Source organism: Desulfobacterales bacterium, assembly GCA_034520365.1.
Taxonomy (GTDB): Bacteria; Desulfobacterota; Desulfobacteria; order Desulfobacterales; family Desulfosalsimonadaceae; genus M55B175.
Window position 1 is genome coordinate 689,910 of the sequence record JAXHNP010000003.1, and the last position, 57,064, is coordinate 746,973.

The window sequence follows — 57,064 nt, forward strand, 5'->3', positions numbered from 1 at the left end:
TTATTTTCCCGGAAGCCGGCCATATTGCAGCGCATATTCGCGCCGACGAATTATTAGGCGCATATTAACGGGATTATAAACTCCCGCAAAATGTTCTTAAAAGGAGCCATCGATTCATGTTTGGCATCGGCATGCCGGAATTACTGGTCATTCTAGCCATTGCCCTGGTTGTCATCGGCCCGAAAAAACTCCCGGACATGGCCAAATCCCTTGGCCGGGCATTTAACGAGTTTAAAAAGGCCACCCAGGAAATCAAGGATTCTTTGGATATCGACGAAGAGATCAATGAATTCAAAAAACCCTTAAACGATATGCGCAGTAACTTCAGCTCCCCCTGGTACGACCACGAGAAGACCGCTTCCGAGTCCGAAAACGCGGCCGACAGTGCCCCGCCGCCGCCCGGCTCCGACGATGACGCGGCGAACACGGAAAAAGGCTCGCCCCGATCGGAGAAAGATCCGGAAACCGCATCAAAAGATAAAAAAGGAACGGACGCCGGCACTGATGCATGAAGACGATAAGCTCCCGTTTACTTCTCATCTGGAAGAACTCCGCAGCCGGCTGATCCGTTGCGCTATTGCCATTGCGGTCGGATTCGCCATCGCCTATCTGTTCAAGGAAAAACTGTTTGAAATCCTGACCCGGCCGCTGATTCGCGTCATGGAACAGGGGGATACCCTGATCTTTACCGGGATCCCGGAGGCGTTTTTCACCTATTTGAAAGTCTCGCTGCTTGCCGGCATTCTGCTGGCCATGCCGGTGATCATGTATGAATTCTGGATGTTCATCGCGCCCGGTCTGTATAAGAATGAACGGCGCCTGATGCTGCCCATTGTCCTGATATCATCGATTTTTTTTGTCGGCGGCGCCCTTTTCGGCTATTTCATCGTATTTCCCTATGGATTCAAGTTCCTGCTGGGATTTGCCACGGAAACCCTGCGACCGCTGCCTTCGATGAAAGAGTATTTGAGTTTTTCCGCCAAACTGCTTCTCGCCTTTGGCTTTGTATTCGAGCTCCCGCTGGTGATTACCTTTATGGCCAGACTCGGACTGGTTAGCGTGCCCTTTCTGAAAAGAAACCGCAAATACGCCCTGCTGCTTTTTTTCGTGGGCTCCGCCCTGCTTACGCCGCCGGATGTGGTCACCCAGATCATGATGTCGGTTCCCCTGATGATTCTCTACGAAATCAGCATCATCGGCGCCCGGGTTTTCGGCCGAAAACCGCTTGAGCCGGAGGATGCGGAGGCGGACGCCTGAAACCTGACAGCTTTATCCCGAGGTTTCCTTGATCAAACGGATTGAACTGATCAACTTCATGTCCCATCCCCATACGGTGATTGAACCGGCAGACGGGCTGACCGTGCTGACCGGGGAGAACAATACCGGAAAATCCGCGGTCATTGCCGCCCTCCAGATACTTGCCCGGAATACGGCCGGAGATTTTATGATGCGCCACGGCGAGCGGGAATGCCGCATCATTGTGGAAACCCATGAGGGAGATATTGTCCAATGGCAGCGAAAAAACAAAACCGTCAGCTACATGTTAAACGGCCGGGAAATCCACCGGCTGCGAAACGCCGTGCCGGAGGATCTTCACGACCTGCTTAAAATGCCGCTGGTGGATGTGGAGGGGGGCGCATTTGACGTGCATTTCGGCGAGCAGAAAAAACCGATTTTTCTTCTGGATGACTCCCCGGCCCGGCGGGCGACTTTTTTCGCCTCTGCCTCGGATACCATCAAGCTAATTGAAATGCAGAACGTACACCGGCAGAAAGTCCGGGATGCAAAGCTGCAGGAAAAACGGCTGGAAGCGGACAAGGCCCGGCTGGATCAGCGGCTGGAGGCTCTCGCGCCTCTGGAGATGCTGGATAAAAAAATAAACGATATAGAAACGGTTTATACGGACATTCAGGCCGGTAGCGAAAAATTAAAAAAACTTGAGACCACCCTGGGCCGGATGCGGCATACAATGGAAAAAACCGCCTATTGGGCGGATACAGCCAAAGCCGGCGCCGCCCTATCCCCGCCGCCCCAACTGATGCCCACGGATTTTCTGGCCCGGCTTATCCGGCAGATCAACGTCTTTAACAGCCTTACGCAGAAAACAATCGCGGAGACAGGCACCCTTGCCGACCTGCCGGCCCCGCCGGCGCTTTCCGATACAAAGCACCTGGCGGCAATGATTGAACGCATCCAAGAGGCGGAAATCCGGCGGCGGTATTGCCAAAAACAGGCCGAGGCCCTTACCCCCGTCAACGCGCCGCCGGAAATGAAACCCACGGAGCCGCTCAAGGCGCTTGTAACGCGCATGCAGGCGCTTAACCGCCGTATCCGTTCTACCCGGACGGGTCTGAATTTGCTTGGCCAATGCCCGGCACCGCCGGATATGCAGTCTCCGGATGGATTAAAACGCCTGATTGATCGCCTGCATGTACTTGAAACCGAAGTGTTGCGAAAAAAGCAACAGGCAGATCGGCTTTCCAGGCTTTCCGCCCCGCCGCAGCCGGCAGAGACCCAGAAACTCGAAAACCTGATTGAGCAGATCAAAAAAAGCCGAAATCACATGGACCGGCTGGCCCGGGAAATGCAGGGGCTTGATAAAGAGTTATCCAAAACCGATGCGGTGCTTCGCCGCCGCATCCAGACGGCCGGCATCTGCCCCACCTGCGGCCAGCCCATTGACCCGGATCATTTTATGGAAACCGCCCTGGGTATCGGTGGAAGCGGCGTATGAACAGAGAATACGACAACCTATCTTATAAGGGCCTTCTGATGATCGGGGACCCCCATTTGGAAGCCCGCATCCCCGGATTCCGAAAGGATAACTACCCGCATGTCATCCTGGAGAAACTCCGCTGGAGTCTGGCCTATGCCCGCTCCGAATCCCTGCTGCCGATGATTCTGGGCGATCTCTTTCACCTGCCCCGCAGCAACCCGAACTGGCTGCTGGTTGAAGTGATGCAGCAATTTGATATGGAAATCCTGGGCATCTATGGAAACCATGATGTGCATGAAAACACCCTGACAGATGATGACAGCATCCGGGTGATTGAGCAGGCCGGCAAAATTCGCCTCTTAAACGAATCGGCCGTCTATCCGATCCAAATAAACGGCCGGCCGGTGATTATCGGGGGCACGTCCTGGGGCCGCCGCCTGCCTGAAAAATACGATCCGGACACGCAAGCCGATTCCAAGCCCCTTGTCATCTGGCTGGCCCATCATGATGTCATGGTCCCGGGCTATGAAGACCAGGGCCGCATCCGGCCCAAAGAAATCCCCGGCATTGATCTGGTCATTAACGGACACATCCACCGGTGCCTGGGGGAAATCCAAAAGGGGCAAACCTCCTGGCTCACCCCGGGCAATATCAGCCGCCGGGCCCGAAGCGATGCCGCCAGACATCATCGCCCGGCGGTTCTGCGTCTGGATATCTGCCAGACTGGATGGACCTGTCAATATATTGAGATTCCGCATCAGCCCTTTGACCAGGTGTTTTACGAAGCCTTGGCAGATACCGCCGCGGATGATGACACCGGCTCCGCCTTTGTCTCCGGCCTGGCCGAACTTCAGGCCCGCCGGACCCAGACCGGCGAGGGCCTGATGCTGTTTTTGGAAAAAAACATGGACCAGTTCGAAGCCGACGTGGTCAATGAGATCAAGCAACTCGCATACGAGGCGACCCGAAATGACGGATCCGAAAGCGGACAAACAGACAATTGAGGAGCTAAAAACGCGCTATGAGAGCCTGAACAAACGAAAAATTCAGGCTGAGGCCAACCTGGAAAACGCGCAGAATCAGCTCGAGGAATTAAAGGCCCAGGCCCGCTCGGAGTTCGGCACAGACGATATTGAGGCGCTCAAAAAGATGCTGGCCGACATGCAGGCTGAAAATGAACAGAAACGCGCCGCCTACCAGGAAAGCCTGGACCGCATTGAAAAGGATCTGGCGGCGGTGGCGGAAAAATACAAGGGTCTCGAGGATTCGGATTCGGAGGCCCCAAAAGATGGCTGAAACCGAAAAGATCCCCTCGCCCGCCGACCTGCGCCAGAGATTTACCCGGCTCGCCGCCTGGCAGGAGCAGACCCGGAAAGCGGCCGACCGGACGGAAAATCGCCTGGCCGGCATCCGCCGGTATTTGGCGCTTAGCGACAAGGTCGCCGCGGCCCTGGAAACCTTAAATCAGCAGCTTTTCCGGGAACTCCTGGATCTCATTGAAACCAAACTCACCATCGCGCTGCAGGAAGTCCTGGAGCAGCCCATCGAGCTGAAGGCTGACGTGGACTGGAAGCGCAATGCCGCCAGTGTGGAATTCTGGGTCGAGCGGGACGGCCATCGGGAAGACATTCTCAAAGGCCAGGGCGGCTCGGTGGCCAACATCCTGTCAGTGGGGCTTCGCATGTTCGCCCTGACGACCCTGGATGAGGCCGCGCATCGGCGTTTTCTGATATTGGACGAACAGGACTGCTGGCTGCATCCGGATCTGGTGCCCCGGCTGGTTAAAATCGTCCATGAAGCGGGGAAGGCCCTGGGGTTTCAGGTGCTGATGGTCTCGCACCATGATCCGAAATCATTTGAACAATACGCGGATCGAATCTATCGCCTGATTCCGAAGGGTGAGCACGGGGTGTCTGCTGAATTGGTCGGCGACCGGCCTTTTGAAACTGATGCCACGGATTAGTCGTTGTATTTCAAACGTTTTTTGATCATTTCCAGCCGGACTTCCCCGCCCTATATGCCACTTTGTAGTATTTTTCATGCCAATGCCAGGACAAGCTCATGATTTCCGGCACTTGAATTTTTCAATCAAGATTAGTTTTTTTGTTGACATCCATAATAAACGGCATTTATTCTAATAAACGGTTATTTATTTATTTTTTACAGGCAATTTCGGGAAGGGCAATTCGGGGTGTGTTTTCTATCGATCTTTCGCGTTGGCGAAACTTTTGGACAACCGCCGAAGCATGACCTGACGAGTTGTACAAAAAATTATGAAAGGAGGTGCTAACCGTGGAAGGTCGAGTAAAATGGTTCAACGACAAAAAAGGCTTTGGGTTCATTGAGACAGACGAACAGGGCGATGTATTTGTTCACTATTCCAACATCCAGGAAGACGGCTTCCGGAGCCTGAAGGAACTGGAACGCGTAGCCTTTGAGGTGGAAGATACCGCCAAAGGGCCCCAGGCCGTAAACGTCAAACGGTTATAAACCCGATTTATTTACAAAAATAAAAATAATTGGCCAGCTGAGGCAGGATGTATGCATCCTGCCTTTTTTATGGACCGTCTTCTTTATGCAGATTCATATCCGCCACTATGCCGCCGGTGCGGCGGAAGCCGCCGATTTTGCCGTGATCATCGACGTTTTTCGGGCATTTTCCATGGCCTGCTATGCATTCTCGCACGGGGCGGCTAAAATTATCGCCGTGCGGGAAGTGGAAACCGCCCGTCAGTGGAAGCAGTCGATTCCCGACTGCATTCTTGTGGGGGAGCGCCATGCCAAAAAACTCCCCGGCTTTGATTTCGGCAACTCCCCGTCCGAAATTCAGGATGCGGACCTTTCCGACCGGATCATTGTCCATACCACCCACTCGGGCACCCGGGCGCTCACAGCCGCCGCACATGCCGACCCGGTGATCACCGGAAGTTTTGTTAACTGCGGCGCAATTATCCAGTATATCCAGCAGACCGCTCCCAGCGAGGTCTCCCTGGTCTGCTCAGGCTTTGAAGGCAGAGAGCCCGCCCTGGAGGATACGCTGTGCGCCGAATTTATTCGGGATGCCCTTTGCGGGCAGACAAAAAAATCATTTGAAGATATCCGGAAAGAATTAAAAACCGCCGACACCGCCCGCCGGTTTTTTGACCCGGAAGACACATCCTCGCCGGCCACGGACTTTGACCTCTGCCTGGCCTTTGATCGCTTCCCGTTTGTCATCCGGCGCACAAAAACAGCTTCGGACTGGTGCGAACTCGAACGGGAGAATTTATAAGCGGATTTCGACCTTCTCTGCCAGATATTTTTTCACTGCGGATATGGGCACCTCCCGGCGGTGAAAAATGCCGGCGGCAAGCGCGGCTTCAGCGGCTGTTCGGGTAAATACCTCCAGGAAATGGGCCTCGCTGCCGGCCCCGCTGGAGGCGATCACCGGTATGGAGACGGCATCGGCCACCGCATTGATCAGTTCGATATCAAAGCCCGCACCTGTGCCGTCCCGATCAATGGAATTTACAAGAATCTCACCGGCCCCCAGTTCCTCGCAGGCTTTGGCCAGGGTCACCGCATCCACGGGCCGGCCTTCCCGCCCGCCCCTGACCGTACACTGAAACCAGCAGAAACGCTCGCCGTTTGGGCCGGGCAGCCCGGTTTCAATCACATGATAAGGCTCATTTGCCGGGCGATCCACGTAAACCCGCCGCGGATCAATGGAAATAACCACCGCCTGGTTGCCGTAGATGGCAGAAATCTCTTCAATGGCGCTTTTTCCGGTCTTTTCGCCGCTGGCCAGATAATTTTCAACAATTGAAACCGCATCACTGCCAATGGAAATCTTATCCGCGCCTGAGCGGAAATACGCGGCCGCCACCTCAAGGGCGGTATAGGTCTGCCCGGACTGATCCGTGTAATCCCGGATTCCGCCGCCGATGGTCAAAGGCACGAATACATGCCGGGAGGTCTGCTTCAAAACTTCCAGCATGGGCAGATCCTTTAAGGGGAAATCCCGGAACCCGGTAATGTTTAAAAAAGTGATTTCATCCGCATCCGCCTCATAATAGCGGCGGGCCAGATCCACCGGCTTGCCGAGATTGCGGACTTCGCCCTTTTCCCGCACATCATAGCGATCCCCCTTGGTCACCACCAGATCGCCGGCGTCATTGGTCCGAACATCCAGACAGGCGACAATCCGCTTGGCCAGCCGCGTCTCTGTTTGCTGCCGGATTGCGGCCGGCCGGCCGGCGCCCGGGCGGATAAAATTCTGAAACACCGCCAAACCGGCATCTCCGCTTTTTTCCGGGTGAAACTGGGTGGCCACAAGGTTTCCGGTTTTGATACTGCTGACAAAGGCTTTCCCATAGGTGGTATAGGTCAGTGCCACTGCCGGATCATCCGGCACCACGTGATAGGAATGCACAAAATAGAATTTCTCCGCGCCATTTAAATGGTTGAATATGGCCGTGTCCTGCCGGATCACGACCCCGTTCCACCCCATGTGGGGCACGGATAAATCCGTATCAAAGCGTTTGACGGTGCCGCCAATCACACCCAGGCCGGGGGTATCCGGCGCCTCCTCGCTTTTTTCAAAAAGCGCCTGAAGCCCCAGACAGATACCCAGAAAGGGGCGGTCCTGCTTGATATAGGTCGTTAAGGCATCCACGTAATCCTTTTCCCGCAGCACTTGCATCATGCTGCCGAAATTGCCCACCCCCGGAAACACCAGTTTTTCCGCTCTGTCAATATCTTCCGGTCCGGCCGCGACATGGACGGTTTCGCCCAGTTTTTCAATGGCGTTGACCACACTTCGCACATTGCCGGCCCCGTAATCGAGCAAAGTAATCATAAAATTTCCTAAAAATTTTTATATTCCAAAGCTTAAAAGCCGAGCCGCGCTTTTTTCTTCTAAAAGCATTCAGCACCCATGCAGTTAGCATAAATTTGGCCGGAAGAACAGCAATACCTCGGCCTGCCCACGGTGAATTTGTTCTGGCGAACAACCCCATAACCATGGGGTTGCTCGCATGTGAGGTCGGCACGGTGGCCGACCCTACAAAATGTCGGCATTGTCGCGTAGGACGGGCCACCGTGCCCGCCTGAAAAATAGATAGAACAAATTTGCCCGCGCGGAGCCGACCTTTTTATTGACAACACTCAAAGGCGTTGATACAAAAAAATGTCCGGGTTGTATGAAACTTTTAGTCGGATAATCGGCATATTTTATATTACAGGGTGAAACAAGAAGGAGGAAGGTATGAACAAACGGCTTAAACAAATTTTAACAATTCTGACCCTTTCCGGCATCGGGATGCTGTTTCTGGTTGCCGGGATCAACGCCGCAGAAGAAGGTTCCGTTCCTGATGTGATGACGATGAAAAATGAAAAGGCGTTCCCGCAGCATCGGATGGGCATCGTCGAGTTTGACCACAAAACCCACGCGGAGGACTACGGGATCGGATGCGGCGACTGCCACCATGATGAAAACGGCGAACCCCTGACTGATTTAAAGGCCGGTGATGCGGTGCAAAGCTGCTATGAATGCCACGACAAAGACGGCAGACCCCGCCGGGACCCCTCAATGTCGCCCGAAGAGTGGGAAAAAGAGCAGCTCAATTATTACTATGGGGCGATCCATGAAAACTGCATGGGATGCCACAAAGAGATGGGCGGCCCGAAAACCTGTACAGAGTGCCATCCCCGGCCGGAGCGGTAAACCTCCCGCGCCACAGACGCAAACAAAATATTAAGATATAGCAAAAAACCGGGCCTGAATCGCGGCCCGGTTTTTTTGTATCAGTCTTCTATGGAAGCCTAAAGGCTTCCGCTACATTGTCTTCAACGCGGCCCGGACCATGGCCTCCGCCCACTGGGGCACCCCCAGCGCATGCACATGGGTATATGTGGCCAGCACATTACGATAGCATACCCCGTCGCGCTTATTTATGATTCCCCGCCCTTTTTGCATACTGAAAACCATATCCTGATCCGAACCTCTCCACTCCAGCACCTGCGAATAATGGAATTCATGGCCCCGCAATTTCATGTCCACCGGATAAAAAGAGTTCTCGCTATCCACGGTAACCATTGTATAGCCGTGCCCCTGCGGCTTTTTGGAAAAGCCAAAGACAATCGGCAGCACACCGGCCATGGGATATGACCTGTCCAGTACAAGGCGTTCCCCCAGATACATAAGGCCGCCGCATTCCGCATAAACGGGAAGGCCCTCGTCTGCCGCGGATTTAAGCGACTTTCTAAACGACAGATTGTCCGCCAGCTGCGGGGCGTGGGTTTCGGGAAAGCCGCCCCCGATATACAACGCATCAATATCGGGCAACCGGGTGTCCGCCAGCGGACTGATATAAATGATATCCGCGCCGGCCGATACCAATGCCTCCAGGTTATCCGGATAATAAAACTGAAACGCAGAATCCTTGATCACGCCGATTCGGGGGCGCTTCGGACCGTTCGCAATCGGCGTGCAATCCGCCGCCCCGGTGCAGGTCACAGGAACCGCGGCCGCGTCTTCAGCCACCCGCATCAGTTCATCCAGATCCACATACCGGAGGACGGTTTCCGCGGCAACCTGAATTGAATGGTTTACCAGGGTATGCTCCGGGGTGGGAATCAGCCCCATATGCCGTTCCGGAAAATCCTGCTGACCAAGCTTGGGAATAGCGCCCAGCACCTTGACCCCGCAATGCTGTTCGATACTGGTCCGCAGTATCCGTTCATGCCGGCTGCCGGCCACCCGGTTTAGAATAACCCCCTGAATATTAACTGCCGGATCAAAATGGAGGCAACCTAGCACCATAGCCGCCATGGTGCGGGTGGCTTTGGTGCAGTCCAGACATAGAATCACAGGGGTTTGCAAAAGTTTGGCAAGGGATGCGGTACTGGTGGTGCCGTCAACATCCAGTCCGTCAAAAAGCCCGCGGTTTCCTTCAATCACCGCTATATCAAAATCTGTGGCCGGGGCATGGGCGAGGAAGGACCGGCATACGCAAGCCGGGTCTGCAAGGAAGTGATCCAGATTATAGCAATGCCGGTTGGCTGCCGTTGCCAGCCAACCGGCATCAATATAATCAGGACCTTTCTTAAAGGGCGCAACAGCTTTTTGTTGCCGGGTCAGCGCAGCAATAATCCCTATAGAAACAACGGTTTTCCCTGAGCCCCCCCGCAAGGCTGCGATCATCAGGCGAGGGATATCAATAGGGCTGTTGTTCATTAGAATGTGCTTCTAACCCGCTGTAATAAATTAAGCGGAAGAACTAACCTTCGTGCTCGGCACCCGCCTGCTTGCCGGTACCTTTCAAGCCGTACATGGTGGTGCTGCCGCTCGACCAGTATTCGAGAATGCCTTCCTGAATCATTTGGGTCACGATCTTTTTGGCTTCCCGGGGCTTGGCATCCAGGATTTTGCTCAAGTCGTTGAAATAAAATTTTGACTTGGTTTTCTGCTTTTTCTCCAGCGCCTCAACAATCTTCTTTTTAGACTCTTCATAATCGAGTGCCATAAAGATATTCCTCTTTTGATTGGACGCGGAGGCGGAATTCTCCGCCTCCGCAAGTATTAAACATACTAGAACTTAAAGTTCGTGGTCTGGCGCCATGTATAATATGCCGGATCGCGGAAATCGTCAATCAGATGATGCGTAAATTCAAGGTCGCATTTCTCAAAGAACCGTTCCCAGCCGATCCGCTCCGCCCATTCACCGAGACGCTCGTATTTGCGTGCGTCTTTGGCATAGGCTTCGATGATCTTTTTAATCGTATCGGTCATGGTCGGCCAGCGCGGCATTTCATTGGGAATAAATGCCACCGCCACCTTGGAGAACTTGGGCGCGCTGATCCGGTTGGAGACCTTGCCGCCAACCATCAAAACAATGCCGTCACCTTCCTTGTCCTGCAGCGGTAGCGCCGGGCACATGGTGTAGCAGTTGCCGCAGAACATGCAGCGCTTCTGGTTAACTTCCACACTGTTAACGGTCGTGCCGTCTTCCAGCTCCACCTTTTTCGGCTTAATGGCCGCGGTCGGGCAGGCGGCAATGGCCAGCGGAAGCTCGCACATCTTGTCCAGGTACGCATGATCAACCATCGGCGGTTTCCGGTGATACCCAAGAATGGCGATATCCGAGCAATGCACGGCCCCGCACATGTTCAGACAGCAGGCCATGGAAATCCGCAGGTGGGCCGGCAGCCGCATATTCTTAAAATCGTCGAAAACCTCGTCCAGGGTGGCCTTAACGGTTCCGGACGCATCGGTTGCCGGTGTATGGCAGTGAATCCAGCCCTGGGTATGAATGATATTGGTGATGCCGGCGCCGGTGCCGCCCACCGGGAACTTGTAGCTCCCGCCCTCGAACTTGCGGCTTTCCAGATCATCGATCAGCGGCTGGACCTTATCCTTGCTGTCCACCATGAACTCAACATTGTTCCGGGTCGTCCAGCGCACATAGCCGTCGCAGTGCTTATCCGCGATTTCGCAGATTTCACGGATCAGCGAAACGCTCATGAGACGGGCGCCGCCAGCTCTTACGGTATAGACCTCGTCGCCGGTCTCGGACACATGAACCAGCACACCCGGCTGCAGAATTTCGTGATACAGCCATTTGCCTTTATTATTTTTAATGACCGGCGGATAAAACTCCTCGTAATTCCGCGGCCCGATATCCGTAACCCGATCTTCCATCGGTTTTTCAGGATTATATCCTGACGATACAAAAGCCATTCGTGCACCCCCTCTTATCGTTTATGATGTTTTCTGAATTCCTCAATGTCCCGGTCCCAGCCGCCTTCAACCTCTTCTTCTTTCCAGAAGATATACGGATTGTGGCGCGGTTCCTGCACATGCTGGGGAACTGGATCAATACCGGTGGCCTCCAGCAGCTTCTGGAAGCTCTGCCGCTTCATCAGCTCGCCAAGACGCTCGCGGTTCTTGCCTTCTTCCATCCACCAGTCCCAAATGCTCTCGATGACTTCTTTGATCTTTTCATAATCATTGTCTTTGTTGACTTCGATAAACGGGACCAAAAGAGAGCCCATCTGAGCACCGTCCAAAATCGGCGCCTTGGCGCCGGCCAGAATAGAGCAGCCCGTTTCCTTGCCGGGCCGCAGGGCGCGTGGCATGACATTGATGCAGTGCATGCAGCGGGTGCATTCCTTATTATTGATCTCGAGCTTGCCGTTTTCATATTTCATGCATTCTGTGGGGCAAAGGTCAATGACCTCTTTCTGAATGTCGAACGGGCCCCAGTCACGGCCGGCATGGGCGCCGCCGTTGGGTTTCAATTCACCATTGACATAGGCCTGAACCGCTTCCTGGTCAATGCGGATCTCATCTTTCCAAGTCCCGACAAAGGAGAGGTCCGCCCGGGCGATGGAGGCCACGCAGCAGTTGGGGCAGCCGTCAAATTTGAACTTAAACTTGTACGGAAACGCCGGTCGATGCAGCTCATCCTGATACTCTTGGGTCAAGTAATTGCAAAGATGCTGAGTGTCATAGCAGGCCCATTCGCATCGCGCCGCACCAATGCAATCCGACGGGGTCCGGAGGTTGGAGCCGGAGCCGCCCAGGTCCTGGTTCAGGTTGTGGGTCAGTTCGTAGAAGATTTCCTCGAGCTGAGGGGTAGTGGTGCCGAGGAAAATGATGTCCCCGGTGGAGCCGTGCATGTTGGTGAGCCCGCTGCCCCGGAATTCCCAGAGGTCGCAGAGCTGCTTGAGATACTCGGTTGAATAGAAGTGCCCGGAGGGTTGGTTGACCCGCAGGGTATGGAAATGGGCCACGCCCGGAAATTTTTCCGGCTGGTCGCAGTAGCGGCCGATAACGCCGCCGCCGTAGCCGAAAACACCCACGATGCCGCCGTGCTTCCAATGGGTTGTCCCATCCTTATAGGACAGCTCCAGAACGCCCAGCAGGTCTTCAATATTATCCTGGGCTACCTGATACTCAATGTTTCCCTCATTTTTTGCCCTTGCTTCGGCTTCCTGCTTCATGTCTGACACAAAGCTCGGCCACGGTCCGCTTTCCAGCTGATCCAGCAAGGGGGTTTCGTGTTTTGCCATTGTTTACCTCCCTTTTTTGAGAATTACATCACCCTATTTATCTTGTTCCTTGGTCGAATTATCTAACAACCCCTGCCAATGTTTAAATATATTTTAAACCCGTAAAGGTATAACAATTTAATAAAAGGTTATTTTATAAAATTTCGCGCCCTGCATGTCAATAAAAAAGCATTTAAAGGCCGGAAAATTACGCCGGCCATTCGGGCACCGCCATTTGCTCCGCGAAATCATATAACCACTCGATTTAAAATGAATATGCTAACTATTTTCGATGTGCTTCAATCTCCTGCAGAATCTCCGGCGCCACCTCATAGCCCAGGTCCCGGGCCTTATCGCAGTGGGCCACGGCATTTTCGGGCTCGCCCTTTTCCAGATAGGCGATTGCCAGATTATTATGGGCCAGCGCGAAATTGGGGTCAATTTCCAGGGCCTTTGAATTGGCCTCGATACAGTCATCGATCATGCCTTTCATCAGGTAGGCATTGGCCAGGGTGGCAAAGCCCTGGATAAAATACGGATTAAATTTCACGGCCTTTTTCAAAAACTCGATGGCCTTGTCAAAATCCCCCATCTGCATGTACGCGAATCCGATATTTCCGTAGCCTTCAGCAAACCGAGGCCGCGCAGTAATCGCCCGCTGATTGTATGCCAGGCAGCCTTCCAGGTCCCCCCGCTGAAGGCAGATACCGCCCAGCTGCACATAGGCTTCCGCCAGCGCGGGGCTGCATTCGACGGCGCGCTTAAACTCCTGCTCCGCCTCATCAAAATTGCGAAGGCTCAACAATGCGCACGCCAGATTATATCGGGTATTGCCGCATTCCGGATTTGACATCAGGGCAAAACGCTGCTCCTGAATGTATTGATCAATTGTTTTTTCTTCCGGCATAGGTCACATCCTCAAAAATTGTATTAATTTGAACAACTTAGCGTTGTTTTTAGCAGACATATAAATTTGCAGAATAAAAACAGGCCGGGGTATTGTCAAGCAAAATCCGATGGAATCAATCCTTAACGAAAACGGCATCTGATATTTTTGATTGACAGGATATCCATAAATTTTTAAAAAATCATAAAATTACATGAAATCCGGTTATCTTACGCAGGAGGAATTATGCAAGCAGGATGTTTTACTGCCTTAATCACCCCGTTTACCGGCGCTGCGGTCAACTATGACGGACTCGACCAGCTCGTTCGCTTCCAGATCGCCAGCGGCATCAACGGCATTCTGGCTGTCGGTACCACCGGAGAAAGCCCGACCTTGTCCTGGGATGAACATATTACGGTCATCGACACCATTGCCGAAAAGACCAGAAACAAATGCGCCTGCATCGCGGGCACCGGCAGCAACAATACCGACGAGACGCTTTCGGCCACGGATCACGCGGTCAAAGCCGGGGTCGATGCGGTACTGCTGGTGGACCCATACTATAATGGGCCGAGTTCGGTTGAAATCCGGCGGGAATATGTTGAACCGGTGGCCGCCCGGTTTCCGGATACCCAGGTGATACCGTACGTGATTCCCGGCCGCACCGGCGCCCAGCTGATGCCCCAGGATCTGGCCATTGCCGCCCAAAACTATCCCAATGTAAAATCCGTTAAGGAGGCCACCGGCAGCCTGGACAACATGCGGCTGACCCGCAAATGCTGCGGTCCGGACTTTATCATCCTCTCCGGCGATGACGGGATCACCTTTGATATGATGACCGATCCGGACATCAAAGGCGCCGGGGTGATATCGGTGATGTCAAACATTGCCCCCAAGGCGGTAACCGAAATGGTCGCGCTTTTGAACCAGGGCAAAACAGCGGAGGCGGAAAAGCTTAGAAACGCTCTGGATCCGTTTTACAACCTGGTATCTGTAAAAACCACCGAAAAAACGCCTTACGGCGACGTTGTCTGTAAAGCGCGAAACCCCCTGCCCGTAAAAACCCTGATGCAGATTCTGGGTATGCCGGCCGGCCCCTGCCGCAGACCGCTGGGCAGACTGACTCAAACCGGTATTGAGCAGGTGCTTGAGGCTGCGCGCACCGTTCAGGCCGAATCGCCTGAGATCCTCCAGCCGGCAGCCGAGTTTTTTAATATCGACATCGATGAACGGTTGAATACCGACAAATACTGGAAAGATCTCTATTACAGCGAATACCTAGCCGCCCCCTTTTTGCCGAAAATAAAAAAACCGGCGGATAGATTGCCTATCCGCCGGTTTTTATTTGCCGCTGATAAATGTGTTATACCTAAATTGAGCGATTTTCAAATTTGGAACGCTCAATTTAGGTTATACGTTCTGCTGGACATTCATCTTCTGCCGCCGATTTTCTGCCGCGGCCTCATCCATCTGAAAATCGCCCTCTTTGAACAGGAGCCACTTCAGCCACCGAAACCCGAACTGCAGGAGTTCAATCTCGTCCTCCCGGATTTTTTCCACGGTTTCCTTGTCAATGCTGTAGAGATCCAGAAAGGTGCTTTCAAACACAAAGCGCCGAAACCGATCTATATCATAGGAGGCCGTGAAAAACATATTCTTGGTCTTCTCCGTCAAGCGGATATTGGAAGGGATGGAACGCTTGCGCACAATCAGATCCGTCCATTCGGCATTGATCCGGTCATAGACATCCACGCCCTGATCCTTCCGCCACTCCGCAACCGTCCATTCAATGTCCTCTTCAAATCCCCGGCAATGCGGTTCATTGATGAAAAAGTAAAACCCCTGGGCAGCCTGCTCCTTATGACTCAAAGAGCCCACGCCCAGCGGATAATACCGGCAGGTAGTGGGCCGGTCCGCATACACCAGGCACCCGTCATCGCGGACAAACGGACAGGAACTTTCCGCATCATCCAGCATTTTCAGGGTTACCACCGGCAGATCGGTTTTTTCCAGCAGCTGGGGGGTCGTATAGACGGCAAGGAATTCATCCGAAGGGATCTGCATCCGGTTTTTCAGCCGAAGAATATCATAGGGGGTCAGCGTGATATTAATCCCCCGGCAGCAGGTGGTAAAACAGGACAAGTCCTTGTGGCAGGCAAATTTGAATTTACTGTTATCCGTCAGCTGTACCGGCGGAATATTGGCGTTATCTTTTAATACATCCATTGAATCTCTCCTTATTAAAAATATATATAGCTACTCAACCCCTTCCGGCATTGGCGCGATCTTTTCTCCGCCCAGCACATAGCCCCCGTCAAGCCGGAGCACACTGCCGGTCATGTAGGGGGCGGCGGTCAGGATAAACCGCACAGCCTTCAGCACATCATCGATTTTACCGGTGCGCCCCAAGAGCGTATGCCGAACCAGGGCCTTTTTCTGATCATCGGTCAAAAGCCCCCAGCCCCGGGTCTTTTCCGCATGCCGGGTTTCAAACAGCCCGAGCATGATCTCGTTGACCCGCACGTTCGGGGCCCCCAGCCGGGCCCAGGTTTCGGTTAAAAGCGAAATGCCCCGGTTCGCCGCGGCATAGCCCTCATTGAACACATAGCTGGCCGGCCCGCTTCGGCCCACCATGGCGGCAATGGAGGAAAAATTAACCACACAGGCCGCTTCCGCAGCTTTTAAATGCGGCCAAGCCGCCTCAAACACCCATTGCTTGGCCCGAAGGGTGGTTTCCATTTCAAGATCCCACTGCTCCTCTGTATACGCCCCGTGCACCACCGGCCAGCCGCCCCGCTCGATATTATTGATCAGAATATCCAGGCCGCCGAAGCGGTCGATGACCGCCTGTACCGCCCGGCTGACTGCCTGTGTATCCCGGAGGTTCGCCTCAAGCAGGAGATGGTCCTGACCGGTTTCAGACAAATCCGATTTCAGCTGCGGCAGTGCTTCCTGCCAGTCATAATACGTGGCAGCGATGTTAACCCCCTGCCGGGCCAGATCCAGGGCGATTGCCTTTCCGATCCCCTTGATGCTGCCCAGAACCAGCGCGGTCTTGCCCTCCAGAGTCATTGCCCCCGCCCCGCGGATAACTGGCCGGTGTCGCCGTAATACCGGATCTTATCAGCCACGAGCTGCATGGAAAACCGCAGCAGATCCTCATCAGAAACCTTTTCCGGATCCGGCCGGATGGCATCCGAGCCGCTGAGATCCACCCGATCTTCGCTCAGAAACTTACGGAACCGGTCCAGATCGTAGAGGGCCAGGTCAAAAAGATCCGTCAGGGGCTTTGACAGCTGCCCCCCGGTCAAATGGTTTTTCAAGGCAATGATCTCCATCATGGCATCGTTCATCTCATTATAGGGGCAAAGCCCCTGATGCGTAATCCACTCGCGCACCGTTTGCCGGCGGCCGTTTTCAAATCCGTGGCAATGCGGTTCCTTAAGCAGCATATACCGTACCGTGCGCTCACCCGTCTCCCGGGAACTTGACAAAAGCCGGACCAGCGGGTAAATCCGGCAGGAGGACGGCCGGTTATCGTAGACCCTGCAGCCCTCATCGGCAACAAAGGGACAGATCCGCACCACCGGATCTGCCGGCTTTAAGGTGACAACCGGCAGACCGGTCTGCGGCCCGACATGCCGGCTGGTATAATGCGCCAGAAAATCGGTTGAGGACATTGCAAAATGATGCTTTAACCGCAGAATATCGTAGGGCATCAAAAACTGATTCAGATCCCGGCAGCAGGCGTTAAAACAGGAGACACCGGGATGACAGGAAAAAACAAACCAGTCGTCCGATGCGAGTTCAGTTAATTCGTCGCGGGGCATTCCATAGCTCACTCGATAGCATTTTTACTTGCATAATGAATTGGATATGTTAAAATAAACTTTTATCTTAATAGCTATAAATTAAATTGTAAACGCTAAAAATACAAGCAAACAGAGACGCGTAAACCCGAAAAACAGGAGGTGTCGGCATAGCTAAAAAAAAACAGGGCGGCGATACAGCCAGAACAAACCAGGATATTAAAGAAAAAGAAGTGCGGGTCATTGATCCGGATGGCAATCAGCTGGGGGTTATTCCGATACAATCCGCACTGACGTCGGCGCAAGAATTTGGCCTTGATCTTGTGGAAGTCTCCCCCAACGCAAGCCCGCCGGTATGCAAGATCATGGATTATGGCCGCTTTAAGTACCAGCAGGATAAAAGACAGCAAGAGGCCAGAAAAAAGCAAACCCGGATTCAGGTCAAAGAAATCAAGGTCCGCCCCAAAACCGACTCCCACGACATAGAGGTCAAGCTGGGGCATATCCTGAAATTTATTGAAAAAAAGAATAAAGTTAAGGTAACGGTCGTTTTTCGGGGGCGGGAAATTACCCTAACGGAGCGGGGAAAAGAGGTGCTGGAGCAAATTGCCGAAAATGCCGAGGCGTTTGCAACCATCGAACAGCCGCCCAAACAGGAAGGGCGCACCATGACCATGGTTCTGGGCCCGAAATAACGATTTCGCCTTTTTTTTATACAGCCCTGCCTGAAGGCTTGACTTTCAGGTGCCGTCGCGGTATGCAGTCTGATCCGCGATTTTATCCTAAACGGACTGAAGACCGGTAAATGCCTTTCAGCCCTCTTTTTTTGTGGCGGGGAAGGCATTTTTGTTTGACCCGGGTCAAACGGTTTTCGGAAGCAGCCATTAGAGAGCGACGCTATAAATAAAGGAGAGTGCATATGCCGAAAATAAAAACCAATCGGGCGGCAGCCAAGCGGTTTAAACGCACCGCGACCGGCAAATACAGGTTCAACAAATCCCATGCGAGTCATATTCTGACCAAAAAGAGCCGCAAGCGGAAACGGGAACTGCGAAAAGCCCAGATCATTGACGGAGCCGACATGAAGGAAGTCAGACGACTGCTCCCCTATGGGTAAAAATTTTTAAAGGAGACCAACCATGCGAGTAAAAAGAGGATTCAAAGCCAGACGCCGCAGAAAAAAAGTGCTGAAACTGGCAAAAGGATACCAGGGCGGTCGGAGCAAGCTATACCGCACTGCAGCGGATGCCGTAGACAAAGCCCTGATGTATTCCTATCGGGATCGCAAGGTGCGCAAACGCGATTTCAGGCGGCTCTGGATTGCCCGCATTAACGCGGCCGCACGGATGAACAATATCTCTTACAGCAAGCTGATCAGCGGACTGAAACAAGCCAATATCGAACTTGACCGAAAGGTTCTGGCCGATCTGGCAGTGGCGGATCCGAACGGATTTTCCCAGATCGTTGCGAAAGCGGCAGGAAATTAATTTCAAGCGCCAAACCGGCCGATCATCCAATGGCTGAGGGATAAAGGCTGTCGAATAAAAGCTGTAGGCCAAACTTGGACAAACACCTCGAAGACATACAAAACACGGCCCTATCGGAACTGGAAAACGCTGCCACGGCCGATGAGATAAACACCCTGGCGGTGCGCTATCTGGGCAGAAAAGGGCTTGTGACCCAATACCTGCGCAATATCTCCCAGCTCCCGGCAGAAGAGCGGCCGTCAGCCGGGAAAAACGCCAACCAGGTCAAAAAAACCCTGGAAGCCGCGGTTGAGTCAGCCAAAGCGCGGGTGGAAAGCGCCGGTGCGGCGACTGAAGCTGAAGGCATTGATGTGACGCTGCCGGGCAGGCCCGCCCCCCGGGGCACCCTGCATCCGATAACCCGGATCAGCCGCCGGATATGTGACGTATTCGTGCGGATGGGCTTTGATATTGCCGAAGGACCGGAAGTGGAAAGCGATTATTACAACTTCGAGGCCCTAAACATCCCCAAATACCATCCGGCCCGGGACATGCAGGACACCTTCTATGTGTCGGACAATATCGTCCTCAGAACCCACACCTCACCGATCCAGGTCCGGATCATGGAGCGTCACGCGCCGCCGATCCGGATTGTGGCGCCGGGAAAAGTCTACCGCTGCGATTCGGATTTGACCCATACGCCGATGTTTCATCAGGTCGAGGGGCTTCTGGTGGATGAAACCGTCTCATTCGGAGACCTCAAGGGGGTATTGACCGAATTTGTCCACCAGGTATTTGACACCGAAACCAGTCTCCGGTTCCGGCCCAGTTTTTTTCCGTTTACCGAACCCAGTGCGGAGGTAGATATCCTTTGCGTCATGTGCCGGGGGAAGGGCTGCAAGGTCTGCTCGAATACGGGCTGGCTCGAAGTTTTGGGCTGCGGCATGGTCCATCCCGCGGTCTTTGAGAATGTGGGCTATGATACCACCAAATACGCTGGCTTTGCCTTCGGCATGGGGGTCGAACGGATTGCCATGCTCAAATACGGCATCAATGACATCCGGCTGTTTTTTGAAAGCGACGCGCGATTCCTAAGGCAATTCTGATATGAAAATCAGTCTCAACTGGTTGAACACCTATATCCCGATTGATATCGCCGCCACGGATCTGGCAGACCGTCTTACCATGACCGGACTTGAGGTGGAGGCGGTCTGCGACCGGTTTGAATACCTTGATCAGATCGTGGTCGGCCGTGTAACTGAAATTCAGCCCCACCCCAACGCGGACAAACTTAAAGTCTGCCGGGTCGATACCGGGGGAGCGACCGTCTCCCTGGTCTGCGGCGCACCGAATGTGGCCGTAAACGGCAAATACCCCTGCGCCCTGCCCGGCGCCCGCCTCCCCGGCGGACTGACCGTTGAGAAAACGCGAATCCGGGATGCGGACTCGGAAGGTATGCTTTGCAGCGCAGGCGAGCTTGAGCTTGGCACGGACTTTTCAGGTCTTATGACGCTTGACAATGGCGCGGCAGAGGGAACCCCCATCCGCCAGGCGCTTGATCTCTCGGATTATGTTTTTGAAATCGGGCTAACCCCCAACCGGCCGGATTGTTTAAGCTTTATCGGCATTGCCCGGGAGGCGGCAGCGCTGACCGGAAAAGCCCTCACCCTGCCGGCGGTTGAACCAGCCCGGAATCCCGGCCGGATATCTGAGTTGACCGCTGTCAAACTGGTGAATCCGGATCTTTGCCCCCGATATGCCGCCGGCCTGGTCACAGACATCACCGTCGGGCCCTCGCCGTTCTGGCTTCAGGACCGGCTGCGCGCCATCGGCTTAAAACCCATCAACAATATCGTGGATATCACCAATTTTGTGATGCTGGAAACCGGCCAGCCCCTGCATGGATTCGACTTCGACCGCCTGGCCGGCCACCGCATCGTGGTGCAGACCGCCAGGGCCGGGGAGGTATTTACCACCCTGGACGGCAAACAGCACGAATTAACCGATGACACGCTCATGATCTGCGATGCGGAAAAGCCGGTGGCTGTAGCCGGCGTGATGGGCGGAGAAAACTCTGAAATATCGGAAGAAACCACCCGGGTATTGATTGAAAGCGCCTATTTTGACCCGGTCTCCATCCGGAAAACCGCCAAACGCCTGGGCGCAAATACGGACGCCTCGCATCGGTTTGAACGCGGGGTGGACCCGGAAGGCACCCTTTACGCCCTTGAGCGGGCCGCGGCCCTGATGGCGGAAGTCGGCGGCGGAAACCGAATCAGCGGTATTATCGATGAATACCCGAGGCCCCATGAATCCCGGCCCATTACATTGAATACGGAAAAGACCAACCGCCACCTGGGCACCTCCCTTACCCAGGCGGACATGCAGGGCTTTCTGGAATCTGTCGGGTTTTCGGCAAGCGCCGCAGACGAAGAAAATTTAACTGCTGTGGCCCCGTCCTTCCGGGTGGATGTCAGCCGGCCGGAAGACCTGATGGAGGAAGTCGCCCGGCTCTGGGGGTATAACAATATTGTCACCACCTTCCCCAAAACCTCCACCAAAAGCCGGCTCCCGGAGCGGGCCCTGTGGCTTAAGGAAACCATCAAGGATCATATGACCGGCTTCGGGTTCAGGGAGGCGATCAATTACAGTTTCACCGCCAGAGCCTCCTGCGACCGGCTGGCCCTGCCCGATAACGACCGCCGCCGCCGGATGCTTGCCATCTTAAACCCCCTGTCCGAAGAGCAGGCGGTGATGCGCACCTCGCTCATTCCGGGAATGCTGGAGGCCATGGGTAAAAATATCGCCTATCAGGTCCGCGACCTGAAGCTGTTTGAACTGGGCAAAATCTATTTAAGCAACGGCCAGGATGAGCTGCCGGATGAGCTGGAAACCCTGAGCGCTTTATGCACCGGTCGGCGCGCTCCGGCGACCTGGCAGGTAAAGCCTGAGCCCTGTGATTTCTTTGATTTAAAAGGGGTGGTGGAATCTCTCCTGGCGGGCCTTTATCTTGAAAACAGCCGCTTTCTGCCCCTGCCGGCAAACGAATGCACCTATCTGCGCCCCGGCTACAGCGCCCGCATCCGCATCAATGACACGGATGTCGGCCTGATCGGCGAGGTCCACCCAACCGTGCTTAAGGCCTATGATCTGAAGCAGACCGCATTTATTTTTGAAATCAATCTGGAACGTATGCTGCCCCTGATTCCGGAGGTGACCGCATTCTCCCCGCTTCCCAAATTTCCGGCCGCCGCCCGGGATATCACCTTAATTGTTGACAATTCAATTTTGGCAGGGGATATAGTGAATGATATTTATGCATTAGACGAACCCCTGCTGGAGAGTGTACATACTTTTGATCTTTACAGCGGGGACCCGATTCCTAAGGGTAAAAAAAGTATTTCCATCCGGCTCACCTACCGCTCAGATATTGAGACGCTGGCGGATCAAACGGTAAACCGGATTCATGAATATATCACGGAGCATTTGATCGATACATTTAATGCCAGCCTCCCGGCCTAATCAGAGGGTCGCGCCCATGGCAGACATATCACCGCCGCAGCGGGACATTCCGGATAAGCTATACTTCCGGATCGGCGAAGTCACCGCCATTACCGATCTGGCCGCCTATGTCCTGCGATTCTGGGAATCCGAATTCCCGGACATCAAGCCGAAGCGCACCGAATCCGGCCAGCGCCTTTACCGCAAATCCGATATTGAAACCCTCCTTTTAATCAAACACCTCCTGTATGACAAAAAGTTTACCATTCAGGGCGCCAGGCAGTACCTGCGCGACCGCCACCGCGAGAGCAAAAAATCGCCGGCCAATGAAAAAATACGGGAAATTCAGGCCGAACTCCGGGAAATCAAAAGCCTTTTGACCGATTAACCGGCTCCCGTCACTCCCCGCTTTCGCCCCGTCAGGGCTAATTTGTTCTGTATCCAAATCGAAATCGCTATCGGGATCGAAAAAAATATGACCCTTGGACGTGAAAAACTGGACGTCTATCGCCTTTCAATAGGCTACGTTGCATGGGTTTACGAGAAGGCCGACAGCCTGAATGGAGTCCATCGGCCCGCCCGGGATCAATGGCTTCGGGCCAGCCAGTCGATACCGCTCAATATCGCCGAAGGTAATGGCAAGACCGCGGAAGCCGACCGAAGGCGTTATTTCGAAATCGCTCGTGGCTCCGCGCTTGAGTGCGCGGCGATTCAAGATGTGCTGGTTGTCGGCAAGGCGCTGGACAAGATGGAAAGCCGGAACCGCAAGGATGAACTCGACCGTATGGCCGCGATGCTCAGCCGTCTCGGCGGAAGAGGATACCAAGTTCGAGAGGATCAGGAAGTCTACAGTGTCGATTTCGATTTCGATAGCGATTTCGATTTCGATTTCGATTCCGATTTCGATCCCGATTTCGATTCCGATAGCGAAGAAAACAAACCCCAACCTTAGCGTTAACAGGACCGGGGGTATGGATTTTGCGGTTAGAACAAATTAGCCGCTTTCGCCCCGTTTACAGGTCTTGACAGGGGCTGCCTATCGTATTATTTTTAACAAAAATTTTCAGCTTGACAATCGACGGCTTTTGAAGTATTTAGGTAGGGTTAAGAATGCGGGCATAGCTCAGTTGGTAGAGTACAAGCTTCCCAAGCTTGGTGTCGCGAGTTCGAATCTCGTTGCCCGCTCCATTGATGTATTTACCCGCAAGGGTTTATATAAAAAATGAGCGGCCTTGATAAAACGGGCATTTTGCCCGTTTTTTATTTGCTCAAAGCTGTGTTTATGGGAAAGAAAAAAACGGCAGCCAAATCACCGCTTCATGAAACGCCGACGGGCGGAGCGGGGTTGGACAATGAGCGGGAAATCGTCTTCCGGGTGTGGGAGCTGGCGGAGCCGTTGTGCGCCGCTGAAGGGGTTGAGCTGATCCATATTGAATACCAGCGGGAGTCCGGGGGACGCATCCTCCGGGTCTACATTGAAAAGCCCGGCGGCGTGAGCCTGGATGACTGCTCGGCGGTCAGCCAGCAGTTAAGCGATATCCTGGATATCAAACTGGAAACCGAGGCGGCCTACACCCTGGAGGTTTCATCGCCGGGACCGGAGCGGCCGGTGTCGCGGACCACGGACTTTGACCGGTTTCAGGGATATACCGCAAAGATTCGGGTATCCCCCCCGATTAATGGCCAAAAAAATTTTACCGGCGTGCTGGCCGGCTATGCGGATGACACGGTCTGGCTGACCATCGGCACGGAAACTATAGGTATTGCGCGTTCACAAATCATCAAGGCACGGCTTGTGAATTACATATAACGGAGATAGCAACATGCTTATCACAGACATGAAACGCGTTATAGAACAAGTTAGCCGGGACAAGGGCATTGAGTTCAATGTGCTGGTTAAAACCCTGGAGGAAGCCCTGCGCTCTGCCGCCAAAAAGAAATTTGGCAACAAAATTGATATTGAAATCCAGTATAACGAAGAAACCGGCGAACTCGAGGTTTTCCAGTTCAAAGAAGTCGTGGACGATGTCACGGATCCGGACTTTCAGATCGAAGTGGAAGAAGCCCGCGAACTGGACCCGGAATGTGAAATCGGCGATGATCTGGGCACCAAAATGGATACCACGACCTTTGGCCGGATTGCCGCGCAATCCGCCAAGCAGGTGATTATCCAGAAACTGAAAATGGCGGAACGTAACGCTGTTTTCAACAGTTTTATCGACCGGGAAGGCGAAAACATCAACGGCATTGTCCAGCGTGTTTCCAGAAACGAAATCATAATCAACCTGGGGCAGGCCGAAGCCGTGCTGCCCAAACGCGAGCAGATCCCCGGCGAGGCCTACCGGCGGGGCGACCGTATCCGGGCCTATATCCTGAAGGTTCACGAAGAAAGCCGGGGGCCGCAGATTGTGCTGTCCAGAACGCATCCCGGGTTTTTGATCAACCTGTTTAAAACCGAGGTCCCGGAAATCAGCGAAGGGATCGTCAATATTCTATCCGCCGCCCGGGATGCCGGAAGCCGGGGCAAGATTGCGGTAAGCACCAATGACCCGGACATCGATCCGGTGGGCGCCTGCGTCGGCATCAAGGGAAACCGGGTGCAAAGCGTGGTGCAGGAACTCAAAGGCGAAAAAATCGACATCATTCCATGGCATATGGATATGGCCAAATTTGTCTGCAACGCGCTGGCACCGGCTGATATCTCCCGGGTGATTATCGACGAGACCAATCACTCCATGGAGGTGGTTGTACCGGATGAAGCCCTTTCCATCGCCATCGGGCGGCAGGGGCAGAACGTTCGGCTTGCCTCCAAGCTGACCGGCTGGCAGCTTGATGTGAAAAGCGAAACCCGGTATGATGAATCCATGCAGGCGGGCTATGAATCCCTGCTGAATCTGCCTGAAATGACGGAGGCGCTGGCGGACAGGATGGTTGAAAACGGATTTTTCTCGGTGGAAGACGTGGCCAAGGCGACTGTGGAGGAAATTGCCGAAGCCGGCCAGATTCCCGATGAAACCGCCCAGGAGTTGATTAACGCCGCTGAAGCGGCCATTGCCGCCCCGTCTGAGCCTGAAGGGCCGGCGGATGCGACGGATTGATCCCGAAAAAGCGATGAAGGGGGCGCGGTAGCGTCGGACGCCTTATTTTTCACGGACCAATTTCCAGATGGAGATATCAATTTGAGCAAAACAGAACTTTAAAACAAGCTCTGAAGGAAGCATAGAAACTAGGGGGATGGATGGCAAAACTAAGAGTTTATGAACTCGCCAGAGAACTTAACATGACCAACAAAGCGCTGCTGGCCAAACTGCAGGACATGGATGTGGAGGTCAAAAACCACATGTCCACTGTTGCCGATGAAACTATATCTAAAGTAAAATCAGAGCTTTATGGTGAAGCCAAAAAAGACACGGCTTACGAGGCCAAGCGGGTTAAACCGAATGTAATCCGTAGGCGGCGAAAGCGTGCGTCAGAAGCTGAACCGGAACCCGAGCAGCCGGCAGAAGCAGAAACACAAGCCCCGGCAGAAGCAGAAAAAGCAGCATCCCCCGAAGCGCCTGAGACAGAAACCGTTTCTCCTGAAGCGGAAACCAAGGAAAGCCCTGAACCGGAAGAAGCGGCGGAAACGACTGAAAAGACCGAAGCACCGGCAGCCGAGGAAAAAACTGAAGCCGCGCCGGAGAAAGCCGAGGAACCCGCTGAAACGGTCGAATCAGAGGCCCGCCCGGCGGAAGCGGACACAACGGCCGAAGCTGAAGAAGGCGCTGAAAAAGCGGAAACAACCGAGGCCGCCAAAGAGGCGGCCGCACCCGAACCGGAAACGCCGGAAACGCCTGAAGAAAAGAAAAAACCGGCCAAGGCCAAGACCAAAAAGAAGCGCAAAAAAGAGACGCCGGCCCGGATCATTCAGATGCCGGAAACACCGGCTGAGCCGGAACCCGAGCCCACTCCGGCCGAAGCTGAGCCGCCGGCGGAAGCCGTTGAAGCCCCGCCCAAGGCGCCGAAGGAGAAAGTAAAGGAAGCCAAAAAACCGGCTGAACCGGCCGAACCGGAAGAAGAGGGCAAGAAGAAGGGCAAGCGCAAAAAGCCGGCGGAGGGCGAAAAAGGTCGGGAAGCGGGTAAAGCCAAAACCGCCTTGCGGCGCAAAGAAGTGGTTGAAGGCGATGCGCTCTATGACAAGAGCTTTGGCCGCGGCAAAAAGAGCCGCAAAAAAGGCAAGCAGGCGGCCCCCAGACCGGCTGCCGAGCAGAAGCCCCAAATCACCACCCCAAAGGCGATCAAAAGGCGGATCAAAGTGGACGACACCATTGTGATTGCGGATCTGGCAAAACGCATGGGCATTAAGGCCAATGAACTGATAAAGACCCTGATGGGCATGGGCATGATGGTGACCGTCAACCAGACCATCGATTTCGAAACCGCCAACCTGGTTGCCGCGGAGTTTAATTTTGAGGTAGAGCGGGCCTCATTTGAAGAAGACGCCATCCTCAAGACCGAAACCGATGAGCCGTCCCAGATGGCGCCGCGGCCGCCGGTGGTTACCATTATGGGCCATGTGGATCACGGCAAGACCTCCCTTCTCGATGTCATCCGGCGCACCAAGGTCACCGAAGGCGAGGCCGGCGGCATTACCCAGCATATCGGCGCCTACCATGTGGAGCTGGACAGCGGGGAGATCGTATTCCTCGACACACCGGGCCATGAGGCCTTTACCTCCATGCGGGCGCGCGGCGCCCAGGTAACCGACCTGGTGGTCCTGGTTGTGGCAGCCGATGACGGCGTGATGCCCCAGACCATCGAGGCCATCGATCACTCAAGGGCGGCCGGCGTGCCGCTTATCGTGGCGGTCAACAAAATTGACAAAAACAACGCGGAGCCGGACCGGATCAAACGGGAAATCGCTGAAAAAGGCCTGGTGCCGGAAGACTGGGGCGGGGATACCATGTTCGTGCCTGTATCCGCCAAAGAGCAGATCGGCATTGACGACCTGCTCGAAATGATCCTTCTGCAAGCTGAAGTACTTGAATTAAAGGCAAATCATAATAAGCTGGCCAAAGGGCATGTGATTGAATCCAAGATGGACACCGGCAGGGGGCCCGTGGCCACCCTGCTTGTGCAGGAAGGCACCCTTAAAACCGGTGATTCAGTGGTCTGCGGGATGTATTACGGTAAAATCCGGGCCATGTACAATGACCGCGGTCAGCAGGTTCAGTCGGCCAGTCCGTCCTATCCGGTAGAAATTGTGGGCCTTTCCGGCGTGCCCATGGCCGGTGATGAATTTGTCACCCTTACGGCAGAAAAAGACGCCAAACAGGTCAGCGAACACCGTCTGCATAAGCAGCGGTCAAAGAATCTGGCCCGTTCGAGCCGGATGAGCCTGGACAAGCTTTACGAAAAAATGATGGAAGGCGAGGTCAAGGACTTAAACCTGATCATCAAGGCCGACGTCCAGGGCTCCATTGAGGCGCTGAAAGACTCCCTGACCAAGCTTTCCACTGAGGAAGTCAAAATCAGCGTGGTCCATTCGGCCGCCGGCCCCATTCATGAATCCGATGTTTCCCTGGCCGCTGTCTCAAACGCCATTATCATAGGGTTTAATGTCCGGCCCAGCGCCAAGGTGGTCAAGATGGCCGAAGAGGAGAACGTGGATATCCGATACTATGATGTTATCTACAATACCATCAAGGACATTAAGGATGCCATGGTGGGCCTCATGGAATCCAAGTTTGAAGAAAAAGTCCTCGGCCGTGCCGAAGTCCGGGATGTCTTTCATGTTCCGAGCGTGGGGACAATTGCCGGCTGCTATGTCACGGACGGCAAAATCCGGCGGGGCATGAATGTCCGCCTGATTCGGGACGGCATTGTCACGTTTGACGGCAAAATCGGCACACTGCGGCGGTTTAAAGATGACGTCAAGGAAGTGGCGCAAAATTACGAATGCGGCCTCCGGATCGAAAATTACAATGACATCAAAGTCGGCGATGTATTGGAGAACTATTACTTTGAGGAGATCAAGCCCGAAATGGCTTGAGCCGGGTCTTTAACCAATGGTCATCGGCGTTGGCGTCATCACCCTGAGACTTCACGACTGCCGCTCGCTCAAGGCCAAGCGGGGCATTATTAAATCCGTGATTCACCGGCTTCAGAACGGATTTAATGCCTCGATCGCTGAAGTAAGCCTAAACGACTCGCTCACCGAGGCACAAATCGGCTTTGCCATGGTCGGCAACGACCGGCGCATGATCAACTCGAAAATGGACAAACTCATCGATTTTACCGAAAAACTGTATCTGGCCGAGTTGATCGAAACAAAAATCGAAATAATGAATATCTAACGGTTTCGCCCCAGCAAAACAGGCGTTGCCATAAAATATGAAGTTAGGCGAGTGTCGCCCGTATGAAACCTTTTAGCCGAGCAGACCGTGTCAGCGGATTGATCCAGGAGGCGGTTTCCAATCTGCTGCAAAAATCAATCAAAGACCCGCGTTTGGAAGCGGTGACCATTACCGGGGTGGATGTGACCCGGGATTTAAAACTGGCCCGCATCTATTTTGTCACATCTTCCGCAGAATCGACCAGTCGGGAGGAAGCTGCCGCGGGGTTTAAAAAAGCTCATGGATTTATCAAATATACTCTTGCACAAGAACTGAATCTAAGGTATATGCCTGAGTTTCAGTTTTTTTACGATGAATCCATTGAATATGGATTTCATATGGATAGAGTTATTGAACGATTAAAAAATGAGCATTCAACAGATAATCAATCAACTGATAAAAAGTGAAAAGATTCTGCTCGCATCTCATATTCATCCGGATGGTGATGCCATTGGATCGCTGCTCAGTCTGGGGCTGGCCCTGGAAGGCATCTCCATGGATGTGGTTTTATACAATGAAAGTCCGATTCCGGCGGTATATCAGTTTCTGCCGTCCATTCACCGCATCAAAAAGAATCCCGGCGACATAGCCGAATACGATACGGCCGTTATCCTGGACTGCTCCGACTTGGGCCGGATCGGCGATGCGGCCCCTGAGGTGAGCGAAATTCCGGTGCTGATCAATATTGATCATCACCTCACCAATACCCGGTTCGGCAATTTCCAATATATTGATCCCCGGGCCTCTTCCACTGCGGAAATGGTTTACCGGCTGATCCGGCAGCTGGGGATCCCGATTAATAGAGGCATTGCGTACGCCATATACACCGGCATTATGGCAGACACCGGCTCATTCCGGTTTTCCAATACAACGCCGGCAGCGTTTGAGATTTCCCACGAAATGGTCACCTGCGGGGCGAATCCCTGCAAAGTCGCCCATCATGTATACGAAACCATTTCGCTGAACCGGATCAAACTGCTGAACATGCTCTTTGATACCATCGAACTCTCGGCAAACGGCAAGCTGTCGGTTATGACCCTGACCCAGAAAATGCTGGATGCGGCGGGCACGAATATCGAAGACGTAAACGGCCTGATCAATTATGCCAAACGGATTGAGAACGTTCGCCTGGCGGCAATGATCTTTGAGCGTAAAAACGGAACAGACAAGAACCGGGGGCGGCGATTCCATGTCAGCCTCCGCTCGGACGGCACCGTGGATGCCGCGGCCATTGCTTCGGCTTTCGGGGGCGGCGGCCACCAGAATGCGGCCGGATTTGATATCCGCGCCTCACTTTCTGAGTTGAAAACAACTATTTTTGATCTATCGGATCATCTGTAATTGAATCCCGGCTGAGATCGGAACCTTTATTGACTATGACGGGAAAACGGCCCACCGGGATTCTAATTGTCGATAAACCGCCGGATATAACATCTGCCGGCGTTGTTAACCGCATTAAACGGTTTCCGGAAGTCAAAAAAATCGGTCATACCGGAACACTTGACCCTTTCGCCACCGGGGTGATGGTGTGCCCGGTCCATGAGGCAACCCGGCTGTCCCGATTTTTTCTTCACGGCCGGAAAACCTATGCTGCGGTCATGTTTCTGGGGATCGAAACCGACACCCAGGATGCCACCGGAACGGTCATCAAATCGCATGAACTGCCGGAGCTGGACAACCGGATGATTCATGCCGCCGTGGGCCGATACCAGGGCGAAATCAGTCAGATTCCGCCGTCCTATTCCGCCTTGAAACACAGGGGCAAACCCTTGTATGAATACGCCAGAAACGGGGCGCCGGTTCAAAAACCGGCCCGGACGGTGACAATAGAGCAAATTTCGATTGAAAGTATAAATTTACCTGAAATCCGCTTTACGGTACGCTGCTCATCCGGGACATACATCCGGACCCTGTGCGCGGATATCGGTACCGCCCTGGGATGCGGCGCCCACCTCAAACAGTTGCGGCGCACTGAGAGCAGCGGGTTTCGGATCGATGAGGCCGAACCGCTGGCAGAGCTGGAGGCGCTGGCCGCCCGGGGCCGGCTTTCGGACAAAATTGTCCCCATGGCCCGGGCCCTTCGCGGCATGCGGGCCCATACAGCGGATAAAGCTTTGACGGAACGAATTAAATATGGAAAAATAATCTATCAGCATGATGTTGACGGCATTCCGGAAAGCGATTACATAAAGATTATAGATGCGCAGGAGAATCTGCTGGCGGTTATTTCCCCCAACCCGAACGGGGATCGCTTTGATTATTGCTGCGTGTTTCATCATGCCTGAGGCGTAAAACAAATTTTTTCAAGGAGGCATAAAGTAATGACCCCAGCAATTAAAAAACATGACACGATTGAAAAGTTCAAGCAGCATGAGAGTGACACCGGTTCTCCGGAGGTCCAGATTGCCCTGCTGACCGATCGGATCAGCCATTTAACCGAACACTTAAAGACCCATAAAAAAGACCATCATTCACGAAGAGGGTTGCTCCTGATGGTCGGTAAACGTCGACGTCTGTTAAACTATGTGAAGAACAAGGATGTGCAGCGCTATCGAGGTATTATCAAGGAGCTCGGGCTCAGACGATAAATCAATTCGACAACTCCCGCGTAAAAACCCCTTCCCCTGCGCCGCCGGGGAATGTACCGGTGGCGTATTATCTATTCTCAGGAGATAACTATGGAAATATCATTTAAAACCCAAATCGGGGCGGAAACCCTAAGCATCCAGACCGGAAAAGTGGCCAAGCAGGCATGCGGCTCGGTCTGGGTCCAGTATGGCGAGACCATCGTCCTGGTCACCGTGGTCTCCGCCGACGAAGAACGGCCGGATATGGATTTTCTCCCTCTGACCGTTGAATACCAGGAAAAAATATACGCCGCCGGCCGGATTCCGGGCAACTACTTCCGCCGCGAGATCGGGCGGCCCAGTGAAAAAGAGACCCTGACATCGCGGCTTACGGACCGCCCCTTACGCCCCTTGTTTCCCAAGGATTACTGCCATGAAACCCAGATCATCGCCACGGTCCTTTCCATGGACAAAGTCAATGATCCGGACATTCTGGCATTAAACGGGGCCTCAGCCGCCCTGGAGATATCAGACGTGCCCTTTGACGGCCCCATCGCCATGGTCCGCGTCGGCCGCATTGACGGTGAATTGATCGTCAACCCGTCCATTGAGCAGTGTAAAGTCTCGGACATCAACGTGATCGTGGCCGGCTCCAAGACCGGCGTGATTATGGTTGAGGGCGGCGGCGATGAGGTCAGCGAAGCGGAAATGATCGAGGCCATCTATTTCGGCCATGAAAAGCTCCAGCCGATTATCGAACTTCAGGAAAAATTAAAGGAAAGCGTGGGCGTGGAAAAACGCGTCTGCGAAATTAAAGCGCCGGACACCGAGCTGACGGAGAAGGTCAGGGCCGAGGCCGGCGATAAAATGGCCGAGGCGCTTACCATTACCGGAAAAATGGACCGGAAAAAGGCTCTTTCAGAGGTCAAGGCGCAAATTCTTGAAAGCCTGGGCGAAGCCTATGAGGACCGGAAAAAAGAGGTCTCCCGCATATTAAACGAGCTGGAGCACGACATCTGCCGGGACATGATGCTGAACCAGGGCCGGCGGATCGACAACCGGCGGTTTGATGAGATCCGGCCGATCGCCTGTGAGGCGGGGATTCTGCCCCGGGTGCACGGCAGCGGGCTCTTCACCCGCGGCGAGACCCAGGTACTCGCCGCCATGACGCTTGGCTCCGGCCAGGATGAGCAGCGGATAGAAACTTTATCCGGAGATGAAACCCAGCCCTTCATGCTTCATTACAATTTCCCCCCCTACTGTGTGGGCGAGGTCAAGCGGCCGGGCGGGCCCAGCCGTCGGGATATCGGCCATGGGGCGCTTGCCAAGCGGGCCATTGAAAAGGTACTGCCGCCCAAGGAGGATTTTGAATACACAATTCGGATCGTCTCCGAAGTGCTCGAATCCAACGGGTCATCCTCCATGGGAACCGTTTGTTCAGCCTCCATGGCGCTCATGGACGGCGGTGTACCCATCAAATCCCCGGTATCCGGTGTTGCCATGGGACTTGTCGCCGAGGGCGACAATATCGTGGTGCTCTCGGACATTCTGGGCGATGAGGACCACCTCGGGGATATGGATTTCAAGGTCGCGGGCACAAGCGATGGAATTACCGCGGTACAGATGGATATCAAAATCAGCGAACTCTCCCGGAATATCCTTGAAAATGCCCTGGAGCAGGCCCGGGCCGGCCGGCTGCATATTCTGGACAAAATGCGCGAGACCATCAACGCCCCGCGAAAAGAGCTCTCCCCCTACGCGCCGATCGTCTACAGCGTCCAGATCAGCCCGGAACGGATCGGGGAGATCATCGGACCGGGCGGCAAAATGATCCGCTCCATCCAGAGCGAAACCGATACCCATATAGAAATCGACGATTCGGGCATTGTCAAAATTTCCGCCCTGAAAAAGGATGATGCGGACAAGGCCATGGAAATCGTCAAAGGCATCGGCATGGATCCGGTGGTCGGCCAAACCTATGAAGGATCAGTGGTCAAAATCACCGATTTCGGCGCCTTTGTCCAGATAAAGCCCAAAACCGAAGGCCTGGTGCATATCTCTGAGATCGCCCCGTACCGGATCAAAAAGGTGACCGATGAAATCCAGCAGGGGGATACCATTAAGGTCAAGGTGATCGACATCACGCCCGAAGGACGGATCAAGCTGAGCCGAAAGGCGCTGATGACATCGGACAACAAATCCGGCTCAGATGATAAAACTGAATCAGATGATAAAAAGAAACGCTCCAAACCCGAGTAAGTAAAAAGGTATCCGCGATGCCGCCTGCAATAGAGATTCCATGCCAACGGGTCCGGCCGGATGAAGATGCGGACATTCCGCTGCCCCGGTACATGACCCCGCATTCCGCCGGCATGGATATCTGTGCGGCGGTATCTGAGCCTTTGATTCTATCGCCCGGCGACATTGCGCTGATCCCCACGGGTTTTGCCATCGCCCTGCCGAACGGCCATGAAGCCCAGATCCGCCCGAGAAGCGGCCTGGCCGTGAAGCACGGCATCGGCCTCATCAATTCCCCCGGCACCATTGATGCGGATTACCGGGGGGAGGTTAAAATCGCACTCATCAACCACGGCAGATCCGATTTTACCATTAATCGGGGCGATCGCATCGCCCAGATGGTGATCCACCAGGTATGCCAGGCCCGCATCGCCCCGGTGACCGAACTCGACGCCTCGGCCCGGAATGCCGGCGGATTCGGCCATACAGGGGTCTAAATGGCCAACCCCGCTAACGGCGATTCCGCCGCCCCTGATCCAACGTCCAACCGCGTTTCCATCTGCATGCTGGCTTCCGGCAGCAGGGGAAACGCCATCTATATCTCATCCGGACAAACCACGCTGTTAATTGACGCCGGGTTTTCCGGCGTGGAGATTGAACGCCGGTTCAGGGCCCGGGGCCTTGCCCCCGATCAGGTGGATGCGATTATCGTCTCCCATGAGCACAATGATCACTTACACGGCGTGGGCGTGCTCGCCAGAAGATACGGCCTGCCGGTGTATATGTCCGCCGAAACCCAGGGCCAAGCCGCTCCCCGGCTGGGCTGCATCCAAACCATTGAAAATTTTGCCTGCGGTACGGATTTTAAGATTAATGATATCGCCATCCACCCCTTTTCCACATCCCATGACGCCTGTGATCCGGCCGGGTTCACGCTTCAAATAAACGGGCATAAAATCGGCGTTGCCACGGATCTTGGCATTGCCACGCATATGGTTAGGCATCACCTGAACGGCTGCGCCTGCCTGGTGCTTGAGGCCAATCACGACCCCCGCATGCTGGAGGACGGCCCCTACCCCTGGCCCATCAAGCAGCGGATCAAAAGCCGGACCGGGCATCTGTCCAATGAGGATTCAAAGACGCTTTTAATGGATGTGATGCATGAAAACCTGAGCCATGTCATTCTCGCCCATATCAGTGAAACCAATAACACGCCGGAAAAGGCGCTTGGCGTAGTGGCGGAAAGGCTTAACGGAGACGCTCCGAAATTCACGGTGGCGCTGCAGCAGGCGCCGTCGCCGCTTATTTATTTATAATCTCGCAAAGCCTGCTAAGGACGCAAAGCTTTTATCAAAGCCCCCTTTGCGTCTCTGCGTCTCTGCGGGCGAAAAATTGTAACCAAGAATACAAGGGAGGGAGCCTATGCTCTCGCTTTTTACCGGCCAGATCCGGGTGGAACTTAAAACAGGAATTGACATTGTCGATATCAGCGATAAAATCACTCGCCTTATCCGGGAGTCCGGGATTGACACCGGCAGCGTAAATGCCACGGTGATCGGCTCCACCGGCTCAATCACCACAATTGAGCATGAGCCCGGCGTGGTGGAGGATCTCAGGCAGGCCATTAACCGGATGGCCCCGCCGGATATCGTCTACGAACATGAAAAAGCCTGGCACGACGGAAACGGCCACAGCCATGTGCAGGCGGCGATCCTCGGCCCCTCCATTGTGCTGCCCGTAAGAGGGGGCAGCCTGAACCTGGGCACCTGGCAGCAGGTGGTGGTGATCAATCATGATAACCGGGCCAGAGAGCGCCGGGTTGACATTTCGATAATCGGAGAAAAAACAGAAGCATGACCGGTTTGAAAAAAAATTCCACGGGATTAAAATCTGACGGGCGGGATAAAAACTGATGGAATACCTGCGTGCGGCCATCCAGTTTATTACCCTCCTGCCGGCGGGCAGAACGCCCGCCTATTACCCAAGGGAGATGATCGCCTTTTTCCCGGCCGTGGGCCTGCTCCTTGGCCTGATCCTCGCGGTATTCGATGCCATCGCCCTCAAGCTATGGCCCGGCACGTTTGTGCCCGCGGTACTCGATATTGTTTTATTGATTTTTCTGACCGGCGCCCTGCATGTTGACGGACTGGCTGACAGCGCGGACGGACTTTTCGGCCACCGGGACAGGGAAAGCATTCTTGCCATCATGAAGGACAGCCGGATCGGCGTGATGGGCATGACCGCCGTGATCTGCGCCCTGGCCATTAAATTCGCCGGCATCTCGGCCTTGCCGGCACACGCCCCCTATTCGCGGTTTCTGATCCTGCTGGTGGTCCCGGGGTTTTCCCGGGCCGCCATGATATTTGCCATCCACCGGCTACCCTATGGGCGGCCGGGGGGCGGCACCGGATTTGATCTGTTTGAAAAGCCCATACACCTTACGGATTACTGGGGGCTGGGGCTTTGCCTGCTGCTCAGCCTTTTTATCGGCTGGCGGGGCATTTTCCTGATTTTCGTTTTTTTTGCTTTGGTCTTCGGCATACTCTACTACTACCGCCGCCGCATGGGATGCGTCACCGGTGATATGCTGGGGGCCATGACCGAAGCGACCGAATCGCTTCTTTTTCTTGCCGCCACTCTCGGCGGCACCGGCTTGGCGACGGGGCTGTCATGATTATCGGCCACGGGGGAAACATCCATCTTCTGGCCCGGCAACTGGGATGCCGGCCCGAAGACATCATTGACATGAGCAGCAACATGAATCCGCTCGGCCCGCCCCCCGGCCTGATGGAACACTTAAGCGCCCAGCTGGACAGCATTTTCGTCCTGCCGGAGGCGGATGCGGACCGGATGAAAACCGCAGCCGCGGATTGGCACCAGGTGCGCCCCGCCCAGGTGCTTGGCGGAAACGGCACCACGCAGTTCATCTATAACCTGCCCCGGGCCTTAAAGACTAAAAAGGCCCTGATTGTGGCGCCCACCTATGCGGACTATGCGGATGCCTGCCGGATGGAGGCCGTGGCCTGGGACTATCTTTTCACCCGGGCAGAAGATGACTTCATGCCGGATATCAGCACCCTGGATGAAACGGCATCCGCCTATGACACGGTTTTTATCTGCAATCCGAACAACCCCACCGGCCGGCTGATGCCCGCCGGCGAACTGAAATGGATCTGCCGGAAACACCCGGAAACCCGGTTTATCATTGATGAATCCTACCTGCCCTTTGTTTTAAACGGCGATAAGGAAAGTCTTGTCGGTATGGATCTGGAAAATGTCATGATCCTTTCTTCCATGTCCAAAATCTTCCGGATACCGGGACTGCGGGTGGGCTTTCTCATCGGCGCGGAAACGGTGATCCAGAAACTTTCCGCCTATGCCATGCCCTGGAGTGTCAACAGCCTGGCCCAGGAGGCCATCTGTTACCTGCTTACCCAACCCGACAGGGTGCGGCGCTTTATCGAATCTGCCCGGGATTTTGTCGCTCAAGAAAAGAAACGCTTTATGACGGCTTTTAAAGATGTGCCGGGGATTCGGTTCTATCCCTCAGAAACCGGATTTTTTCTTGGTGAACTAGAAAATATGACGGCTGAGACGGTTTGCACGGAAATGGCCCGGCATCGCTTTCTTATCCGGGACTGCAGCAATTTCCGCGGCCTTTCAGACAGATTCATCCGCATTTCCCTGAAAACCGCCGCGGAAAATGAAAAGGCCGCTCAGATGCTTGAGCAAATTATCAGGGATTAGATATCTCTATATGAAAAACGCCCAGCTCTGCACAAATATTATCAACGGGGATGAAACCGTTACCTATTACCGCTCCCTGCATGCGGTAACCACCGAAGACGGAATGAACCTGGTGATGACCCGCAAATCCCCGGTGAATCAGGATCCGGTGGCGCCGGTCATGCTGGTGCATGGGCTGGGTCAGAATCGCTACACATGGACGCTCTCCCGCCGAAGTTTTGAGAACTATCTGATTGCTAATGGATTCGAAACCTTTAACATTGAGCTCCGCGGCCATGGGCTAAGCCGGGCCAACGGCAGTGATTATCCGCTCGAGTTTGAAAACTACCTGTTCTACGACATGCCGGCCTTTTTCAAATCCATCAGCCACATAACCGGGGGTAAAAAACTCTTCTACATCGGCCACAGCCTGGGCGGCTCCATCGCCTACTGCATTGGCTCCCGATTCAATGATCAACTGGCCGGCATTATTTCCATCGGCGGCCCCTATTCCATGGCCCGGGGCAACCGGCTGCTGCAAACAATTGCCCATACCGGCGTGACCCTGGGTAAATTCTATCCCTTCAGAAAACTTCAGCCGGAAGTCTTCTACATCGACTATATCGGGGTGCTTGCCTCAATGGGCCTGGGGCTCTTAGACCATAAATGGTACCGGCTGCCGCTCCAGATCTGGCATCCGGGCAGCATTGAGCGCGATATCCTTCATGAACGGGTCACCAAGGGGTTTGACCGCACCAGCTTTAATGTGATTAAATTCTTTTTCAAATGGGGGGCCCGGAAAAAATTTATCAGCAGTGACGGCCGAATCGATTTTGAAGAAAACATTTCGCAGCTCACCGCGCCCATTCTTTTCGTGAACGGCGACCGGGACTGTGGAGTCCCTGAGGATGCGGTCATAGCGGCCTATGAAAAAGCCGCTGCCGAGGACAAAACCTTCAAAATATTCGGCGAGGAAAAGCCCGGCCTGCACTGGGGACATATCGACCTGATTATCGGCAGACATGCGCCGGCCATCACCTGGCCCTACATGCTCAATTGGATGAAAGCCGTCTAAATGGCCTATCAAACCCATGTCAGCACCGGCTGGCGCAGCCTGGACAAAATTATCGACCACCTGCGCAGAGGCGATAACGTTGTCTGGCAGGTGGATGAAATCGACGATTACAAACGCCTGGTCACGCCTTTTGTCAACAGCGCGTCCGAAAGGGGGGACCGGGTCGTCTATATGCGGTTTGCCCGCCACGCACCGCTTCTTGAAGAAGGGGAGAACATATCCGTATACCACCTGCCGCTTGAGAGCGGATTTGAATCGTTTTCCGCAGACGTCCACAGCATCATTACCCGCGAGGGACGCGATGTCTGTTATGTTTTTGACTCCCTGTCCGAACTGCTGCATGTATGGGCAACGGATCTGATGATCGGCGATTTCTTTTTCATTACCTGCCCCTATCTGTTTGAACTAAACACCATTGCCTACTTTGCCATCCGCCGCCACCGGCATTCCTTCAAGGCCATCGCCCGGATCCGGGAAATCACCCAGGTGCTTATCGATGTCTATAAATACGAGGGACAGATGTGCATCCATCCGGTCAAGGTCAAGCACCGCTATTCCCCGACCATGTTTTTCCCCCACATCATGGAAGAAGACCATCTGGTGCCGGTCATCAACAGCGTTGAGGCTACCCGGCTGTTCTCGGATCTTTCAAGAAGTAATGAGGCCTCCGCCCGCCGGCATCTGGATTATTGGGACCGCCTGTTCATAGAGGCCAGGGAACTGGTGGCATCCGGGGCAGGAGCAGAGGAAAAAACCGATATGGTGGATCAGCTGAGCCGCCTCATGCTCTCCCGCAATAAACAGATACTTTCCCTGATCAGGCAGTTTATGTGCCTGGAGGATCTTCTTCAAATTAAGGAGCGCCTTATCGGCACGGGCTTTATCGGCGGCAAATCGGTGGGCATGCTGCTTTCCCGCAAGATCCTGATGCAGGATGCGGCCCTTGACTGGCAGGCAGTCCTTGAACCCCATGATTCTTTCTATATCGGCTCGGATGTTTTCTATTCCTATATTGTCCAAAACGGCTGGTGGAAGCTGTTTATGGCGCATAAAACCAGCGAGGGCTATTTTGCCAAAGCGGCTGAACTGAAAAACAAAATGCTTGGCGGAATTTTTGCCGAAGAGATCACTGAAAAGTTTCAGCTGCTGCTCGAGTATTTCGGCCAGTCCCCGATCATTGTGCGCTCCAGCAGCCTGCTGGAAGATGCCTACGGCAATGCATTTGCCGGTAAATATGACAGCTTTTTCTGCGTCAATCAGGGGCCGCCGGAAAAACGATACGAGGAATTCATAAATGCGGTGCGGCAGGTCTACGCCAGCACCATGAGCCGGGACGCCCTGGCCTACAGGCGTCAAAGGGGCCTTGAGGAAAGCGATGAACAAATGGCGCTTCTGGTTCAGCGGGTGTCCGGGAGCTATCACAAGCACTACTTCTTCCCTGAGCTGGCCGGCGTGGGGCTATCCCGCAACCCGTTTATCTGGCAGAAGGGGATGGACGCAAAGGCGGGCATGGTCCGCCTCGTACTGGGGATGGGAACGCGGGCGGTCAACCGGGTGGAAAACGATTATCCGCGGATTATTGCCATGGACAACCCCCTGACCAAACCCCTGGCCGGCATCATGGATATCCGGAAATTTTCCCAGCACCGGGTGGATTTACTGAACCTTGAGGAAAATCAATTCGAAACCCTCCACCTCAAAGAGCTGATCGAAAACAATCTGATCGCCCACATGGATCTGGTGGGCGTTCGGGATTCGGCGGCCGCCGAGCAGATGCGGCAGATGGGACGGCCCGGCAAAGAGTACTGGATATTAACCTTTGATCCCTTTCTTGAAAAAACCCCCTTCATCCGCCTGATGGGCGACATTCTGGCAAAGCTTGAATCGGCCTATCAAAATCCGGTGGAGACGGAATTTACGCTTAACTTTGGCAAGGCCGGGGAGCTTCGCATCAATCTGCTGCAATGCCGGCCATTTCAGACAATCGGAAATTTTGATAAAGCCGCAATGCCCGAAAAAATCGGCGACGAGCAGACGGTTATCCGGATTGAAGGCAATTTTATGGGGGGCAATCTTGTACAGCCGATTTCTAAACTCATTTTCGTCTCTCCGCAGGCATATGCCGAGCTCGCGCCGCCGGAGAAATTCGCCGTGGCAAGGCTGGTGGGCAAGCTGAACCGGTTTCTGAAAACAAGGGATAAGACCCCGACGCTGCTCATGGGCCCGGGCCGGTGGGGCACCCAAAGCCCGGAAATGGGGATACCGGTAAAATTCTCGGAAATCAACAATATCGCGGTGATTGCCGAAATCAGCCATCAGATGGGCAACATGATACCGGATTTATCCTTTGGCACCCATTTTTTCCATGATTTAATCGAAACCGGTATCTTCTATATGGCGATCTATCCGGAAAGTGCCGGCGTGGTGTTTAAAACGGATTGGCTGCAATCCCTGCCGAACGAACTCGAGGGCATGCTTCCGGCAGCGCGCCACCTGCGTGATGTTGTCAAAATCGCGGATATCAGCGAATACGGGCTTATGCTGGCCTCGGATATCTCGGCCCAGCAGGTGATCTGCTACCTGTCAAACCCACCCGGCGGGACCGGTTGACGGCTTCGCAAAAAATCAGTTTATACTATTGTTTGGTTTTTTGAATGTATTCCCCCCGGGCCGTGCGCCCGGGACCGACCATAAAAGTAACTTTTGCTGCCGGGTATAAGCACTGAGGGAAAATACGAATAATAGGTTTCAGATGTCAGGTTTCAGGTTTCAGGAAATATTACACGAGCGAGCCAAAATTTTTGCAAGCCTGAACACTGAACACTGAAACCTGAAACCTTTAATTTTACACCTAATACCTAACACCCAAAACCTAAAACCCGTTAAGTTCCTTAGAAGCCCAACATGTTCGATCAGACAACGCCGTATGCCAGCATGGTATTGGCGACCTTGGTAAATCCCGCGATATTGGCCCCCACCACATAATCGCCTTTCCGGCCGTAGGCCTCGGCCGCATCCAGGCATGACTGATGGATGCTTTTCATGATAAGCAGGAGCCGGCTGTCCACTTCTTCCCGCGTCCAGGAGAGCTTTTGGCTGTTCTGGCTCATCTCCAAACCGGATGTGGCCACGCCGCCGGCATTCGCCGCTTTGCCGGGGCCGTACAGGAGGTTGTTGTCCTGAAAAATTTTCACTGCCTCCGGTGAAGACGGCATGTTGGCGCCTTCGGCCACACAGATGCAGCCGTTTTTAACCAGCGCCGCCGCATTCTCGGCATCGATCTCATTCTGGGTGGCGCAGGGCAGCGCAATATCGACTTTTATTCCCTGCTCCCGGATCACGTCCCAGACGTTTTTGCCCTCAAAACAGACGGTCTTATATTTCTCCGCATATTCATTGACCCGGCCGCGATGAATATTTTTGAGCTCCATCAGGTAACAGCACTTGTCATCGTCAATTCCCTGTTCATCAATCACCGTGGCGCCCGAGTCACAGGCGGAAATAGCGCGCCCGCCCATCTGGTTGACCTTTTCAATGGCAAACTGGGCCACATTGCCGGCGCCGCTGACCGCCACGGTTTTGCCCTTAAAATCCAGCCCCCGGGTGGCCAGCATCTCGGCCGCAAAATAGACTGTGCCGTAGCCGGTGGCCTCGGGCCGGATCAGGCTGCCGCCATAATCCAGGCCTTTTCCGGTTAAAACCCCGGTATGCTCATTTTTGATTTTTTTGTAATAGCCGAACATATAGCCCACTTCACGCGCGCCCACGCCGATATCGCCTGCCGGCACGTCGGTTTCCGGCCCGATATGGCGGTAGAGTTCCCGCATGAATGCCTGGCAGAAGCGCATCACTTCCCCGTCAGATTTGCCCTTTGGATCAAAATCCGATCCGCCTTTTCCGCCGCCCATGGGCAGCGTGGTCAGGGAATTCTTAAACACCTGCTCAAACCCCAGAAACTTAATGATACTCAAATTGACCGAGGGGTGGAAGCGGATGCCGCCCTTAAAAGGCCCGATGGCGTTGTTGAACTGCACCCGGAAGCCGCGGTTGACCTGTACGTTGCCCTTATCATCCACCCATGGCACCCGGAAAAGGACGGCCCGTTCCGGCTCAACGATCCTTTCGTATATGCCGGCCTTAACAAATTCCGGATGTTTTTCCACGGTGGGCGCCAGGGTTTCCAGCACCTCGACAACCGCCTGGTGGAATTCATTCTGGCTGGGATCTGTGTGCTTGACTTTCTCAATTACCTCTTCAATAACAGACATTCATGCGCCTCCTTGATAGTTAACAAATTATTTGAAAAAAAGAATAAAACAATCCTGTAAAGCAATAGCTGTTTCACCGGAAAATAAACTTAGAAGGTCCTTGCCGGCAGGCCGGCAATGAAGACAGCGGCTAATCTCTTACGATATAGATCCGCCCTTGCCGGATGGCTGCGGATGGCGCCTTTTCCTGGTTCATTCTGAAGTAGTGCACATCATAAGAATTGATACCGTCATAACCGGAAAACTCCTCCAGCAGCTCGGGCAGGCTGTCAAAACCGCTGCCGAAAAGCGGGAGCTTGGAAAAATAGGGCCGTTCGCTGCGAAAATCGGTGAGGACCGCAAAATGAAGGGGAAATAAGGTATCGCCGAAAACCAGAAGATATTTTTCATCAGACTGGGTGATATTGTAGTCCCATGGCACATCTTCGGTATTTACGGGCGTAAAATGTTCTTTCAGGATCGCGGCAGCCTCCTGGGCGTCCACATCCTGGAAAGACATCAGGTCCGGACAGTCAAAATAGCCTAACGTGTAGAGGGCAATGCTGAAGCTGCTGATCTGTTCATAAACCGGATCCTCTCTGTCGCACATCATCATGATCTCTTTGATTCTTTCACATATCTGAAGCCCTTCATCGCTCATGTCAGCGCTGCTTGCCAACAGATCCCGGACGGTGAAGCCGGAAATATCATTTATTTGATCCCTAAACATGAGACAACCTCCTATTCTTAAGAGAATTTAAAAGGCCGGTCCATACATGGCCTTCAATTGGCGGCAGCATCGAAAACAGCCTGCCGGTATCTGGCCAGCTTTTACTGCAGGGAATATGCCGGACCGGGCCACAGCCCAAATTTTTTTATAAGCTATTAAAATAAATAGAAAATTTTTTACTCTGCGGAAATGGGGGAGCTTGGCCGAAACCGGGGGTATGGTGGGAATGAAGTCAGCCGCAAACCTTCAGGCGAAACACAATCAACCGGGAAATGCCCTGTTTCGGGGAATAAGGGGGAATCCGGAAGGATGTTTAAAATTTGAACAGCTATGCCCGGTTTTGCGCACAGCCGCTCAGTCATCCGTGCCGGAATCGGTTTTCAGGTCCGGGGCGGCGGTGAATTTGTTCTGGCGAACAACCCCATAGCCATGGGGTTGTTCGCATGTAAGGTCGGCACGGTGGCCGACCCTACAAAATGGCGGCATTGTCGCGTAGGGCGGGCCACCGTGCCCGCCTGAAAAATAGATAGAACAAATTTACCGTGGGTCCGGGGCGGCGTCCACTGACTGCCGGTCCGATTGCTTTTTTAAGCGATGCCGCAGCGTGTTGCGGCTTATGCCTAGCATTTTTGCCGCCTGCACCTGGTTGTTGTCGCATTTTGCAAGCGCTTTGTTAATAAGGGTTTCCTCAACGATTTCGATGATACTGGCATGCACGTCCGGGACGGAAAGGCTGAGGATTTCCGGAACAATTTCTTCCAGTTTATTTTTCAGCTCATCAATCAACTGCTCATGCCGCGCCGCAGAAGCCGGACAGGACGCCCCGGCCCGGGGTATCATGAGACTGCCCTCGGCCACCACATCGCCGGAGCTTAGCAGCACAGCGCGGCGGATGCAGTTTTCAAGCTCGCGGACATTGCCGGGCCAGGAATAGGCAAGGATCTTATTCATCGCGGATTCGCCCATATGGCAAACCGCCCGGTCATATTCCGCGGCAAACCGCTTTAGAAAATAATCCACCAGCGCCGGAATATCTTCGCTGCGCTCTATAAGCGGCGGCAGATGCAGAGATATCACATTTAACCGCCAGTACAGGTCGTTTCTGAAAGTGCCGGCCTCCACCGCCTTTTCCAGGTCCTTGTTGGTGGCGGCAATAATCCGGACATCGACTTTGACGGTTTGGGTGGAGCCCAGCCTTTCGATTTCGCTTTCCTGAAGCACCCGCAGGAGCTTTGCCTGCAGGGCGGTCGGCATCTCGCCGATTTCATCCAGAAACAGGGTGCCGCCGTGGCATCTTTCGATTTTGCCGATATAGGTCCGGTCCGCGCCGGTAAAAGCGCCCCTCTCATGGCCGAAGAGCTCGCTTTCAAAAAGGGATTCCGGGATGGCGGCGCAATTAAGGGCCATAAACGGCCTGTCTTTTCGGCGGCTGTGGTGATAAATGGCCTTGGCCACCAGCTCCTTGCCGGTGCCGCTGTCCCCGGTGATCAAGACCGGCACGTCTTTTTCCGCGACCTGGCCGATCCGTTTATAAATCTCCTGCATTTTCCGGCTGTTGCCGATGATCTGCAGGGTGCCGGCCGGGGTGGTGTCGGTGTCTTCAGCTGGCGCCGATGCGGCCGGCAGCCGGACGACTTCCTTCATCTGCCGGTTCACCTGAAGGGCCTCATTGACAATCCGGCTTAAATCCTTTCGTTCAAACGGCTTGACAAGATAATCATAGGCACCCCGTTTCATGGCCTCAATCGCCAGCTCAGTCGTGCCATATGCGGTCATAAGGATAACGGGCGTTTTTACCTCCACGCCCTTGATGGCGCTGAGGGTGTCCAGGCCGTTTAGCTCCGGCATCTTATAGTCGAGCAGGATCAAATCAAAGCTTTCCGCACCGATTTTTTCAATCGCGCTGGGCCCGTCTGCGCAGGCGGTTACCCCATAGCCTTTTCGCTCGAAAAAACGGCTTAAAAAATGGATAAGCCCTTCATCATCATCAATCAGCAGGATTTTTTCCATTGGCTTCACATAACGGTTGATGGCTGGTTAAAGGCAAATAGACAGAGAAGGTCGTGCCGTATTGGAGACGGCTTTTGACCCGGATGACGCCGCCATGATTTTCAATCGTATTGAACACAAGCGGCAGGCCCAGGCCGGTACCGGCGGCCTTGGTCGTAAAAAACGGCTCAAACAGATTATCGATTTGCTCTTCTGAAATGCCGTGGCCGGTATCCCGGATATCAACTCTCACGCAGGGCGCTGTGCCGTCACTCAGGGTAAAGTTATCCTTTGCCCCCGTGATGGATAGACGCCCGCCGGACTCCATCGCCTCCAGCGCATTGACAAAAAGGTTGACCAGGGCTTCAGCCAAAAGCTTTCTATCCCCATGGATCGGCGGCAGCGCCTCTTCCATTTGGATATCAAGGCTGCATTCCTGGCGCTTAATCATGGGGCGCACCATGATCAGCACATCTTCCACCAGCGCGGCCAGCGAAATTTCCGAGAAAACAAGGTCCTGGGGTTTGGTAAAGTCAAGAAACCGGTTGATGGTGGCCTCAATCCGGCTGATCTGCTTCATGGCAATCTGAAAATCTTCCGCATCCTCCGGCGATATGTCAATCTCCGCCTCAATTGACTCCATGAACAGCTTAAGGGAGGTGAGCGGGGTTCTTATCTCATGGGCGACAGCCGCCCCCATCCGCCCGATGGCCGCAAATTTTTCCGAGCGCTCGGCAATCAGCTTGGTTTTTTTCAGGATCAGATCGGTTTCCTTGAGTTCTGCATCCTTCAAATCCACCTTCTGCTCCAGATGATTCTGACGTTTCTGCAGCTTTGCGGACATATCCTGAAATGACCGGTAGAGCATGCCGATTTCATCCCGCCGATTAATCGGCAACCTCGCCCTGTCAAATTTCGCCTCTCCGATAATTCCCGCATACTTGCTCAGATTATGAATCGGGCGGATGATATGGTAGGAAATCATCCAGGTCAGCATCAGAGCACAGCCGATAAACAGCAAAAGCGTTAAAAACACAATGCGTTTAAGGGTTGCCGCGCTCTGAAAAGCTTCCTCCCGGTCCTGCTCCACCACGATATACCAGTCTGTCCCGGCCACCTTCATGGATGTGCCCAGCACCTCAATGCCCCGGTAATCCAGGTACGGCTTACCCGGATCCCGCTTTTCAAAAATATTTCTAAAGCTCTCTGACTGCGAGATATTTTCCGTTAAAATCCGCTGCGGCTCCTTGTGCACCAGGAACCGCCCGTCCTTATCCACCAGATAGCATTCGCCGGTATCGCCCAGGGAGACATTCAGAATGTGGACGATAATCTTGCTGGTGCCCACGCTGCCATAAACAGTGCCGGCAAGCGCCCCGGACCGACCGGAGACCGGCGCGGCAATAAAGAACATGGATTCATTGGCATCCGGCGCATGCGTGATGCTCGACATATGAAGCCGGTCCCTAATAATATACGGATTTTTCCCCTCTGCAAACCCGGCTTCCACCTGTCCGCTGGTGCTGCAGACCATCTCCCCGCCTGCGGAAACCACTGAAAGATCTTTATAAACCCCGTATTTATTCCGAATGAGTTCCAGATACGGCCGGATGGCTTTTGGATCCATTGACCGGACCAGGGATGTTCCGGCGATAACCTTCATATCCGCCTTGCGCTCATCTAACCAGCGCTCAAGGAGGGCCACTTTATCCACCGCCACATTCTCCAGCTGCCGCGCGACCATGCTGACAATCAGGCTTTCCGTGGTCTGAAGCGAAAACCATCCGATAATCGTAAGCGGCAAAAGCGCAAGCACCAGAAAAATCAACAGCACCTTGGCCCTCAGATTGAAAGCCCGCTTACCGCCCGTTAAGCTGCTATGGTGGGGTTGTTGTTCCTTCAATAAAGAAATCCTTTAGTTATTCGCACGCCTCATTCGGAATCAATCAGTTAAATGGTATTAAAAGACAACCCCACCTTTCATTAAAAAAATGGATCAAAGACTAATCACCGCGGCATCACAGGCCAGATGAATCAATTCACTGGCTTTGGCCATTCTGGCGCCTTCAATCAAGTCTTCTTCCGCCACCCGGCGCGCATTGGCGCAGGGGGTGCAAACCAGAATCGGCACTTCATGCGCCTGCAGGTAGGCAATCAGATCATCTGCCACATCCCCCGTGGCCGCCCGCAAATGCAGGGCAAGCCCCTCTTTGGCAATGTATACGGCCTCATCAAGCAAAAACAATGTAACATTCTTGCCCTCCTTGTGGGCCACGGTGGCCAGGTGGACCGCCCGTGTGGCCCGATTGGGGTTATTCGTCCCGCATGCCAGGGTAATTACCACATTTTCTGTCATATCTAGCTCCTTTGTCCAATCGTTGGCTTATGTTATAAGTAAATAAAAAATGTCAGCCCGCTTGACATAAGTCAAAGAATTTTCTGTAAAGTATCTGGCATGCCCGGCGTTCATATGGAGGTCACCGATGAGTGCGCGGGCTGCGGCACCTGCAAAAAGGGCGTCTGTTTTACGGTGGGTAACCTAACGCCTGTGGCCCGGTGCGAGCAGTTTGCCATAGAAACAAAGGCCAAAGAGATTACCTGTTTTCAGGCGGCAATTGTCAGATTTGATCGTAGCTAATTCACATTAATACTCATTAACCTTGGTTCGGAGTTTGATCCAGTTATCCATTCAAAATCAAAAATACAGGATGTAGGAGGCTTCTATGAAAGGATCCTGCCAAATTTTTGATTTTACGCAACACAGTACTTCTTTTTATTATGCTTACTCGTGGCTGGAAATTTTGAGGCAAGATAGTATCGATATTCACTCGTTCCAGAAAATTACCGCGATACTGAAACTTCTATGTTTCTCAATGAATATTATCTGCCTTGCATTTTGTAAAAAAGTTTCTTAAAATCTTACCTGTAAGATAAAAATTTTAATGGAGATTTCATTATGGCTAACGTATCAACAACAAAAATGTCGTCCAAAGGTCAGGTAGTTATACCTGAAAACATCCGGAAGCAGCTTAATTTGAAAGAAGGTGCTCAATTCGTTGTGCTTGGCGAAAAGGATGTTGTTATTTTGAAAAATATAACCCCACCGGCAATTGATGAATTTGATGATTTAATTGCTACAGCCAGAAAAAAAGCCAGGAAAGCCGGAATAAAAAAATCGGACATCAAGGATGCCATATTAAAAGTTCGAGGCAAAAAGTGAAAATTGTCCTCGATACAAATGTATTTATATCAGGGATTTTTTTCCATGGACCACCTGCCAAAATCGGAGCTGGGAAAATTTTCAACATATTTATAAAGGATTGGCTGATTCCTGGACTATCTTTGATACATCCGGGAAAATACCGGTCATTATAGAAGAATCAGGAAATAATTAATGAAGAAATATAGCAAATACTCAATTCTGGGACTAAAAGCGATTCAACGTGCGGCAGCAAAAGTAGCTGAGGACGCAAGAAAAAATAATTATAAAATACCTGTTTGGCAAAATGGCAAAATTGAATTTGAAGTTCCTGAAATCGTCACGAACCACACTGGTCCTAATGATGATGCCAAAGCCGAGAGAATTTGAGATATTCAAACAGAAAAGACGTTAATCCGGGGCTCTGACCCTATGAAGGCCACCTCAACATATAGTGCTTCCCCTTTTAACCGGATAGCTGCCTCTTTCTTTTTATTTGTATCGTTACAATAAAAACGTAAACTGGATTTCTCAGCAACCCCTGCTTCGCAAAGAATACCTTTCATATTCTTATCTTTCATGATATTTAAGAACATGCAGATTGTAAACATCTCCTGAGGACAAGGGGGCTTCTGTTCACGTCAAATACTTTCTTTTATCTCATAATTCCTGCAATTTAATATATCTGAATAACTTGAAGTCTGTCTTGTAAAGGATCCATGAATTATCCTTAAAATCTAAGATAGAACAACAAATTATGAATACCTTCTATAAATATCGGTCAAAGCCCTGCCGTGTGATCGTAAGGGTGTTTTTCATGCTGATCACGATAGTTGTCCTTGGGACTGTAGGGACTAACACCAGTGCGGACGAAATTAACCCATTGTCAAAACCGTCCGTTCGCGCAGGCTCCGAAATCGATTATCCGCCTTTTTGCACTGTCGATAGAGATGGCCGCGCAACCGGCTTTTCAGTCGAACTGCTCCGTGCTGCGCTCGGTGCCATGGGACGTGATGTCTCTTTCCGCACCGGACCCTGGACACAGGTCCGGAACTGGCTTGAAAAGGGCGAGATTGACGCCCTCCCCTTAGTGGGTCGAACGCCGGAACGGGAATCTGTTTATGACTTTACGTTTCCCTATATGTCCATTCATGGTGCCATCGTGGTTCGGGCGGGTACAACCGATATCCGGGATTTAGGCGATCTTAGAGGGCGGCAGGTTGCTGTCATGCAAGGCGATAATGCCGAGGAGTTTCTGCGACGGGAAGACCGCGGGTTTGAAATTCATACGACACTCACATTTGATGAGGCGTTGCATGATCTTTCCGAGGGCCGCTTTGACGCCGTCGTTATTCAGCGGCTTGTCGCGCTTCGGCTCATACAGGAAAAAGACCTTACGAATTTAGTCGTCGTGAACCAGCCCATCGAAGGATTCCGCCAGGATTTCTGCTTTGCGGTCCGGGAAGGCGACCGGGAGACGCTGGCGCTGTTAAACGAAGGTCTCGCCCTGGTCATGGCTGACGGGACTTATAGTCATCTCCACGCAAAATGGTTCGCCGCTCTGGAACTGCCGACGCATCGACGTATCATCATCGGGGGAGATCAGAACTATCCACCTTATGAATATCTTGATGAGGATGGACGCCCTGCCGGGTACAATGTGGATCTCACACGAGCCATTGCCCGGGCGGTGGACCTCGACATCAAGATTCGCCTTGGCCCCTGGTCGGAAATTCGGGATGCATTGGCGCGGGGCGAAATTGATGCATTGCAAGGCCTGTTCTACTCACCTGAACGCGATTTGACATTCGACTTTACACCACCGCATACGGTAAATGATTGCGTCAGCGTTGTGCGCAAAGGCGAAGGCCTTTCACCGGCCACTGTTTCCGAATTGGCCGGGAAACGCATCGTGGTGCAGAAGGGCGACATTATGCACGATTTTGCGATCGAAAACGGGCTTGGCGATCAGGTTACAGTCGTCGATTCCCAGGAGGATGCCCTGCGTGAATTGTCGGAAGGAAAGCACGATTGTGCCCTTGTGGCCAGGGTGTCCGCCCTGTACTGGATCAAAAAAAATGGCTGGGACAACTTAATCGCCGGCCGGCATCCGTTTCTTTCCCCTGAATACAGTTACGCGGTTCCACAAAATCAGAATAAGGCCCTTCTGGCGCAGCTTGGAGAAGGGCTTAAAGTGATCGATGAAAACGGCGAATACCGGCGCATCTCCGAGAAATGGCTGGGGGTCTATGCGGATTCAACTCCCAATTTTCTCACTGTTTTCCGGTATGTCGCCATGGTCGCCGTCCCTCTGCTATTGGTCGTTTTCGGGTTTTTCTTGTGGTCGTGGTCCTTGCGAAAACAGGTGACGTTTCGGACTGCGGCGTTGCGGGAAAGTGAGAGGCAATACCGGCTTCTTGCCGACAATGTATCCGATATTATCTGGACGATGAACCTGAAACAACGGTTCACCTATGTCAGCCCCTCTGTTGAGAAATTGCTGGGATACACGCCCGAGGAAGCGGTGCAGGTGCCTTTAAAAAATACGTTGACGCCTGAATCATACGCGAAGGTAGCTCAGGTGATAACAAAAGCCATGGCCAGAGACGGAGAAGTCAGGGGCGCAACGGATGTCACGCTATCCCTTGAGCTTGAGCATATTCGAAAAGACGGCGGTACACTCTGGGTTGAAATAACGACTTCTTTTATTCGGGATGAAGACGGTTTGATCTCCGGGTTTATCGGCATCACCCGCGACATCACCGCCCGCAAGCAGGCCGAGGAACAACGGGATAAGCTGATTTCGGATCTTGAAAAAGCCCTCGGCGAGGTCAAAACATTAAGCAAGTTATTGCCCATTTGCTCCCATTGCAAAAATATCCGTGATGACAAGGGGGATTGGAGTAAAATCGAATCATATATTCATAAACATTCTGATACGCAATTCAGCCATGGCATCTGCCCTGAATGTGCGAAAAAGTATTATCCGGATATGAACCTGTATGGAGATGCCGAGTAACGACTTTTGAGACGTTTTCGATAAAATTGAGAAACACCTGGCCCATGACCAGAAAAGGCATATTGAGTTTTGATGCTCTGAGGGAAATCCGCTATCTCTGTGCTCCGTATTCAGCAGATTAAGCGCCAAACCAAAAAAAAGAAACCGGAGGTAAGGGTATGGATATCATGAAAAAGCTCAAAACGGAAACCACGCCAGATCACAAAAGGCTGGAATCCTACCCATACTTCAAGGCACTGGCGGAACATAAGCTTCCTTTGGAATGCTATGTAAACCAGCTCAAGGGTCTTGCCGTCATTCACGGCGTGCTGGAACGTGCACTGGCGGAAGCTGACTGCGAACAAGTGGCGGCTGTCTGGAATGAAAGCCTGAGAAAACTCCCTCTTCTGGCGGAAGACCTTGAATTTTTCAAGCCAAGGATTGAACCGGATTACATGCCGGCCATTGAAGCCGCTCTGGCCATGACGGAAAAGATCCGGATCCGGTCCATTGAAAACCCACTGACATTACTTGGTTACCTTTATGTGTTTGAAGGGTCGACCCTCGGCAACCGCATGCACCAGCCGGATATTACCGCAACATTTCATCTGGAAGGCTTGCCCGGATCCCGTTATTATGCCAGTTATGGAGAACAAGTGTCGGAGAAGTGGCGGCAGTTCAGAGAAACAATGGCGGCCGCGCTGCAAGATGCTGATCTTCATGATCCGATCATCGCTGCTGCCCACGAGGCTTTTTCCGGTCTTGAAAAGCTATACAGCGCCTTGTTTCCCATGGAAAAACAGAAAAAATCCTTTCATGTGACCCGAATCAACCCGGAAGCCGGAAATCATCCCATTCCGGAGGATGAACGGGAAATTACCGCCGCGTTGACAGCCAGCAACCGGGCATGGGCCATGTTTCCTTATTATCAAGCGCGGTATGGAGAACGTGGCAAACGCTTTTCCGACAGCGATACCTCCTGGCTGGTCACCCTGACCCATCTTAATCTTGAAAGCATAGAACAACAAATGAACTGGCTTGTCCGGCTGCTGGCCACCCGGGGCATGCCGTCTATTATGCTTGAAAGAACCATTCAATTACTGCACGAGGAGCTCATAAAAGAAGCTCCCGAAAACAAACCAACCTATGATAGACTGCTCGAGGCCGCTGACATGCTTGCGGAAAAAAGGAGGCAATCTATTTCTGACAAGGAGTTTGCGATTCTTTCCCGTGAATTTGACGACATGGCGGAAATCAAGCTTGCAGAACAATATAAAAATACCGGCTCCTTAATTGTCTCGGCAGTGGCGGATGAACACAGCGGCATTGCAGGCGCAGTTGATGCTATTTGTGATTGGCTGACAGATCCGGGCCGGTTTTCAGAAGAATGGGTCGTTGCCGTCAATCAGGTCATTGAAAAAGCAAAAAAAAGGACTGTATCGTGATAGATGAAAAATTATATCAGGATTATTTTAACGCGCTGCTCGCCGGCCGTCGGGCTGAATGTCGCGATATTACCCAAAGGCTTTTAGACGGCGGGATTGCTGTCAAAATCCTTTATTCCGACCTGTTTCAGCGCAGTATGTATGAAATCGGTGATCTTTGGGAAAACAACCGCATCACCGTTGCCAACGAGCATCTGGCTACATCTGTCACCGAAAGTTTGTTAAACCTTGTCTATCCTGCTGTTTTTGCCACGGACCGGATCGGGAAAAAAGCAGTGATCTCCTGCAGTGCCAATGAATTTCACCAGATCGGCGGGAAAATGGTGGCGGATTTGTTCGAGCTCAACGGCTGGGACGGTCATTTTCTGGGAGCCAACACCCCTCCTGAAGATATGGCCCAATACATTGAGGATGTTCAGCCGGATGTGGTCGGGCTTTCTTTGAGCATCATGTCCAACATAGGGCCCCTCAAGCGCTCTATCGAAATTCTGAAAAGTAATTTTCCCGACATAAATCTGCTGGTGGGCGGACAAGCCTTCCGTTGGGGCGGCGCGAACATCATCAAAAAGTTCAAAAATACGGATTTGATTACCTCCATGGATGACCTGGAAAAAATGATCGCAAACTTCTGATATGGAGGCCTGACATGACGGCAGATGCAAAAAACCACCACAAAATCAGTGACTACATGGAAAAAACAGCGCCAATCCTGTTTTTTCTTCTGTCGAGCGAAGGGCGCATTCTGGATGCCAATCAATTTGCCAAAACCATTGCCCCAACCTCTTTACGCACTGCCAGGTTTGACGATCTGGTGTTGGATTTCAGCGGTAAATTTAGACTGAAATCGTTGACTGACGATGGCGGAAAAGAGCATTTGCTAAGCATCAATACCGCTTCCGGCATGCCCCAGAGTTTTTATTTTTCTTTCGTGCCGGCAGAAAACCATGTGCTGGTGTTCGGCCGCCTGGATACGGATCAAATTGAAAGCATGCGTAAAGAAGTGCTGAGCTTAAACCAGGAATTAAACAACCTGACCCGCCAGCTTCATCAAAAAAACGCGCAGCTGGAAAGGCTGAACCGGGAAAAAAACCAGTTTTTGGGCATGGCGGCCCATGACTTGCGAAAACCCATCGGGCTGGTCATGTCCTATTCCGAATTTCTGATTGATGAAGCAGAAACCCTGGACCCTGAACAGATGCAGTTCCTCCGGACCATCAACGCATCTTCCACGTTCATGAAACGGCTGGTGGATGATTTTTTAGATGTCAGCGCCATTGAAGCCGGAAAGTTTGACCTGGATCCTGCCCGGGCAAGCCTGTTTCAGGTTCTGCAGCAAAGCCTTGAACTGAATCATCTTCAGGCAATGAAAAAAGGGATCGACCTGGAAGTCCGCTGCCATGAAAATATTCCCCTGATTCTTATGGACGCGTCAAAGATCGAACAGGTTATTACCAACCTGGTCTCCAACGCCATTGAGCACACGCCCCCGGCAACACGGGTCACCATTACCCTTTCAACTGATCCGCAATGGATCTCCTTTTCGGTTCAGGATGAAGGAAAAGGCATTCCGGCAGATGAAATGGAAAAAATTTTCAAGCCCTTTGAAAAAACCAGCATCAAAAAATCCGGGGGCGAAAAAAGCACGGGGCTTGGCATGCTCATCTCCCGTAAAATCATTGAAGCGCACAAGGGGCAAATCTGGGTGGAGAGTCCGCCGGGCCGGGGCGCGGCATTTCACTTTACCCTGCCAAAGGCCGATGTTGTGGCATAAATTTCAACAAACGACGAAAAAAACGTGGCGGAAAAACAAAAATGGATATCAATATCATTGACCCCGACCAAATCAACCCGGAACCCACCAACCAAGACATCAAAATCCTGGTGGCAGATGATGATCCGGAGATACTTTTTGCCACCGCCCGGGTGATCAAAAAAGCGGGGTATCAGACCTACACGGCGGATTCCGGCAAAAAAGCCATGGAAGCAGTCAAAACCATCATCCCGGACCTGATTTTACTGGATGTGGTCATGCCGGATGCGGAAGGGCCGGATCTGTGCCGCCGGATCAAGGATGACCCGAAACTGAAAGGGATTTACGTGCTGCTGACTTCCGGTGCCCGGGTAAAATCCGATCAACAGGCCGATGGCCTGGATTCCGGGGCGGACGGTTATATTGCCCGGCCTTTGTCCAACCGGGAACTGCTCTCCCGGGTCAACTCCATGGTGCGGATTTTGCGCGCGGAGCGGGTCCGGGACCTCCTCATCGTTGAGTTAAAAAAAGCCCTGGCTGAAATCAAAACCTTAAGCGGCCTGCTGCCCATCTGCTCTCACTGCAAACAGGTCAGAGATGACAAAGGCTACTGGAGCCAGATCGAATCCTATATCAGTGCGCATTCGGATGCACACTTCAGCCACAGCATCTGCCCGGAATGTGCCAAAAAGCATTATCCGGAATTTGATCTTTATGATTGACCGTGACCTCCTTATTAAAAGGTTATATATTTCGCCGCAACCCGGTTATCTTTCATAAGTATAACATGACAAAACAATGGTGAAGCTTTCAGGACGCCTGACAATGCTGTATTTTTTGGCAAGCATTGTGCACTCTTGCCCTATACCGGGTCAATATGCCTATCTCGGCCCTATCGCTTTGCGCACTTTGATCGCTAATTCCTGCATCGAAAACGGTTTCTGGATGAATTGAACGCCTTCATCGATCACCCCTTTATGGGCAATCACATCAGCCGTATAGCCCGACATGTATAAAATTTTGAGTCCGGGCCGGCTCATGGCCATTTGCGAGGCCAGATCCCGCCCATTCATCTCCGGCATAATCACGTCGGTGATGAGCAAATGGATTGTTCCATTATATGTTTCGGATAGCTGCAATGCCGCGGATGGATTTCCAGCAGTCCAAACGGTGTAACCCAGCCTTTCGAGGATCTGTCTGGACATTTGGAGCACCGGTATTTCATCTTCGACGATCAGGATGGTTTCCGTTCCCGGGGGTAATTGCCGTGTGGGTGTGGATTCTTTTGCGGGCTCCAAAGCGGGTTCTTCCGCTGCATGGCGGGGCAGGTATATTTTAACAGTCGTTCCCTGTCCGGATTCGCTGTCTACATTGATAAAGCCGTTGTGCTGTTTGACAATGCCGTATATCATAGCCAGGCCGAGTCCGGTTCCTTTCCCGATCTCTTTGGTGGTAAAAAACGGTTCAAACAGATTGGCCAGCGTCTCCTTGTCCATGCCCGAACCATCATCGCTTACGGAAAGCATGACGTATTGTCCGGGAACAAAATAAGGATAAAGTGTACAATAATTTTCATCAACCTCGACATTGTTTGTTTCTATTTTAATTTTGCCCACATCGGCAATTGCATCCCGCGCATTGACGGCAAGATTGGTCATGGTCTGGTCCGCCTGGGAGGGGTCTAATTTTACCGGCCAGAGGTTGTTGCCCGGGTGCCACACAAGCTCAATATTTTCGCCGATCAAGCGTTGCAGCATTTTCAGCATGCCGGAAATGGTGTCATTTAAATCGAGCTGCACCGGATTGATGGTCTGCTGCCGGGCAAAAGCCATTAGCTGCCGGACGATGTCGGCGGATTTTTTTCCAGCGGTGTATATTTCCCGGATCGTTTCGCGGAGGGGATCTGACGGGTCCATCATGCCGATGGCCATTTCGGCATATCCGTTTATAACGGTAAGTTTGTTGTTAAAATCGTGGGCCACGCCGCCTGCCAGGCGTCCGACGGATTCCATTTTCTGGGCCTGGTTGAGCTGGGCCTGGAGTTTTTCACGATCTTGCTCCGCCCGCTTGCGCTCGGTGATGTCGATCAACACCACGTGGCAGACGGGCGCGCCGTCTTTCGCTTGAGCGGCGGTTCCCGTCAGATGGCCCCAGAAGAATCTGCCGTCCGGTTTGAGCAGACGCAGTTCGCATTCCTGCGACTCGCCCGTCTCAAAAAGTTTCTTGTGGTGCAGGTAGTAGATATCCTGGTCCTCTTTGAGGATGAAGCGGCTAATCGGCTGCTTAACCAGAGCGGCGCGAGCCGTGTCCAACAAG

The 57,064-nt window shown here is 53.1% G+C and carries 57 protein-coding genes, 1 tRNA gene and 1 pseudogene (2 of these 59 only partly in view); 43 read left to right on the forward strand and 16 right to left on the reverse strand.

What is annotated here, in order from left to right; translation table 11 throughout:
• From U5L07_06445 to U5L07_06485, 9 genes are all read left to right on the forward strand, one after another.
• Positions 1 to 68 carry the 3' end of a MogA/MoaB family molybdenum cofactor biosynthesis protein gene (locus U5L07_06445; GenBank protein ID MDZ7831373.1) on the forward strand. Its footprint begins 457 nt before the window's first position, so the window shows 68 of its 525 coding nt (coding positions 458-525); the start codon falls outside the window, past its left edge; the stop codon is at positions 66 to 68.
• 48 nt (positions 69 to 116) lie between these two features.
• Positions 117 to 512 (forward strand): Sec-independent protein translocase protein TatB, encoded by a 396-nt coding sequence (gene tatB / locus U5L07_06450; protein ID MDZ7831374.1) that lies wholly within the window; start codon positions 117 to 119, stop codon positions 510 to 512.
• Positions 505 to 1,257: a twin-arginine translocase subunit TatC gene (gene tatC / locus U5L07_06455; GenBank protein MDZ7831375.1), complete on the forward strand. Its 753-nt coding sequence runs from the start codon at positions 505 to 507 to the stop codon at positions 1,255 to 1,257. The genes tatB and tatC overlap by 8 nt, the downstream gene beginning before the upstream one ends.
• Before the next feature lie 28 nt (positions 1,258 to 1,285).
• On the forward strand, positions 1,286 to 2,734 hold the full coding sequence (locus U5L07_06460; GenBank protein ID MDZ7831376.1) for an AAA family ATPase: 1,449 nt from the start codon (positions 1,286 to 1,288) through the stop codon (positions 2,732 to 2,734).
• Positions 2,731 to 3,720, forward strand: coding sequence for a metallophosphoesterase (locus U5L07_06465; GenBank protein MDZ7831377.1), 990 nt, complete (start codon positions 2,731 to 2,733; stop codon positions 3,718 to 3,720). The genes U5L07_06460 and U5L07_06465 overlap by 4 nt, the downstream gene beginning before the upstream one ends.
• Positions 3,686 to 4,012: a hypothetical protein gene (locus U5L07_06470; protein ID MDZ7831378.1), complete on the forward strand. Its 327-nt coding sequence runs from the start codon at positions 3,686 to 3,688 to the stop codon at positions 4,010 to 4,012. The genes U5L07_06465 and U5L07_06470 overlap by 35 nt, the downstream gene beginning before the upstream one ends.
• A complete protein-coding gene (locus tag U5L07_06475) occupies positions 4,005 to 4,679 on the forward strand; it encodes a hypothetical protein (protein ID MDZ7831379.1) in 675 nt (224 codons plus the stop codon). Before U5L07_06470 ends, U5L07_06475 begins: the two co-directional genes overlap by 8 nt.
• A gap of 320 nt (positions 4,680 to 4,999) precedes the next feature.
• Positions 5,000 to 5,206, forward strand: coding sequence for a cold shock domain-containing protein (locus U5L07_06480; GenBank protein MDZ7831380.1), 207 nt, complete (start codon positions 5,000 to 5,002; stop codon positions 5,204 to 5,206).
• Positions 5,207 to 5,291: 85 nt separating this feature from the next.
• Positions 5,292 to 5,987 carry a 2-phosphosulfolactate phosphatase gene (locus U5L07_06485; protein MDZ7831381.1) on the forward strand — a complete coding sequence of 232 codons (696 nt, stop codon included), beginning with the start codon at positions 5,292 to 5,294 and terminating at the stop codon, positions 5,985 to 5,987.
• On the opposite strand, the gene hisF is transcribed toward U5L07_06485, so the two are convergent.
• Positions 5,982 to 7,553: an imidazole glycerol phosphate synthase subunit HisF gene (hisF, locus tag U5L07_06490; GenBank protein MDZ7831382.1), complete on the reverse strand. Its 1,572-nt coding sequence runs from the start codon at positions 7,551 to 7,553 to the stop codon at positions 5,982 to 5,984. The two genes, U5L07_06485 and hisF, sit on opposite strands and share 6 nt — an antisense overlap.
• 408 nt (positions 7,554 to 7,961) lie before the next feature.
• Between hisF and U5L07_06495 the strand changes: the two genes are divergently transcribed.
• Positions 7,962 to 8,420 (forward strand): cytochrome c3 family protein, encoded by a 459-nt coding sequence (locus tag U5L07_06495; GenBank protein MDZ7831383.1) that lies wholly within the window; start codon positions 7,962 to 7,964, stop codon positions 8,418 to 8,420.
• Positions 8,421 to 8,531: 111 nt separating this feature from the next.
• Here U5L07_06495 and U5L07_06500 read toward each other — a convergent pair whose 3' ends face one another.
• The 5 genes from U5L07_06500 to U5L07_06520 form a co-directional block, all read right to left on the reverse strand.
• Positions 8,532 to 9,932: a cobyrinate a,c-diamide synthase gene (locus U5L07_06500; GenBank protein ID MDZ7831384.1), complete on the reverse strand. Its 1,401-nt coding sequence runs from the start codon at positions 9,930 to 9,932 to the stop codon at positions 8,532 to 8,534.
• Between the two features lie 43 nt (positions 9,933 to 9,975).
• Complete coding sequence (locus U5L07_06505) at positions 9,976 to 10,221, reverse strand: dissimilatory sulfite reductase D family protein (GenBank protein ID MDZ7831385.1); 246 nt, start codon at positions 10,219 to 10,221, stop codon at positions 9,976 to 9,978.
• Between the two features lie 65 nt (positions 10,222 to 10,286).
• A complete protein-coding gene (gene dsrB, locus U5L07_06510; GenBank protein MDZ7831386.1) occupies positions 10,287 to 11,435 on the reverse strand; it encodes a dissimilatory-type sulfite reductase subunit beta in 1,149 nt (382 codons plus the stop codon).
• Positions 11,436 to 11,449: 14 nt separating this feature from the next.
• Positions 11,450 to 12,769: a dissimilatory-type sulfite reductase subunit alpha gene (dsrA, locus tag U5L07_06515; GenBank protein MDZ7831387.1), complete on the reverse strand. Its 1,320-nt coding sequence runs from the start codon at positions 12,767 to 12,769 to the stop codon at positions 11,450 to 11,452.
• Between the two features lie 262 nt (positions 12,770 to 13,031).
• A complete protein-coding gene (locus U5L07_06520) occupies positions 13,032 to 13,655 on the reverse strand; it encodes a tetratricopeptide repeat protein (GenBank protein MDZ7831388.1) in 624 nt (207 codons plus the stop codon).
• Positions 13,656 to 13,880: 225 nt separating this feature from the next.
• On the opposite strand from U5L07_06520, the pseudogene dapA reads away from it, so the two are divergent.
• A pseudogene (gene dapA / locus U5L07_06525) lies at positions 13,881 to 14,774 on the forward strand (4-hydroxy-tetrahydrodipicolinate synthase).
• 270 nt (positions 14,775 to 15,044) lie between these two features.
• Here dapA and U5L07_06530 read toward each other — a convergent pair.
• The 3 genes from U5L07_06530 to U5L07_06540 are packed head-to-tail and all read right to left on the reverse strand — an operon-like array spanning position 15,045 to position 17,464.
• Entirely contained in the window at positions 15,045 to 15,860 is an 816-nt protein-coding gene (locus U5L07_06530; protein MDZ7831389.1) for a YkgJ family cysteine cluster protein, read from the reverse strand.
• Between the two features lie 30 nt (positions 15,861 to 15,890).
• Complete coding sequence (locus tag U5L07_06535; protein ID MDZ7831390.1) at positions 15,891 to 16,706, reverse strand: SDR family oxidoreductase; 816 nt, start codon at positions 16,704 to 16,706, stop codon at positions 15,891 to 15,893.
• Entirely contained in the window at positions 16,703 to 17,464 is a 762-nt protein-coding gene (locus U5L07_06540; GenBank protein ID MDZ7831391.1) for a YkgJ family cysteine cluster protein, read from the reverse strand. Before U5L07_06540 ends, U5L07_06535 begins: the two co-directional genes overlap by 4 nt.
• A 212-nt stretch (positions 17,465 to 17,676) precedes the next feature.
• Between U5L07_06540 and infC the strand changes: the two genes are divergently transcribed.
• From infC to U5L07_06660, 24 genes are all read left to right on the forward strand, one after another.
• Entirely contained in the window at positions 17,677 to 18,138 is a 462-nt protein-coding gene (gene infC / locus U5L07_06545; protein MDZ7831392.1) for a translation initiation factor IF-3, read from the forward strand.
• A gap of 224 nt (positions 18,139 to 18,362) precedes the next feature.
• Entirely contained in the window at positions 18,363 to 18,560 is a 198-nt protein-coding gene (rpmI, locus tag U5L07_06550; GenBank protein MDZ7831393.1) for a 50S ribosomal protein L35, read from the forward strand.
• A 22-nt stretch (positions 18,561 to 18,582) separates the two neighbouring features.
• Positions 18,583 to 18,930 carry a 50S ribosomal protein L20 gene (rplT, locus tag U5L07_06555; GenBank protein ID MDZ7831394.1) on the forward strand — a complete coding sequence of 116 codons (348 nt, stop codon included), beginning with the start codon at positions 18,583 to 18,585 and terminating at the stop codon, positions 18,928 to 18,930.
• Positions 18,931 to 19,004: 74 nt separating this feature from the next.
• Positions 19,005 to 20,015 carry a phenylalanine--tRNA ligase subunit alpha gene (gene pheS, locus U5L07_06560; GenBank protein ID MDZ7831395.1) on the forward strand — a complete coding sequence of 337 codons (1,011 nt, stop codon included), beginning with the start codon at positions 19,005 to 19,007 and terminating at the stop codon, positions 20,013 to 20,015.
• A gap of 1 nt (position 20,016) precedes the next feature.
• Complete coding sequence (gene pheT / locus U5L07_06565) at positions 20,017 to 22,431, forward strand: phenylalanine--tRNA ligase subunit beta (GenBank protein MDZ7831396.1); 2,415 nt, start codon at positions 20,017 to 20,019, stop codon at positions 22,429 to 22,431.
• Positions 22,432 to 22,447: 16 nt separating this feature from the next.
• On the forward strand, positions 22,448 to 22,798 hold the full coding sequence (locus tag U5L07_06570; protein MDZ7831397.1) for a MerR family transcriptional regulator: 351 nt from the start codon (positions 22,448 to 22,450) through the stop codon (positions 22,796 to 22,798).
• Positions 22,799 to 22,840: 42 nt separating this feature from the next.
• Complete coding sequence (locus U5L07_06575) at positions 22,841 to 23,362, forward strand: four helix bundle protein (GenBank protein MDZ7831398.1); 522 nt, start codon at positions 22,841 to 22,843, stop codon at positions 23,360 to 23,362.
• 160 nt (positions 23,363 to 23,522) lie between these two features.
• Positions 23,523 to 23,598 (forward strand) — tRNA-Gly (locus U5L07_06580).
• Positions 23,599 to 23,692: 94 nt separating this feature from the next.
• Positions 23,693 to 24,220 carry a ribosome maturation factor RimP gene (rimP, locus tag U5L07_06585; GenBank protein MDZ7831399.1) on the forward strand — a complete coding sequence of 176 codons (528 nt, stop codon included), beginning with the start codon at positions 23,693 to 23,695 and terminating at the stop codon, positions 24,218 to 24,220.
• Positions 24,221 to 24,233: 13 nt separating this feature from the next.
• On the forward strand, positions 24,234 to 25,508 hold the full coding sequence (gene nusA, locus U5L07_06590; GenBank protein ID MDZ7831400.1) for a transcription termination factor NusA: 1,275 nt from the start codon (positions 24,234 to 24,236) through the stop codon (positions 25,506 to 25,508).
• A gap of 140 nt (positions 25,509 to 25,648) precedes the next feature.
• Positions 25,649 to 28,441 carry a translation initiation factor IF-2 gene (infB, locus tag U5L07_06595; GenBank protein MDZ7831401.1) on the forward strand — a complete coding sequence of 931 codons (2,793 nt, stop codon included), beginning with the start codon at positions 25,649 to 25,651 and terminating at the stop codon, positions 28,439 to 28,441.
• A 16-nt stretch (positions 28,442 to 28,457) separates the two neighbouring features.
• Positions 28,458 to 28,745, forward strand: a complete 288-nt coding sequence (locus U5L07_06600) for a DUF503 domain-containing protein (protein MDZ7831402.1) — start codon at positions 28,458 to 28,460, stop codon at positions 28,743 to 28,745.
• Positions 28,746 to 28,807: 62 nt separating this feature from the next.
• Complete coding sequence (gene rbfA / locus U5L07_06605; GenBank protein ID MDZ7831403.1) at positions 28,808 to 29,191, forward strand: 30S ribosome-binding factor RbfA; 384 nt, start codon at positions 28,808 to 28,810, stop codon at positions 29,189 to 29,191.
• On the forward strand, positions 29,151 to 30,125 hold the full coding sequence (locus tag U5L07_06610) for a bifunctional oligoribonuclease/PAP phosphatase NrnA (GenBank protein ID MDZ7831404.1): 975 nt from the start codon (positions 29,151 to 29,153) through the stop codon (positions 30,123 to 30,125). Before rbfA ends, U5L07_06610 begins: the two co-directional genes overlap by 41 nt.
• A gap of 35 nt (positions 30,126 to 30,160) precedes the next feature.
• Complete coding sequence (gene truB / locus U5L07_06615; protein ID MDZ7831405.1) at positions 30,161 to 31,069, forward strand: tRNA pseudouridine(55) synthase TruB; 909 nt, start codon at positions 30,161 to 30,163, stop codon at positions 31,067 to 31,069.
• Between the two features lie 36 nt (positions 31,070 to 31,105).
• Complete coding sequence (gene rpsO / locus U5L07_06620) at positions 31,106 to 31,372, forward strand: 30S ribosomal protein S15 (protein ID MDZ7831406.1); 267 nt, start codon at positions 31,106 to 31,108, stop codon at positions 31,370 to 31,372.
• A 90-nt stretch (positions 31,373 to 31,462) separates the two neighbouring features.
• On the forward strand, positions 31,463 to 33,610 hold the full coding sequence (pnp, locus tag U5L07_06625; protein ID MDZ7831407.1) for a polyribonucleotide nucleotidyltransferase: 2,148 nt from the start codon (positions 31,463 to 31,465) through the stop codon (positions 33,608 to 33,610).
• Positions 33,611 to 33,627: 17 nt separating this feature from the next.
• The gene (gene dut / locus U5L07_06630; GenBank protein ID MDZ7831408.1) at positions 33,628 to 34,086 is read left to right on the forward strand and encodes a dUTP diphosphatase; all 459 of its coding nucleotides are present in this window, start codon (positions 33,628 to 33,630) and stop codon (positions 34,084 to 34,086) included.
• A complete protein-coding gene (locus tag U5L07_06635) occupies positions 34,087 to 34,905 on the forward strand; it encodes an MBL fold metallo-hydrolase (GenBank protein MDZ7831409.1) in 819 nt (272 codons plus the stop codon).
• A gap of 106 nt (positions 34,906 to 35,011) precedes the next feature.
• Positions 35,012 to 35,446 (forward strand): secondary thiamine-phosphate synthase enzyme YjbQ, encoded by a 435-nt coding sequence (locus tag U5L07_06640; protein ID MDZ7831410.1) that lies wholly within the window; start codon positions 35,012 to 35,014, stop codon positions 35,444 to 35,446.
• Between the two features lie 55 nt (positions 35,447 to 35,501).
• Positions 35,502 to 36,263 carry an adenosylcobinamide-GDP ribazoletransferase gene (cobS, locus tag U5L07_06645; protein ID MDZ7831411.1) on the forward strand — a complete coding sequence of 254 codons (762 nt, stop codon included), beginning with the start codon at positions 35,502 to 35,504 and terminating at the stop codon, positions 36,261 to 36,263.
• The gene (locus U5L07_06650; GenBank protein MDZ7831412.1) at positions 36,260 to 37,336 is read left to right on the forward strand and encodes a threonine-phosphate decarboxylase; all 1,077 of its coding nucleotides are present in this window, start codon (positions 36,260 to 36,262) and stop codon (positions 37,334 to 37,336) included. The genes cobS and U5L07_06650 overlap by 4 nt, the downstream gene beginning before the upstream one ends.
• A gap of 10 nt (positions 37,337 to 37,346) precedes the next feature.
• A complete protein-coding gene (locus tag U5L07_06655) occupies positions 37,347 to 38,390 on the forward strand; it encodes an alpha/beta fold hydrolase (protein MDZ7831413.1) in 1,044 nt (347 codons plus the stop codon).
• Positions 38,391 to 41,000, forward strand: coding sequence for a PEP/pyruvate-binding domain-containing protein (locus U5L07_06660; protein ID MDZ7831414.1), 2,610 nt, complete (start codon positions 38,391 to 38,393; stop codon positions 40,998 to 41,000).
• A gap of 302 nt (positions 41,001 to 41,302) precedes the next feature.
• Here U5L07_06660 and gdhA read toward each other — a convergent pair whose 3' ends face one another.
• The 5 genes from gdhA to U5L07_06685 form a co-directional block, all read right to left on the reverse strand.
• Positions 41,303 to 42,658: an NADP-specific glutamate dehydrogenase gene (gene gdhA, locus U5L07_06665; GenBank protein ID MDZ7831415.1), complete on the reverse strand. Its 1,356-nt coding sequence runs from the start codon at positions 42,656 to 42,658 to the stop codon at positions 41,303 to 41,305.
• Between the two features lie 130 nt (positions 42,659 to 42,788).
• Positions 42,789 to 43,367 carry a hypothetical protein gene (locus U5L07_06670; protein ID MDZ7831416.1) on the reverse strand — a complete coding sequence of 193 codons (579 nt, stop codon included), beginning with the start codon at positions 43,365 to 43,367 and terminating at the stop codon, positions 42,789 to 42,791.
• Between the two features lie 537 nt (positions 43,368 to 43,904).
• Positions 43,905 to 45,377 (reverse strand): sigma-54 dependent transcriptional regulator, encoded by a 1,473-nt coding sequence (locus U5L07_06675; GenBank protein ID MDZ7831417.1) that lies wholly within the window; start codon positions 45,375 to 45,377, stop codon positions 43,905 to 43,907.
• A complete protein-coding gene (locus U5L07_06680; protein MDZ7831418.1) occupies positions 45,355 to 47,259 on the reverse strand; it encodes a cache domain-containing protein in 1,905 nt (634 codons plus the stop codon). The genes U5L07_06675 and U5L07_06680 overlap by 23 nt, the downstream gene beginning before the upstream one ends.
• A gap of 93 nt (positions 47,260 to 47,352) precedes the next feature.
• The gene (locus U5L07_06685; GenBank protein MDZ7831419.1) at positions 47,353 to 47,712 is read right to left on the reverse strand and encodes a DsrE family protein; all 360 of its coding nucleotides are present in this window, start codon (positions 47,710 to 47,712) and stop codon (positions 47,353 to 47,355) included.
• A gap of 114 nt (positions 47,713 to 47,826) precedes the next feature.
• Here U5L07_06685 and U5L07_06690 point away from each other — a divergent pair, with 114 nt between their 5' ends.
• From U5L07_06690 to U5L07_06700, 3 genes are all read left to right on the forward strand, one after another.
• Entirely contained in the window at positions 47,827 to 47,994 is a 168-nt protein-coding gene (locus tag U5L07_06690; protein ID MDZ7831420.1) for a hypothetical protein, read from the forward strand.
• A gap of 318 nt (positions 47,995 to 48,312) precedes the next feature.
• The gene (locus U5L07_06695; GenBank protein MDZ7831421.1) at positions 48,313 to 48,576 is read left to right on the forward strand and encodes an AbrB/MazE/SpoVT family DNA-binding domain-containing protein; all 264 of its coding nucleotides are present in this window, start codon (positions 48,313 to 48,315) and stop codon (positions 48,574 to 48,576) included.
• 174 nt (positions 48,577 to 48,750) lie between these two features.
• Complete coding sequence (locus U5L07_06700; GenBank protein ID MDZ7831422.1) at positions 48,751 to 48,945, forward strand: hypothetical protein; 195 nt, start codon at positions 48,751 to 48,753, stop codon at positions 48,943 to 48,945.
• Positions 48,946 to 48,950: 5 nt separating this feature from the next.
• On the opposite strand, the gene U5L07_06705 is transcribed toward U5L07_06700, so the two are convergent.
• Complete coding sequence (locus tag U5L07_06705) at positions 48,951 to 49,151, reverse strand: hypothetical protein (GenBank protein ID MDZ7831423.1); 201 nt, start codon at positions 49,149 to 49,151, stop codon at positions 48,951 to 48,953.
• 221 nt (positions 49,152 to 49,372) lie between these two features.
• Here U5L07_06705 and U5L07_06710 point away from each other — a divergent pair, with 221 nt between their 5' ends.
• The 5 genes from U5L07_06710 to U5L07_06730 all read left to right on the forward strand — a co-directional run bounded on the left by U5L07_06710 (position 49,373) and on the right by U5L07_06730 (position 55,470).
• Positions 49,373 to 51,574, forward strand: a complete 2,202-nt coding sequence (locus U5L07_06710) for a transporter substrate-binding domain-containing protein (protein MDZ7831424.1) — start codon at positions 49,373 to 49,375, stop codon at positions 51,572 to 51,574.
• A 158-nt stretch (positions 51,575 to 51,732) separates the two neighbouring features.
• Complete coding sequence (locus U5L07_06715; protein ID MDZ7831425.1) at positions 51,733 to 52,998, forward strand: biliverdin-producing heme oxygenase; 1,266 nt, start codon at positions 51,733 to 51,735, stop codon at positions 52,996 to 52,998.
• Complete coding sequence (locus U5L07_06720; GenBank protein MDZ7831426.1) at positions 52,995 to 53,630, forward strand: cobalamin-dependent protein; 636 nt, start codon at positions 52,995 to 52,997, stop codon at positions 53,628 to 53,630. Before U5L07_06715 ends, U5L07_06720 begins: the two co-directional genes overlap by 4 nt.
• Positions 53,631 to 53,644: 14 nt before the next feature.
• The gene (locus U5L07_06725; GenBank protein MDZ7831427.1) at positions 53,645 to 54,769 is read left to right on the forward strand and encodes a HAMP domain-containing sensor histidine kinase; all 1,125 of its coding nucleotides are present in this window, start codon (positions 53,645 to 53,647) and stop codon (positions 54,767 to 54,769) included.
• Between the two features lie 41 nt (positions 54,770 to 54,810).
• Positions 54,811 to 55,470 (forward strand): response regulator, encoded by a 660-nt coding sequence (locus U5L07_06730; protein MDZ7831428.1) that lies wholly within the window; start codon positions 54,811 to 54,813, stop codon positions 55,468 to 55,470.
• Positions 55,471 to 55,629: 159 nt separating this feature from the next.
• Here the strand turns inward: U5L07_06730 and U5L07_06735 are convergent, their stop codons facing one another.
• Positions 55,630 to 57,064: the 3' portion of an ATP-binding protein gene (locus U5L07_06735; GenBank protein ID MDZ7831429.1), read on the reverse strand. The gene runs 314 nt beyond the window's last position; only the last 1,435 of its 1,749 coding nucleotides appear in the window; its start codon lies off the right edge, out of view; the stop codon is at positions 55,630 to 55,632.

What these genes read in the sequence shown, in the direction of transcription:
- U5L07_06540 (MDZ7831391.1), bottom strand. Translation starts at nt 17,464, where the DNA reads ATGCCCCGCGACGAATTAACTGAACTCGCATCGGACGACTGGTTTGTT.
- cobS (MDZ7831411.1), top strand. Translation starts at nt 35,502, where the DNA reads ATGGAATACCTGCGTGCGGCCATCCAGTTTATTACCCTCCTGCCGGCG.
- U5L07_06710 (MDZ7831424.1), top strand. Translation starts at nt 49,373, where the DNA reads ATGCTGATCACGATAGTTGTCCTTGGGACTGTAGGGACTAACACCAGT.
- dut (MDZ7831408.1), top strand. Translation starts at nt 33,628, where the DNA reads ATGCCGCCTGCAATAGAGATTCCATGCCAACGGGTCCGGCCGGATGAA.
- pnp (MDZ7831407.1), top strand. Translation starts at nt 31,463, where the DNA reads ATGGAAATATCATTTAAAACCCAAATCGGGGCGGAAACCCTAAGCATC.
- U5L07_06660 (MDZ7831414.1), top strand. Translation starts at nt 38,391, where the DNA reads ATGGCCTATCAAACCCATGTCAGCACCGGCTGGCGCAGCCTGGACAAA.
- tatB (MDZ7831374.1), top strand. Translation starts at nt 117, where the DNA reads ATGTTTGGCATCGGCATGCCGGAATTACTGGTCATTCTAGCCATTGCC.
- nusA (MDZ7831400.1), top strand. Translation starts at nt 24,234, where the DNA reads ATGCTTATCACAGACATGAAACGCGTTATAGAACAAGTTAGCCGGGAC.
- U5L07_06695 (MDZ7831421.1), top strand. Translation starts at nt 48,313, where the DNA reads ATGGCTAACGTATCAACAACAAAAATGTCGTCCAAAGGTCAGGTAGTT.
- U5L07_06535 (MDZ7831390.1), bottom strand. Translation starts at nt 16,706, where the DNA reads ATGACTCTGGAGGGCAAGACCGCGCTGGTTCTGGGCAGCATCAAGGGG.
- U5L07_06655 (MDZ7831413.1), top strand. Translation starts at nt 37,347, where the DNA reads ATGAAAAACGCCCAGCTCTGCACAAATATTATCAACGGGGATGAAACC.
- U5L07_06675 (MDZ7831417.1), bottom strand. Translation starts at nt 45,377, where the DNA reads ATGGAAAAAATCCTGCTGATTGATGATGATGAAGGGCTTATCCATTTT.
- rbfA (MDZ7831403.1), top strand. Translation starts at nt 28,808, where the DNA reads ATGAAACCTTTTAGCCGAGCAGACCGTGTCAGCGGATTGATCCAGGAG.
- U5L07_06685 (MDZ7831419.1), bottom strand. Translation starts at nt 47,712, where the DNA reads ATGACAGAAAATGTGGTAATTACCCTGGCATGCGGGACGAATAACCCC.
- infB (MDZ7831401.1), top strand. Translation starts at nt 25,649, where the DNA reads ATGGCAAAACTAAGAGTTTATGAACTCGCCAGAGAACTTAACATGACC.
- rplT (MDZ7831394.1), top strand. Translation starts at nt 18,583, where the DNA reads ATGCGAGTAAAAAGAGGATTCAAAGCCAGACGCCGCAGAAAAAAAGTG.
- U5L07_06730 (MDZ7831428.1), top strand. Translation starts at nt 54,811, where the DNA reads ATGGATATCAATATCATTGACCCCGACCAAATCAACCCGGAACCCACC.
- hisF (MDZ7831382.1), bottom strand. Translation starts at nt 7,553, where the DNA reads ATGATTACTTTGCTCGATTACGGGGCCGGCAATGTGCGAAGTGTGGTC.
- U5L07_06670 (MDZ7831416.1), bottom strand. Translation starts at nt 43,367, where the DNA reads ATGTTTAGGGATCAAATAAATGATATTTCCGGCTTCACCGTCCGGGAT.
- U5L07_06505 (MDZ7831385.1), bottom strand. Translation starts at nt 10,221, where the DNA reads ATGGCACTCGATTATGAAGAGTCTAAAAAGAAGATTGTTGAGGCGCTG.
- pheT (MDZ7831396.1), top strand. Translation starts at nt 20,017, where the DNA reads ATGAAAATCAGTCTCAACTGGTTGAACACCTATATCCCGATTGATATC.
- U5L07_06530 (MDZ7831389.1), bottom strand. Translation starts at nt 15,860, where the DNA reads ATGGATGTATTAAAAGATAACGCCAATATTCCGCCGGTACAGCTGACG.
- U5L07_06700 (MDZ7831422.1), top strand. Translation starts at nt 48,751, where the DNA reads ATGAAGAAATATAGCAAATACTCAATTCTGGGACTAAAAGCGATTCAA.
- U5L07_06475 (MDZ7831379.1), top strand. Translation starts at nt 4,005, where the DNA reads ATGGCTGAAACCGAAAAGATCCCCTCGCCCGCCGACCTGCGCCAGAGA.
- U5L07_06570 (MDZ7831397.1), top strand. Translation starts at nt 22,448, where the DNA reads ATGGCAGACATATCACCGCCGCAGCGGGACATTCCGGATAAGCTATAC.
- U5L07_06640 (MDZ7831410.1), top strand. Translation starts at nt 35,012, where the DNA reads ATGCTCTCGCTTTTTACCGGCCAGATCCGGGTGGAACTTAAAACAGGA.
- dsrB (MDZ7831386.1), bottom strand. Translation starts at nt 11,435, where the DNA reads ATGGCTTTTGTATCGTCAGGATATAATCCTGAAAAACCGATGGAAGAT.
- U5L07_06495 (MDZ7831383.1), top strand. Translation starts at nt 7,962, where the DNA reads ATGAACAAACGGCTTAAACAAATTTTAACAATTCTGACCCTTTCCGGC.
- rpmI (MDZ7831393.1), top strand. Translation starts at nt 18,363, where the DNA reads ATGCCGAAAATAAAAACCAATCGGGCGGCAGCCAAGCGGTTTAAACGC.
- U5L07_06705 (MDZ7831423.1), bottom strand. Translation starts at nt 49,151, where the DNA reads ATGTTCTTAAATATCATGAAAGATAAGAATATGAAAGGTATTCTTTGC.
- rimP (MDZ7831399.1), top strand. Translation starts at nt 23,693, where the DNA reads ATGGGAAAGAAAAAAACGGCAGCCAAATCACCGCTTCATGAAACGCCG.
- U5L07_06500 (MDZ7831384.1), bottom strand. Translation starts at nt 9,932, where the DNA reads ATGAACAACAGCCCTATTGATATCCCTCGCCTGATGATCGCAGCCTTG.
- U5L07_06600 (MDZ7831402.1), top strand. Translation starts at nt 28,458, where the DNA reads ATGGTCATCGGCGTTGGCGTCATCACCCTGAGACTTCACGACTGCCGC.
- rpsO (MDZ7831406.1), top strand. Translation starts at nt 31,106, where the DNA reads ATGACCCCAGCAATTAAAAAACATGACACGATTGAAAAGTTCAAGCAG.
- truB (MDZ7831405.1), top strand. Translation starts at nt 30,161, where the DNA reads ATGACGGGAAAACGGCCCACCGGGATTCTAATTGTCGATAAACCGCCG.
- gdhA (MDZ7831415.1), bottom strand. Translation starts at nt 42,658, where the DNA reads ATGTCTGTTATTGAAGAGGTAATTGAGAAAGTCAAGCACACAGATCCC.
- U5L07_06610 (MDZ7831404.1), top strand. Translation starts at nt 29,151, where the DNA reads ATGAGCATTCAACAGATAATCAATCAACTGATAAAAAGTGAAAAGATT.
- dsrA (MDZ7831387.1), bottom strand. Translation starts at nt 12,769, where the DNA reads ATGGCAAAACACGAAACCCCCTTGCTGGATCAGCTGGAAAGCGGACCG.
- U5L07_06715 (MDZ7831425.1), top strand. Translation starts at nt 51,733, where the DNA reads ATGGATATCATGAAAAAGCTCAAAACGGAAACCACGCCAGATCACAAA.
- U5L07_06725 (MDZ7831427.1), top strand. Translation starts at nt 53,645, where the DNA reads ATGACGGCAGATGCAAAAAACCACCACAAAATCAGTGACTACATGGAA.
- U5L07_06635 (MDZ7831409.1), top strand. Translation starts at nt 34,087, where the DNA reads ATGGCCAACCCCGCTAACGGCGATTCCGCCGCCCCTGATCCAACGTCC.
- U5L07_06650 (MDZ7831412.1), top strand. Translation starts at nt 36,260, where the DNA reads ATGATTATCGGCCACGGGGGAAACATCCATCTTCTGGCCCGGCAACTG.
- U5L07_06690 (MDZ7831420.1), top strand. Translation starts at nt 47,827, where the DNA reads ATGGAGGTCACCGATGAGTGCGCGGGCTGCGGCACCTGCAAAAAGGGC.
- tatC (MDZ7831375.1), top strand. Translation starts at nt 505, where the DNA reads ATGCATGAAGACGATAAGCTCCCGTTTACTTCTCATCTGGAAGAACTC.
- U5L07_06520 (MDZ7831388.1), bottom strand. Translation starts at nt 13,655, where the DNA reads ATGCCGGAAGAAAAAACAATTGATCAATACATTCAGGAGCAGCGTTTT.
- U5L07_06485 (MDZ7831381.1), top strand. Translation starts at nt 5,292, where the DNA reads ATGCAGATTCATATCCGCCACTATGCCGCCGGTGCGGCGGAAGCCGCC.
- U5L07_06470 (MDZ7831378.1), top strand. Translation starts at nt 3,686, where the DNA reads ATGACGGATCCGAAAGCGGACAAACAGACAATTGAGGAGCTAAAAACG.
- U5L07_06465 (MDZ7831377.1), top strand. Translation starts at nt 2,731, where the DNA reads ATGAACAGAGAATACGACAACCTATCTTATAAGGGCCTTCTGATGATC.